The organism is Acinetobacter sp. UBA6571 (assembly GCF_002434085.1).
In the GTDB taxonomy this organism is placed as follows: domain Bacteria; phylum Pseudomonadota; class Gammaproteobacteria; order Pseudomonadales; family Moraxellaceae; genus Acinetobacter; species Acinetobacter radioresistens.
In genome coordinates this window covers 115344-155805 of record NZ_DJJJ01000031.1, presented here as the reverse complement: position 1 = coordinate 155805, position 40462 = coordinate 115344, and the positions used below count along the sequence as shown (strand labels likewise).

The following is a 40462-nucleotide window of genomic DNA, read 5'->3' as shown; positions in this document are numbered from 1 at the left end:
CACCGCCGATGGATGTGCATTCTACAGCATTTCAGTATCGTTGCAACCCTTCTAAAAAACATTTTTTATCGTGTGTTTATTTTTCAAACCAATAAAAAAATAAATTATTGTTATTTAATAATAATTTTTTTTAATTATTTTTTTATTTTATAAAGCCTCCTATTTAAAATTTAGCCAAATTAATATTAAAATATTGTTTTATATATATTTTATTTAAAAAATTACTTTCAATATCAAGCTTATTGTTCAATATTAATTCTATTTTTGTCTTCCTATTCGCCAAAGTGCTGTTCAAACATACAAAATACGCTATAAAGCTCAATTTCTTACTATTCAAGTTTTATAATAGCCTTTCCTAAAGTATCTTTGCTTACCTCCAAATAGTAAAAAGCCATTGTTTTACAGCAATGGCTTTTTTGTCTTCATTTACTTTTATAAATGCGAAATGATTAGAACTTTATACTCACACGTGCCCAATAATTGCGGCCCATATTATTAAACTGTTCATGGCTGGCAAAACCAAAGCCTGAACTTCCAGCCCGATTTAAATGCTCGGTATAAGTTTTATTGAGCACATTATCTATACCTAAAGCCAGATCGACATGCTGCATCAGGCTATAAGAGCCATTTAATGACAACGTGCTGAAACCTTTACTTTTTTGCAGATCATATCCTACGATGTTCCCTTGGTTCAGGCTAATCCGGTCCTGCTGCGCCACCATCCGCCAAAGTAAGCCCAAAGTATATTTATCCTGAACATAGCGAAGGTTAAAGCGTCCTTCTAAAGGAGCTATCTGAGGCAATGGGGTATGATCTGTAGTATTTTTACCCCAAGCATACATGGTACTTAAATCAGCCTGTACTGCATCAGTAAGCTGATAACCAACTCCTGCTTCAGCCCCTGCAATCACTGCATCAATATTTTTTGCTCCTGCACTAAAGTTTGAACCATGCCCATGTGCGCCAGCAGCTGGATGGTCATGATAGCTAATTAAAATATAATCATTAATTAGACCGGTATAAGCAGAAAGCCATGAGCTGAAAGCACCATGCTGATGCTGATAGCCCAGATCCAGTTGCAAGGTTTTTTCAGTATCCAAATCATTAAAGGTTGGTTTGCCCATACCCGTGTTACCGTGAGCAGTACTGAACAGCTCCCAGTAATCCGGTGCACGCTGGACATAGCCCAGACCGATATAAGTTTTAGCATCATGCTCTGGATGCTGGCCTTCCAGCCGGACAAAAGCACTTGGTAGAGTTTCCTTGCGGTTCTCATCAAGTTTTAATGCATCTATCTTGATCTGATCAATCCGTGCACCGGTAACCAGCTTGTAATGTTCATTGAAGGGATAACTCAGCTCACTAAACGCACCATAAGACTGAAACTTCATATTGGTCGTCAATGGCATATTCATCATCATGGAGGTCATGCCGCCTGCATGATGATTGTGCTGAGAATCTATACCGCTGATGATATTTGCCTGATTCCATGCCGTAGTGACTGCAAGGCGAGTATTCAGAGTACGGCGAGTCACCTGCATCTCTTGCGGATCCGGCATCAGCATGGTCATACCACTATGGGTCATTTCAACCAATGGAGGCGTACGCAAACTAAAGTTATCCATAATATGGTCGTTATAGCTATAGTTTACCTGCCCTTCAATTTTCTTAATCACATCATTAATATTATTCTTTTCAAAACGCAGGCCTAAACTTTCCCTTGCAAACTGGGAACCGTCCATATCACGGCCGGCATATAAAGCCTCGCCATCTGATTTTCCAGCTGTCAATTCAAGCCAGGTCTGTTCATCTGGTGTCCAGCCCAGGGCCAAATCTGTATTCCAGCGCTCCCATGCGGAAGGTACAGTATTACCATCCCCATCTTTATAGCTATCTGACTTTGAGCGGTTAGCATTTAAACGAATGTATTTATTTTCGTCACCAACTGCTGCCTCTACATTGTGATCAAGGCGGCCAAATGAACCCAGCATGGTACTGGCCTGACCCTGATAATGCTGATCTTCATTAAAACGGACTGGCTTACGCTCAAAAATTACAGTGGCTGCTGAACCGGTCTGTGCATATTGTACGGTCTGCGGCCCTTTAATGACCGAAATTTGGTCATAACTTTCCGGCTGAATATAAGAAGTTGGTGCATCCATACGTGACGGACAGGCTCCCAGATTTTCCGTACCGTCAGTCAGAATCTTGATGCGTGAGCCAAACATGCCCCGAAAGGTCACATCGCCATTGGTTCCCCCATTTTTGATGGCACTAAAGCCAACAATACTTTGCAGATAATCTGCACCATCTGTCGCAGGTACAGGCTGAATGGGCTTTTTAGGATCCGCCTGCACAATCAGTCCACTAGCCTCATTACCCTGCTGGGCAGTTATTATAATAGGGGCCAGAGTCTGCACACTGGTCTCGGTTTCGGCAAATAATGTACCTGAATAGCAGGCAATGAAAATTGCAGCCGATAAAGGCTGTAAAAAGAATTTTGGCCGAGCCATATCAATCTCTCTAAAAATACAAATAAACAGTGACCTGGACCAGTGAGGCCCAGAGAAAAAGTTGTTTATGCAGAGATTGGAGGTGCTCGCCCCTGAGGTAATAAAAATAGCCGCTGGAGTGCAAACCAGACATGACTGAATGTCTTCTGGAAAGCGAGCAGCCGAACCTGAATACGATTCAGGACTTCTTTTATATCCAGTTCAGGCGGCAATACCAGATTGCCATAGACAGTACAATACTGGCATTGATGATTAGCATCATGGTGATGGTGTTCAGAAGCTGAATCTTTCTGAAGATTATGCTGATGACTATAAGATACAGCTGAATGCTCAGCATGAGGTACAGTATGGTTCAGTAACAATGCACGGGTAATCGTTTCACAGACAGGCGCAACCTGATACTGCTTGGGCAGCAGAGGCTGTAAAAATACCGCGATCTGTAAACATACTGCTATGACTGACAGCAGTAACCCTTGACGCATCAACAAATTTTGAATCTCAAAATTTTACTGGAGCCCCAGTATAGCAAAGCCCAAATTAAATTGGGCCTTATTAAAAGATTATTCAGACAGCTCAACCACTAGCGTCTTGCTGCAACCTTTTCCTTCTGTCTTGAACGCACCAGTTTTTCAACTTTTTCACGGGCACGTTGCCGTTTAAGAGGAGAAAGGTAATCTACAAAAAGCTTACCGTTCAGATGGTCCATTTCATGCTGGATACACACAGCCAGCAACCCGTCAGCTTCGATCTCGAAGGCATTACCTTCAAGGTTAAGGGCCTCAATTTTGACACGTGACGGACGCTCAACTTTGTCGTATATTTGTGGCACAGATAAACAGCCTTCTTCATAAGGCTGGGTATCTTCAGTAAGCGGTGTAATTTTAGGGTTAATAAAAACCATTGGCTGATTCTTTTCTTCAGATAAATCCATCACGATTAACTGAATATGACGGTCAACCTGTGTTGCAGCCAAGCCAATGCCCGGCGCTTCGTACATGGTTTCAAACATATCTGCAGCAAGCTGGCGAATTTCATCTGTCACTTCTTCGACTGGCTTGGCAAGGGTACGAAGACGCGGGTCTGGGAAACTTAAAATAGGTAATAAGGCCATACAGTCGTCCTCTTTTGTTGCCAGTATTGCAAAACCAAATAAATGAAGGAAAACTTCATTAAAAAATGTGTGTAAGGTCGTTATTATAACGCAACTACAGACATAATTTTTAGGAATTATGATAATGAAAAAAGTTTTTAAAGGCAGCGCACTTCGTGCCTTGGGGTTTAAAAAGCAGTTTATTGCTCTCGCAATCTGTTCAAGTTTGGGAATAATCATGCCTGGCATGGCTGAAGCAGCCAGCCGTAATATAAATCCGCCCTCTTTAAAAGCCAGTGCTCCTAATGTTTATGTGGTCAAAAGAGGGGATACTTTATGGGATATCGCCGGAAAATTCTTGAGTAAGCCGTGGCGCTGGCCAGAAATCTGGGCCAGCAACAAACATGTCAAGAATCCACACTGGATTTATCCGGGCGACCGTTTATTGCTGTGCACTCTAGACGGACGACCGCTGATCGGTAAAGATGAAGGTGACGGCTGTGAAGGTATTATTCGCCGTTATGGTGGCCAGACCAGTATGCAGCCACAAGTTCGTGTTGAATCCCTAAATAATGCTATTCCAGTTATTCCACTTGAACATATTCGGGTCTGGCTGGAACGCACCCTGATAATGTCACCAGATTCAGTGGTCAATACCCCCTATATTTTAGGCACGGCTGATAACCGGGTATTGGCTGCTGCCGGTCAAACCGTTTACGCACGCGGTAATGGTCTGCAAGTCGGTCAGCGTTATGCAGTTTATCGTGAGGGTGAGCCTTACATATTCACCGATGCTAATGGCAAGTCATATAATGCCGGTGTAGAGCTGCTTCAGGTGGCTTCCGGCGTAGCTGTGCAGAATGAACAGGATATTACTACGCTAGAATTAACGCAAAGTTATAATGGGGAAGTCCGTCGCGGGGATCGGGTCATGCCAGAATATGATCCTATGTTGCCTACCCTGTTCTATCCAACAATTGACCATCAGGTGACTGAAGGCGGTCAGGTAATTCGGGTGATGGGATCAATCGGTACGGCAGCCAGACACAGTGTGGTAACTGTTAACCGGGGCAATATTCATGGTGTTCAGTCCGGTCAGGTATTCAGTGTCTATCAGCAGGGTGAAGTTGTACGTGATCCGAAAACCCGCGAACAAATCAAACTGCCAAGTCAAAAAGTTGGTAATATTATGATTTTCCGTACTTTTGACCAGTTGAGCTATGCTTATGTACTGGACAGCGCCCTACCTATCAAAGTAGGTTCCGGCATCCAGGCGCCGCCAATGGCAGAGTAAGGCTGGAGCATTATTATGATTGCCGAATTATCGCAGTTTCATTATCACAGTCTGAAGCTGTGGTATTTGGTCCAGCATTCAGTTTCAAGTTTTAACCAACTGGTTGAGTATTTTGGCAGTGCTGAACAGGCAACCACTCCGGCAGCATTAGCGCGCTGGGGCAATTTAAAACTGCATGCCAATCATTCCAAGCGGGCACAGGAATTTTATAGCGCAACCGGTCAGGCTGAGTTTGAGCAACTGACCCAACGGGTACTGGCAAGTTGCGATTTTATTTTAGTGCCGGAAGATATACTGTATCCGCAGCAGCTGCACCCTTATATAGATAAGCCTCCGATCCTGTTTGGCCGAGGTTCTGCTCAAGCCTTAAGTCAACCCCAGATCGCGATTGTAGGCAGTCGCAAACCAAGCCCGCATGGCCGGCAAGTAGCCTACGATTTTGCGTATTATCTGAGTGAAAAAGGGTTTTATATTACCAGTGGACTTGCCTTGGGAATTGACGAGGCAGCACATCAAGGGGCATTGCAGCATCAGCGTACTATTGCTGTAGTCGGAACCGGACTAGATCTGGTCTATCCAGCTCATAACCGTAAGCTTCAAGAACAGATACTTCAATACGGCGGTACAATCGTCAGTGAGTTTTTACCGGGAACCCAACCACTCAAGCATCATTTTCCACGCCGTAACCGTATTGTTAGTGGTTTGAGTCTAGGTGTACTGGTGGCAGAAGCCGCTTTAGAAAGTGGTTCATTGATTACTGCACAGCGTGCGGCCGATCAGGGCAAGATTATTTTTGCCATTCCCGGCCATATCTACAGCGAGCATCATCAAGGCTGTCATCAACTCATCCGTGAAGGCGCCATACTGGTAGATCATCCGGAACAGCTGATTGAAGATCTGGCTTTACCGACCCAGTGGCACAGCCAGCAACAAAAGGTAAGCAGTGTACCCGAGCCGGCACAGGTACCTGAACATCTATTTGAACTGTACCAACAACTAGACTGGGTAGGACTGCATCTAGACCAGATTGCTCTTAAATTGCCATTACCTGCGGCTGAATTGACCGGACATCTGATGGAACTTGAGTTACTTGGACTATGTGTTCAGCAATCTGGGCGCTATCTGCGTTGCCGTCCGGGCTTTTAAGGTTCACAATAACACTGTTTTCAGCTCCAAGGTAAATAGAATATATGATCACCACCTCTGTGACAGAAGCAGCAGAATGTCTCAGCCAGGGCAAAGTTTTAGCCTACCCCACCGAAGCTGTTTGGGGGCTCGGCTGTGATCCATATAATGAAGCGGCCTTCCATGAAATATTGCGCCTGAAACAACGTCCTATTGAAAAAGGAGTTATTTTGCTGGCTGGCCAGCTCTCGCAGGTTGAACACTTATTAGTGTCATTAAACCAGGAGCGTCAACAGCAAGTTATCCAGCAATGGGCCCAGCGCTCAGTGACCGAGCGGGCAACTACCTGGCTGCTTCCAGCGGATGAGCAGATTCCTGTATGGATACGTGGCCAGCATCCTAAAGTTGCAGTACGGGTCACCAATCACCCGCTATGCGTAGCCCTCTGTAATGCTTTTAACAGTTTTATTGTTTCTACCAGTGCTAACCCTGCAGGTCTAGAACCGGCACGTACCTTACAGGAAGCCAGCCAGTATTTTGGTTCTGAGCTGAATTATCTCAACGGGGATCTCGGTTTAAGCCAGCAACCTAGCCGTATTATTGATGCGATTACAGGTGAAATTATTAGAGCCTGAGATAAGACCCAAGCTTTTTTTAAGAACCGTGCAAGCTTTCTACTCAAATTTAAGACAAAAAAAAACTCAGCCATATAGATAGGAATGGCTGAGTATAAAAAGGGATGTGTTGACACATCCAGAGGGTCTATTACAATTTTATATTCACTTGATGTGAAGTAAAACTTAACAATCCTGCTTAATGTGTATTATAAATATAATTTTAAAATAAAACAAATATATTATTTATCTTATACATAGAGCTTTTTATGATCAATACTAATCAATATGGCTAAACAATTCAAAATATGTCTTTATTTATTTAAGGCTTTTTCAAAATATAAAAAAATCTCCATAATTATACTGGGGCTCAGTATCTGATCAGACCTTAGTCTAAGCTTAGATAAAATCTCTCGTATGTTTAACTTTTAGGCACTACTTAATAATCTAAAGATCAAATATGACCAGAGAATGACCAACGCTCATGTTCGACAGGTTTTTTTCTGTGCCATTACAACACCTGTGAGGATCAGGACTCCGCCCAGCGTATGATAAATTGTCCAGCTTTCAGCCAGCCATAAACTGGCAATGATTGCGGTAAAAACCGGCATCAGATTCATAAAAATACTGGTGCGGTTAGGGCCAATCTGCTGTACAGCCAGCATCCAGACAAAAGGCGCAATCAGTGAAGGGAAAATACCTGCATATAGCACGCTGCTCAAGTTAGCTGTATTCAAGCTGTCCAGACCTAGCCAAGCGATAAAAGGTAAATGATAGATCAGCGCAAAAGCGATCTGAATATAAAGGCTGATCAATAAAGGAATCTTTAATTGCCATTTTTTCAGGAAAACACCATAAAAGGCATAGAAGAACACGGCAACTACCATAAGCAGATCACCCCAGTGCGCGCCACTTTGCCAGAGTGCCGACAGGTTCCCCTGAGCCATTACATAAATCAGTCCGCAAAACGAAAGGATACTGCCCATAATCGCGAAGCGGTTGGGTATATCTTTGAGAATAAAAAAAGAAACCAGAATGGTGAATACAGGAATGAAAGCATTAATCAGTCCCATATTGGTAGCAGTGGTATAATGCGCCGCGGTATATGCCAGTCCCTGATACAGTACCATCCCAAAAGCGCTCAGTACTGCTAGCTGTAGCCAGTGATGCATTATCAGCTGACGCTGTTCCCAGACCTTACCTAACATGAATGGTGTCAGAATGAGAAATGCAATAAGCCAGCGATAAAAACTGATACTGACAGGAGAAATCAAATCTGCTGCATAGCGTGTAACTACAATATTTAATGACCAGATCATGACAGCAATGACCGGCAAAACAAATGCCCACGCCGGGTTACGGGAATCACTTGACATCTCTATGCCCTTTAATCATTCAATCCAGTATTGTTCTAGAAGTCTGAAATAATTGAAATACTGTTTTTCAGACATCTATACTGTATAGAGGACATCTTGGCTCGGTATTCAAAAAATGAAAAGACAGTATTCTGCTCTGGATGAGTTAATCGAGATTGATCAGTTTTTTTATGAGAAAAATGAAATTGTGGCTTCTCACTCTTCACTCTGGGGAGATTTTAATTTTAGCCTAGATGGTATTTTGGAAATCCAGACCGGGAAACAGACTTTTTTAGCGCCGCCTAATTATGCTTTATGGCTTCCTCCCCAGACTGAACATTGTTCTATTGCACTGGACCACAGCGTAACCCATTTTATTTGTATACGGGTGCATCCAAGTTTGTGTGACCAGTTACCCCGAGAGGTTAAAACTTTAAGTATTCGTCCTTTTCTTTTAGCTCTGGTTAGAGAAATTCTAGAACAGTCTTCCGGCGCCCCTGGTCCGGTTTATTCTCATCTTATACAGATACTGTTTGACCAGTTGCTACAGGCCAAGATTTATGATGACTATTTGCCTCAAAGTCATCATACAGTACTGCTTCCTGTACTCCAGCAACTGGCTGATCCGGAGCTTTTTCAGTATAGCTTACAAACCTTGCTTAAAAGATTCAGCTTGAGTGAACGACAGATTTTACGTTTAAGCCAGCAGGAACTTGGCCTGTCAATTTCTGAGTGGCGTAACCGCGCTAAAATTATTTATGCAATCAGCCAGATTTGCCAAGGTGCTTCTATCAAGCGTCTTGCTTATGAGCTCGGCTACCAACATAGTTCCAGCTTTATTGCCTTTTTTAAACGCTACACGCAACATACCCCCTTACAGCTGAGGTCCTGATTAATAGCTGTAGGAATAATATTTTATAATCTAAGCTATTTTAAGATCTTTTAACTTAACGTATATTTTTTAAGTATAAAAAGTAAACTTGGTCTTTCTTATAATAAAAGCATGTTTAAATAAGTGATTAGTTTTTAATACAACACTTCTTTTTTAATAAGAAAGTTGATGATTCAAAATTTAATATTATTTTCTAAACAGGATATCTATTTTAATGAAAAAATTACTTCTTACTACTGCCTGTATGGCATGTTTAGCTTTTGCTGGCTGTAATAAACAAACTGAACCAGCTGCTTCAGAAAACACGCAGACAACTACCGCAACTAATACAGCCAATACTACTGCTCCTGCAACTACAGGGAGCATGACAAAAGATAATCATGAAGATATCCGTAATGACCTGAACAGATTACAAGCATTGGCAAATTCCAAAGCAGAGGCTGCTATAAATTACCAAGATCAGATGATGAAGGCAGTTCAAGCTAATAACCGCGAGCAGGTTATGGATATAATGAAGAAAATGCAGGGTTTCATGACTGAATTTAATGGTGAGCTTAAAAAGCTGTCACTAAAAAGTCAGGAAGTTCATGAACTGCGCAATAAATTTATTCATTCAAATGAACTTGGACTGGAATTAACCAAGTTAAGTACTGAAGCTAAACCAGATGAAGCCAAGATTAAAGAGCTACAACAGCAGGTGATGGATGTACAAAAAGAGATTATGCATGATGTACAGAAACTTCAGGCAAAAGTAGATCCTCAATCAGCTCAATCAGCTCAATCAGCTCAATCAGCTCAATCAGCTCAATCAGCTCAATCAGCTCAATCAGCTCAATCAGCTCAATCAGCTCAATAATAATTTAAGGGCAGGCTAAAATAGCTTGCCCTGTTTAACAATTAATAAAACAGCTTGCTGCCAGATAAATTTGCGGCTAAAAAGAATAGGTTAAAACTTTAATTTATTTTATTTAGGGATGCCTATATGACCTCTATTTCTAATATTCCTATTAAAACCATACAAGGTGAAGAAATTACACTTGATCAATTTGCCGGTAAAGTCTTACTCATTGTCAATACTGCTTCAAAATGTGGACTGACTCCGCAATATGAAGGACTTGAAAAGCTCTACCGTGAGAAAAAAGATCAGGGATTCGAAGTGCTGGGTTTTCCAGCTAATAATTTTTTAGAACAGGAGCCGGGTTCTAACGAAGAAATTCAGCAGTTTTGTTCACTCACTTATGATGTTTCTTTTCCAATGTTTGCCAAAATTTCAGTAGCCGGCCCAGATAAACATCCGCTTTACCAGACGCTGACTACCGCACAGCCAGAACGGATTGGTGAAGGCCCTTGGTGGAAAGATCTGGTAGATTATGGCCTGACTCCAAATCCTAAACCGGAAGTACTTTGGAATTTCGAAAAATTTCTAATTAATAAAAATGGAGAAGTCATAGCTCGTTTCGCACCAGATATCACTGCAGATGACCCGCGCCTAATTGATGCCATTGAGACGGAACTAAAACGATAATTAGAGAAAATGAGGGAGAGCAGCGCCTCCCTCTTTTTAGAAAAGGTCACTGCTCAAGACAGAGTTCTTCAGTAAATATTACGTTTTATATTTATCCATAGTTTTAATAAATCTACTATTCATTCTTCATCTTCGCTCGGAATTCAAAGCTTTTAATATAACTATCTAAACATTTATTGAAACCGGGGTTCCACGTGAAACACTATATTAAGACTACCCTATTTGCTCTAGTTACCGGCCTCAGTGCCACAGTGGCTATGGCTGCCCCTGAACGTGCCCATTATAGTCATCAAGATCAGAACCAGTCTCATTATCAGCATCAAGCTAAAGTAAACCGGCATGTTTCATCCCATGTAAACTGGAAAACAGGTGATAAAGTTCCTGCACAATATTACTCTCATGCGAACCAGGTTGACCATAAACGTTATAAAAACTTATCCAAGCCCACAAGAAACCAGCAATGGGTTAAAGTTAATGGAGATTATGTGCTGATTAATACCCGTTCACATCAGGTTATTAAAGTAGTTCATCATTAAGCTTTATTTAATAGGTTCTATAAAAAAGGTGCTTCGGCATCTTTTTAACTTTGAGGGTTAATAAAAGTGTTATCGCTTTGCAACAATAAGTTTTATCTCCACATTTTATCCATATATTAAAAAACAATATTTAATGGAAATACCATGGAACATGAAAAAGTTACTGCAAGGGGCTTTACTTCCTTTTATTATTTTTACTTCAGGTCTGCTGTTACTAGGTTGTGACCAGATGCAGCAGGATGAATCTGAAGCAGTGTATAGTGAACACAGCCAGGCTCCTGCAACAAAACCTGCCCCATCTTCCGAACTCGCAAACGGAAATATATTCTATATGGCCCGTGATGTGGCAGATATGCAATATAAAACCCAAGGCTATGTAGTAAAGTTACAGCAGGCTCAGACTGACTTACAGCAGGCCATTGAAAAGAAAGATCCGCATCAGCTTCAGACAACCGCCACTATTTTACAAGAACAACTTCGTGGATTTAGCCAGACATTGTCTTCTTTAAATCTGAAAAGTCAGGAAATTGATTCAATCCGTAATAATATCTTAGAGGCAAACCAGCAGGCTCTTGCTTCTCCTTTACTCAACGGTGAAATTGATTTTAATCAGGTGGATTTTAATAAGGTTCAGGTCCAAATGAATACTATTCAGACAGAAATGCTTAAGCTGGCAGATATGTTGATGCAGAGTTCAGATAAAGATACTCAAGCAACATCTGAACAGGAAGAAACTTAGAATCATAAAAAAGCCCTATAGTTAGGGCTTTTTATTTTAAATTAACTTATTTTTTCGGGCTTTTGACAACGACTAATTTCTTTTGTGCGAATTCTTTAAAACCATCAATGGAAAGCTCATGACCATAGCCAGAATTCTTTATTCCGCCAAATGGTAACTCTGGTGCAGTATCGGTATACCAGTTAATCCAAATCATGCCAGTTTCGACTCGGGAAGCTAATTTTTTTGCCCGTTCAATATTTTGAGAATGAATTACACCACCCAGACCATAATGTGAATCATTGGCAATGGCTACAATTTCATCTTCACTCTTGGCAACATAAAGCTGTGCTACCGGACCAAAAAACTCTTCATACCAAGCTGGATTATCACGGCTAATATTTTCTAAAATGGTTGGTTCATAGAAGTTGCCATCATGGTCAACCGGCTTACCGCCAGTGACTAGTGTTGCCCCATTTTTCACAGCATTTTCAACTTGTTCAGTCAGTTTTTCTAACGCATCTGATGAAGATAAAGGTCCAAGTTGTGTTTCAGGGTCAAGTGGATCACCAACTTTCAAGTCTTTAAAGACTTTAACCATACCGGCTTTAAATTCTTCGGCAATGTTCTCATGTAGAATAAATCGTTTAGCTGCGGTACAGACCTGACCGGCATTATTGATACGTGCCTGACAGCCAATCTTAATTGCTTTTTCCAGATCAGCATCATCCAGAACAATAAAGACATCATTACCGCCCAGTTCCAAGGTGGATTTGGTGACATGTTTTCCAGCCTGTCCGGCTACTGCACGCCCTGCCCCTTCTGAGCCGGTTAATGCTACACCCTGTACACGCGGGTCCGCAATAATATCCGCTACCTGATCACTATTAATAAATAGATTTGTCCATACTCCCCTAGGTGCACCCGCATCTATGATTAACTGTTCGAATGCTTCGGCACACTGTGGAACAATACTGGCATGCTTCGCCAAAACCGGATTACCAATTGCACAGTTTGGTGCAAACACACGCATCAGTTGATAAAACGGAAAATTCCAGGGTTCAACTGCCATAATGATACCCAGTGGATGATGTTCGACCCATGCTTCGCCCAGTTCTGTTTCATATGACACCGGGGCTAAGAATTCTTTGGTATGGTTTGCATAATATTCAGCAATGCGGGCGCAGCTTTCAATTTCACCTTCGCCTTGCTTAATCAGTTTACCCATATCCAGCGTCATGAGTTTAGCCAGTTCTGATTTTCGTTCACGCATACTGCTAGCCAGCTTGCGCAGTACATCAATACGGGTATCGACCTGTTGTGACCATTCTGACTTCAGGATTTTTTCTGCTGTATCCAAGGCATTTTGAATGTCTTGATCGCTATGTGAAGGATAGTCTTTCAATTTTTGATTATTAAAGGGGTTAACTGATTGATAACTCATAGTAAAGTTCCCTGTGTAAGCAATTTAGTTTCTGCTGGAATAAATAAGAATATGTGTAATGTCATGGGAGAGAAAAAACATCTAAAGGCTTTACAAGCTAAAAACCCAAGAGGCATGGAATTAAACTAGCATTATTTTTTTACTACTTTATTTTTGCTTACAGAATGGTTCAAAACATTACGGAGTGCGGGTAAAAGTTATATCGAGTGGTACAAAATAGATTCAACCTAGATATTATGAATAAGAGATTGAATAACTGAAGCTAGCCTTTAATTAATACAAAACTCTGGATCAGCTCTTTAAATAAAAATTTAATGAAACATCTAAAATAAAGAAAAAATATTATCTATTATTAAGTTAATATGAAAAAATTTTAAACTCAGGTTATTAATAAGATACGATTAATAGAATAAATTGAATTAAAATTTTATACCATCCTTAAGAGACTCAAGTATTATATAAAATGCCTACCCCCTATAAAGTATTTTAATTTTGTCTTAAATCATTTGCTTTCAATAACTCTGCTTAGAAATGAATTTTAGTAACTTTACTGTGAAACTGGGTATCTAATAAAAATATTTTCATTAAAAAGATTCTTATCATAAAAAAACCACCCTTTCGGGTGGTTTCTTTAATCTCAAACCGACAATTACATTGCACGATTTTTGATTTTACGGATCGTTTCCAGCTGAGCAGCAGTTTCTGCCAGAGCAGCCAGAGCAGCAGCAGAGTCCAGATCACTCTTCTGGTTAGCCAGCAACTGTTCAGCGTTACGACGCGCTTCCATAATTGCTGCTTCATCCAGATTATCGGCACGGATTGCTGAGTCAGCAAGAACCGTTACCACATGTGGCTGAACTTCTAAAACACCGCCAGATACGTAGACGATCTCTTCCGTACCATTTTCCAGCAGGACACGAATCGGTCCTGGCAGGAGCAAAGTTACCAGCGGCGCGTGACCAGGCATAATACCCAGTTCGCCACCAGCCCCTTTTGCAATTAGCATAGTCACAGTGCCTGAGTAAATTGACTCATTTACACTTACGACATCACATTGCATAGTCGCCATGAGAATCTCCTAAATTAGAGTAGCTAATTAAAGTTTCTCGGCTTTAGCAATAACTTCGTCAATACCACCAACCATATAGAACGCTTGTTCTGGGATGTGATCGTATTCACCAGCTAGAAGACCTTTAAAGCCACGAATTGTTTCTTTAAGCGGTACTAATTTACCAGGCGCGCCAGTAAATACTTCAGCTACGTGGAACGGTTGAGAGAAGAAACGCTGGATTTTACGCGCACGGTAAACTACCAGTTTATCTTCTTCAGCCAGTTCGTCCATACCCAAGATTGCGATAATGTCTTTAAGCTCTTTATAACGCTGCAATACATTCTGTACAGAACGTGCAATTTCATAATGCTCTTGACCAACAACCAGCGGGTCTAGCTGACGTGAAGTCGAGTCAAGTGGATCGATCGCTGGATAAATACCAGAAGATGCGATGTCACGGCTCAATACTACAGTTGCGTCCAAGTGAGCAAACGTAGTTGCAGGTGATGGATCTGTCAAGTCATCGGCAGGTACGTATACCGCTTGGATTGAGGTAATAGAACCATTCTTGGTTGATGTAATACGTTCTTGAAGAACACCCATCTCTTCTGCAAGAGTAGGCTGGTAACCTACTGCAGATGGCATACGGCCTAGAAGTGCAGACACTTCAGTACCCGCCAATGTGTAACGATAGATGTTGTCTACAAACAACAGTACGTCACGGCCTTTACCGTTTTCGTCTTTCTCGTCACGGAAATATTCAGCCATAGTCAGACCAGTTAGCGCTACACGCAAACGGTTACCTGGTGGCTCGTTCATCTGACCGTAGACCATTGCTACTTTGTCTAGAACGTTAGAATCTTTCATTTCGTGATAGAAGTCGTTACCTTCACGAGTACGCTCACCAACACCAGCAAACACAGATAAACCTGAGTGAGCTTTTGCGATGTTGTTGATCAATTCCATCATGTTTACGGTTTTACCAACACCGGCACCACCGAACAGGCCAACTTTACCACCTTTTGCAAACGGGCAAAGCAAGTCAATGACTTTAATACCAGTTTCCAGAAGATCTGTAGAAGCCGCTTGTTCAGCATAAGAAGGTGCTTGACGGTGAATCGGCAAACGCTCTTCAGTCGCTACAGGACCTGCCTCATCAATCGGGCGACCCAAAACGTCCATGATACGGCCCAGACAGGCAGTACCCACAGGAACAGAAATCGGTGCACCAGAGTTAGTTACAGGCAGACCACGTTTAAGACCTTCTGTAGAACCCATTGCGATGGTACGCACAACACCATCACCAAGTTGTTGCTGAACTTCTAAAGTAGTTTCAGTACCGTCAACTTGGAGAGCGTCATAGATCTTAGGAACGCTATTGCGTTCAAACTCGACGTCGATAACCGCGCCGATGATCTGAATGATACGACCGCTACTCATTGCTGTCTCCTCAATTCAAACTAATAATGTTAAACGGCAGCGGCACCGCCAACGATCTCGGAAATTTCCTGAGTAATCGCGGCTTGACGCAGCTTGTTATAAATGAGCTGTAGGTCTTTAATCAGCTGGCCTGCATTGTCAGTTGCAGCTTTCATTGCAACCATACGAGCAGACTGCTCACACGCGATATTTTCAATCACGCCCTGATAAACCATAGACTCGATATAGCGAACCAATAAACCGTTTAGCAGCTCTTCAGCTTCCGGTTCATAGATATAGTCCCAACCATAAGTACGGTTGAGGCTGTCGCCTTCGTTAGCCGGAGCAAGAGGAACAAGCTGGCTTACCGTTGGTTTCTGTGTCATGGCATTAATAAATGCATTAGATACCAGATAAATGCGATCAAGTTCGCCTCTATCAAATGCATCGAGCATGACTTGTACAGAACCGGTTAACTGTTCCAGACTTGGAGCGTCCCCTACTTGTGTAGTAGCGCCGAGCACTTTACCGCCGTAGTTTTTAAAAAACGAAACCGCTTTTTGACCAATTAAAGCAAATTCAACTTCAATTGACTGCTCACGTTGTTGCTGAACATGCTGAACAACTTTCTTGAACAGGTTAATGTTCAAGCCACCCGCAAGACCACGATCTGAAGACACGATGATATAGCCAACGCGCTTAACCGGGCGCTCAACCATATAACGGTGTTTGTATTCAGGGTTTGCTTGTACCAGGTGAGCAATTACACGGTGCATATTTTCGGCATACGGACGGCCCTGAGCCATGCGCTCTTGCGCACGACGCATTTTTGAAGCAGCAACCATCTGCATCGCACGCGTAATCTTCTGCGTGGACTTGATACTTGCGACCTTGGCGCGAATTTCTTTTAAATTTGCCATACGCTTAACCTAATATTCGGAAGCTCAAGGAGCCTCCGAAGGTTGATCCGTGAAACAAACTTAACTAATCAATTAGTAAGTTTGAGTCGCTTTGAAGCTCTCAATACCTGCTTTAATTGCAGCTTCGATGTCTTTGTTGTAATCACCAGTTTCATCGATTTGTTTCATGAGTGCGGCATGTTCAGAGCGGAAGTACGCAATGAGTGCAGCATCAAAGTCTACAATTTTCTTCACTTCAACATCAGCCATGTAGCCTTCGTTTGAAGCATAGATAGATACAGCTTGGTCAGCAATTGAATATGGAGCATATTGTTTCTGCTTCATCAGTTCAGTTACACGTTGACCATGTTCAAGCTGCTTACGAGTTGCTTCATCAAGATCAGATGCAAACTGGGCAAATGCCGCCAGTTCACGGTACTGAGCAAGAGCAGTACGGATACCACCAGCCAATTTCTTGATAATCTTGGTCTGAGCAGAACCACCAACACGCGATACCGAGATACCTGCGTTCACAGCAGGACGAATACCCGCATTGAACAGAGAGGTTTCAAGGAAGATCTGACCGTCAGTAATCGAAATTACGTTCGTTGGTACGAATGCAGATACGTCACCGGCTTGTGTTTCAATAATTGGCAATGCAGTTAATGAACCAGTCTGGCCTGTAACTTCACCATTGGTGAATTTCTCAACGTAGTCAGCAGATACACGAGAAGCACGCTCAAGAAGACGCGAATGTAGATAGAACACGTCACCTGGATACGCTTCACGACCTGGTGGACGACGTAAAAGCAGTGAAATTTGACGATACGCAACTGCTTGTTTAGACAGATCATCATAGATGATCAGAGCGTCTTCACCGCGGTCACGGAAATATTCACCCATTGTACAGCCAGAGTACGGAGCCAAATACTGCATTGCTGCAGGATCAGCTGCTGCCGCTGCGACAACAGTGGTATATGCCATCGCACCACTTTCTTCCAGCTTGCGCACAACGTTAGCGATGGTCGATTGTTTCTGACCAATTGCCACATATACACACTTAATGCCAGAGTTTTTCTGAGCGATGATGGCATCGATCGCCATTGCTGTTTTACCAGTCTGACGGTCACCAATGATCAGCTCACGCTGACCACGACCTACAGGGATCATGGTGTCTACTGATTTATAACCAGTTTGGACAGGCTGATCTACTGATTGACGCCAAATTACACCTGGTGCTACTTTTTCAACAGCATCAGTCATTTTTGCATCAATAGGGCCTTTACCATCAATCGGGTTACCCAAAGCATCTACGACACGACCTAAAAGTTCAGGACCAACCGGAACTTCTAATACACGGCCTGTACAACGAGCTTTTTGACCTTCTTGAAGGTTTAGGTAGCTACCTAAAACAACGGCACCCACTGAATCCTGTTCTAGGTTCAGTGCCATACCAAATAAGCCGCCGTCGAATTCGATCATTTCACCGTACATTGCATCAGCAAGGCCGTGAATGCGCACAATACCGTCGGATACCATAACAATGGTACCTTCGTTTTTAGCGGTCGCGCTGGTGTCCAGATCGCCGATACGCTGTTTAATGAGCGCACTGATCTCGGATGGATTCAGTTGTTGCATTGCGCTATACCTCAATCTTTTATAAGTTCAGTCTTCTGTTTTGCGTTATGCAAGAAGACGAGTCCGCATTTTTTCAAGCTTGTTCAGCGCAGAATCATCTATCACTTGATCGCCCGCACGAATTACAACACCCGCGATTAACGCCGGATTCACTTCAACACTAACATTTACAACGGCATTAAAACGTTTTTGTAACGCATCTGCCAGCAGCTGTTCCTGTTCTGCATTCAAGGGAAAAGCCGATTCGATAACGACATCGACTGTATTGTTATTCTGTGACTTAAGCTCTTCATACTCTGCAGCAATTTCAGGAAGCAATGCCAAACGGTCATTGTCTGCCAGCAAAATCAGAAAGTTTGACACTGCCTGACTTTGTTGTTCACCTAAAACCTTTGCAAAAAGTTCCACCTGTTGTACAGGTGTAAGCTCAGGACGATTTAAATAAGCGGAAAATGCTTCGTCTTGCACCGCAGCACTGAGCACTTGTAACGCATTCGACCAATTGTCAGTTGCACCTTGCTCAGAAGCGTAAGCAAATGCTGCTTTGGCGTACGGGCGTGCCAACGTCAAGAGTTCAGCCATAATCGCCTCGCTTAAAGTTTAGCAGCCAGCTGGGTCAGCATGGCATTGTGAGCTTGCGCATCAACTTGCTGGTTCAGGATTTTTTCTGCACCAGATACTGCCAAGGCAGCAACTTGTTGACGTAATTCTTCGCGAGCAGAATTGATCTCCTGATCAACAGCTTCTTTTGCCTGTTGACGAATACGCTCACCTTCAGCCGCAGCTTGAGTACGCGCTTCTTCGATCAGCTGTGCTGCACGACGGTTCGCTTGTTCGATCAATTGAGCCGCTTGTGCTTTAGCCACGTCAAGCTCTTGCTTTACTTGCGCCTGTGCATCGGCAAGATCAGCTTTCGCTTTTTCAGCAGCATTTAAGCCATCAGCGATACGACGCTGACGCTCACTAATCGCATTGATTAGTGGTGGCCAGACAAACTTCATGCAGAATGCGACAAAAACCGCAAATGCAATCGCTTGGCCAATCAATGTGAGGTTGATATTCATTTAGCAATTCCTCAAATAGTGGAGTTTTGGGAATTAAGCTGATTAACCTACAAATGGATTTGCGAAGATGAAGAACAAACCAATACCAACGCCGATCATAGGCACAGCATCAAGAAGACCCGCGATTAGGAACATACGAGTTTGAAGTTGTGGAGCCAATTCTGGTTGACGTGCAACAGCTTCAAGGAAGCGACCGCCCAGAAGACCAAAACCAATCGCAGTACCTAAAGCACCGAAAGCGATCAAGATAGCAGATGCAATTGCAACTAGACCTAAAGTGAGTTCCATGAAAAATTCCTCAGAGGTTAGGTTTTATACCAAATTAAATTAAAAAATTGTGCCTAACCGTCTGATAACAGTCAGGCAATACCATTAATGTTTTTCGCTTGCCATGCTCAAGTATACGATGGTCAGCATCATGAAAATGAACGCCTGCAACGTAATAACAAGAATGTGGAAGATAGCCCAAGGCACAGATAACGCCCATTGGATCCAGAACGGTAAAAGCGCGATCAAGATGAAGATCAACTCACCCGCATACATGTTACCGAACAGTCGAAGTGCCAATGAAATTGGACGTGCAAGGAAAGTTACCAGTTCCAGAATTAAGTTCACCGGAATAAGTAACGCTTTTGCAACTGGGTTACTTGGGTTGAATGGGTTAAGTGCCAACTCGCCAACAAAGCCACCAACACCCTTTTCACGGATGCTGTAAAACAAGATCAGGACAAATACTGACAGGGACATACCTAAGGTAATGTTCGGGTCAGTAGATGGAACAATCTTGAAGTAAACGTGGTGAGGATCCATACCAAATACACTTGCACCAATCTGCTGAGCCAGGTAAGGAACCCAGTCAACAGGAATCAGGTCCATCAGGTTCATGAGGAAAATCCACACGAAGATGGTCAGTGCCAATGGCGCAATCAAGCGAGATTTGCCATGGAAAGTATCACGAACACTTGAGTCAACGAACTCAATGATCATTTCGATTGCAGACTGGAATTTGGTAGGAACACCAGAATTGGCTGCTTTAGCAACCAGCCAGAATAACAAACAGAAAATCACACCAAGGCCAATTGACCAACCCATTGAATCCAAGTGAATTGCAGTGAACCCCATCTGTTGAGCTTCTTCAGCAGTCTCGGCCAATTTCCAAGTACCGTCCGGCATTTTGCCATAGGTCATATTGGTCAAGTGATGCTTAATATACTCTGTCGAAGTAAGGGCATGTTCTTCAGCAGCCATAAATCACACCTGGTCAATGTCAAATAATAAATAGAGCTGGTGAATATCGCGTGCTGCCTGATATCTCACACATCTCCAAAAAAACTTTTCAATTTCTGCTGCGCTTAAACTCGTTTTTGTAGTCGAGACACCCAAAACGGGGCAACCCAAGACATGCTCTGAACGAGTATAAATCCACAAAACAATGCCACCGGTGACAGTGGTTGTACATTGCTTAAAATTAAAATAAAGCCAACAATCATGATTGCAAACTTGCCGAGCATGCCCCGGTACATATTCAATAGAACCTGCTTTGAAGCTCTTGCCCCGGCAGTTCTAAATGACTGCCATGAGAAATAACTGCTTGCAAGCCAGCACACCAATGCACCAAGTGCGGCACTTAATGCTGCGGTTGTATCACTTACAAGCCATGCTATCAAAGCAGACACAGGTATCATAAATGCTTGCAGGTAGACCAAAGCTTTCGCTAACCGTCGGTCAATCAAGCGACTAGTTCGGCTCATTTTTACCCACTTACAGCATAAATGCTTGACAAGTTTAGCTGATGATCGTTTTTAATCGCAGGCATTATAGAGTTACACCCCTGAACATGCAATCTTTTCCCGATTGAACTATGGTTTTTTTCAATCCTCAGCCGGTTCTTGAGAGATTTTCAGGGTGTTTATTTTTTATCTGTTTATCGTGCATTTACTACACAGCGATGGGCCTGATCAGCCAGATCTTTCCACGCTACAATAAAATCCTGCTCATTACTCATACTTTCGTCGACCTTCTGAAATATGATCGGATTCAGGCTACGATACTGGGCTTGGCTGGCATGGCCTTCTGCCAGCAAACACATTTTTTGACTTGGCCGCTGCTGGTTCAGGTAACGAATCTGACTCATAGTTGGAGCAATATGTGGATCATCAGTTAAGGCACCAGCGAAGCGCAGATTAAGAGGTCTTTCCAAATATTGGTAAGCATCATGATAAGACCAGTACGGACGTGACTGACCAGTCTGGTTATATTGTTGCGTCACTTTGAGCATACGTGCTGCGAATGCCCGTGCATTATTCCAGTAAGCCTGCCGATGTGCCGGATACTGCTGTGAACGTAAGGCCGCTATAAAAAAGCCAATACGTACCGCATTATTCGGATCAAGCCAGATATGGGTATCGACAGTATTTGGTAATGCTTTACCACGTGTATTTCGAAGTGGCAGCAGCTTTACCAGTCCTGAATCCAGGATAGAGATTGCTTTAGGCTGACTACTCAATACCTTGTCTAAAGGAGCTTCATGAGCTTTCCCAAGCCAGATCACCAGAGAAGCATCCTGAATGGTCTTACGGTGAGCCGGCTTTAGAGTAATATCATGCCCGCTCTGATTGGCTAATAGCAGCTTGGGTTGCTCGATTCCTTGGGTAACTGCTTTACTGATCAGGTAAATAGGTTGTGTAGATACAACCAGGTCATTTGACCAGCTTAAGGTACAACTGCATAGTGCCAGAGCAACAAGAATAAAACGTAACATGAAGAAGAAACCAAGACCCTTTAATGTTATAATATAACAATTCTACAAAAATACCTATGCCTGTTCGAAACATGCTTAGGCTTCATGTTAATATTTAATAAATTATTTTCGAGGTTTTAGCATGAGCTCATGTTCACATGGACATCATGACACATTGCACGGCGTACATGACCATCATAACGTTGAAGCACGTCTTGCTGAAGCAGAAAGCTTATGTATTGCCTCGGGTGCACGTCTTACTCCTTTACGTAAACAGGTGCTGGAGCTGATTCTGAAAGCTTCCAGCCCGATGGGGGCCTATGACCTGCTGGCTAAAATGAAAAGTAATACTGACCGGCCGGCTGCTCCACCTACTGTTTACCGTACGCTAGAGTTTCTGCTGGAAAAAGGCCTTATTCACCGTTTGACTTCGATTAATGCCTATATTCCCTGTTGTCATCCAAGAGAAGGCCATCAGGCGGCTTTTCTGATCTGTACGCGCTGTCACATTGTTAAAGAGGCATCGGCACAAGGCTTGATGCAGCAGCTGGAGCAGCTGGCAGCTTCTGATCATTTTAATGCGCACCACAGTATTATCGAGATTTCAGGATTATGTCAGCAGTGCAACACCACGGCCTAAGCTCTCCCCTGCCCCTGGTTTCTCTTGAAGATATCAGTGTAAGGCTTGATGAGCTGGATATTCTTAAGCAGATTAATTTTACGCTCCATGAACGGGAGATTGTGACCCTGATCGGTCCAAACGGTGCTGGCAAGTCTACCCTGATTAAGATATTGCTAGGCATTATGCAGCCGAGTACTGGTCATGTCCGCACGGCTAAAACGCTAAAGATGTCGTATGTGCCACAAAAATTTAACCCATCACATAGCTTGCCATTGCGCGTCAAAGACTTGCTGGCATTAGAAAACTGCTCCCAGCAGATCAAATCAGAAATCATCCGAGATACGGGTATCAGCAAGTTAGAGTTATCTAAAGTGCAACAACTTTCCGGAGGTGAACGGCAACGGGTATTACTGGCACGTGCATTACTGCGCCAGCCAGATATCCTGGTTCTGGATGAACCCATGCAAGGGCTTGACATTCAGTCTGAGGCCGAACTGTATGCCTATGTACGGAGCCTGCCGGAACGTTATGGCTGTGCCGTATTAATGGTTTCTCATGACTTGCAGTGGGTCATGCAAGGCACGCATCGTGTGGTTTGCCTCAACAAGCATATCTGTTGTAGCGGCCTGCCAGAGAATGTTCAGCAACATCCTGAATACCAAGCAATCTTTGGAACCCAACGTGTATTTTACCAGCATCATCATGACCACTGTGCGCATGGCGACCATGCTGAACCCTGTCAGCATGATGCCCGTCCACATATCCACCCTGAACCGGAAGTTTAAGTAATGATGGAATGGCTACAACTTCTGCTTCCTGCCTGGATTATGGGTACCCTGCTGGTCTTTCTGACCGCTCCACTTGGCTGTCTGATGCTGTGGCGACGGATGTCATTTTTTGCCGACACCATGGCGCATGGCACTTTGCTTGGCGTTGCCGTTGCAGGTGCACTTAGCTTACCACTATGGATGGGTGTTACTTTACTGGCCTTATTACTGGTGGCAGTGTTATGGGTATTGCATGATCCGCGCTTGCCGAGTGATGCTTTACTGGCACTGTGTTCAGCGACCCTGCTCTGTTCTGGCCTGTTGTTTATCCAGCACTTGCCCAGTTTAAGGCCTGAACTGCTCAGTTATCTGTTCGGTGACCTGCTCACAATCAGCTGGAATGACTTACCTACATTTGCTGCGGTTATTCTGCTGGGACTCGCCGTGCTTTATAAATCATGGCAAGCCCAGATCCGTACTGCAATTGATCCGGATATTGCAGCCAGCGAAGGCATCCATAACCAATGGCAGCGCCTGATTTTCATGTTACTGCTGGCGCTGTTTACAGTTCTGGCATTGCGTGCCGTAGGTTCTTTACTAATGGGAGCATTACTGGTCATACCTGCGCTGACGGCACGTCTGCTTGCACATTCACCCAGACAGATGGTGATCTGGGCATTTGTGATGGCACAGATTGGAATAACGGTAGGACTATGGTCAAGTGCTGGTCTAGACATTTCGACCGGCTTAAGTATTGTACTTACTATGGCAATTTTATTTATCCTGATTTTTACTGTACAGAAGATCAGAACAAGTATTTCATAAGGCTTAAAGCCTGTATAAAATTTTGTGGGGTTTTTAATGACTGCTCAATCGGTAATCCTTCCCTTACCTTCTGACCATGCACGTTTTATCAGTTTACGTTTAAAAGATTTGTCAGTGGCTGAGCTTAAAAAGCACATCGCGCTACTGCATAGTACACGAGACCGCTTGATTACCCAGCACCCTGCTGCACAGATTAAAGCGGCCGTTGCTTTCGGTCCAGAAATATGGCTCCAGCTTTATAAAGAAATGCCTTCTGGTTTTAAACAGCTTGCTCCTCAGCAGGGTACTTTTCAGATGCCGGTGGTACCTGCCGATGTATTCATTCATATTGCCAGCGCACGTGCTGACATCTGTTTTGCCTTGAGCCAGGCATTTTTTGAGGGAATCAAAGATAAGGTTGAGGTGCTGGATGAGCGGGTATGTTTTCGCTACTTTGATGGGCGTGATATTACCGGCTTTATTGACGGTACTGAAAACCCACAATTTAATGATGACCGTGCAGAGGTTGCGCTTCTGCCTGAAGACAGTGGTGTCTTTGCAGATGGATCGTTTATTTTCGCCCAGCGTTATGCACATGACCTGGAAAAATGGAAACGTTTAAAAGTAGATACTCAAGAGCAGATCATGGGCCGTACCAAACTTGAGTCTATTGAACTGGATAATGAGGTAAAACCTGAGAATGCGCATATAGCACGTACCGTGGTAGAAGATGAAAATGGTGAGGAAATGGAGATTCTTCGTCATAGTCTCCCATATGGTGATGGGAAAGGTGATCAGGGTCTTTTCTTTATTGCTTATACTAAAGACCTTAACATTATCGATCTCATGCTGAACCGTATGTTTGGAACCAGTGGTGATGGTATTCATGACCGTTTATTACATTTTGTTACTCCACTTGATGGGGCATATTACTTTGCGCCTAGCGCAGAATTACTTGAAGTGATATTAGAGAGTTAAAAAACTGAAGGGTATATTTTTAAAGCTCTAGAGTATTTTAGAGCTTTCTTACATTTTAATAAAATTAAATTAAAAATTATTAGTCTTAAATCTAAAGTTTTGGTTAATAACTTAACTTAAAAAATATAAAAGCTATTAGCCTTATATTTATATAAAAAAGGATAATTAAATCAGTTTACCTGCTTAAAGTAAACTTTTTCTCCTTCGGAACATACTCCATAAAAAACTCCATAAGATTCATCTTTTACAGAAGGATTATTTAAATAGCTATTGCATTCTAAAATCAAATCTCCAGCATTTTTCTTAAATACTATTTTTTGCTTTTGATAATATGGAGCACCTGTATAATTATCAGCTAAATAATAGATTCCTAACTTAAAATTCTTTGATTCAGCCTGTTTAGTTGCATATCCATTCTTTATAAAATCAATCCCACCCAAGGCCAAGTTAATTTTATCAATATTTAAACTCAACTCATTATTATTATTTTTATCTACTTTAGCTTCTGCCCATCCAACTTGGACATCTTCACTATAAATATTTTTATAATATAAGGTAAAATTACCATTATTATCTTTTATATAAAACTCATCACGTGCAGGATCAAGTCTTTTAAAAAGATAATTATTCACTTTTTTTGTGGGTATAAAATGCTTACACTTCCCTGAATTTTTACAGATTTGATATGAAAAATAAAGTTTTGTATTACTTGACTTAGGCTGACCTGCCTCAGTTGTAACTGCATACATTAAACTAATTAAAAATAAAAAAAAGACTCTAATCATTATTGCATAATCTCTATATATATTTTTTTAAACAATACATTACTTTAATTAAAGTCTAAAAAATTCTTCATTTTAAATTTTCTGAGAATCAAAAATATAAAAAATAGATAGCTTTAAAAGTTTCTATAATTAATACTTTTTACATTAAAATTCGACTAGTAGAAATATAATATTAATTTATTTTAATATAAGCACTTTTAGTATTAAAGTATCTATATCTTTAAGTAAAATTTTTATCTATCATAAATATTATTAATTTTCTCTATACTTATTCCTTACATCCAACAAACCCTTACTATATATTTCTTTATTTTCAGTACATGATGCTTGTAAATCCATATCTAGATAAGTATAACGATGTAATAGCTTTTCTTCATTATTAAGCCCTCCCCAAATATTAAAATGTGAACCTTCTTTTGTAAAATATTCAGTTATAATGTTAGGGATTCCATTCCCTATCATATCAATCCTTCTAACTTTATTATTTTTATATAGAATCTAATCCTTATTTAATTCAAAGCCATAGCCTCAAACTAAATCCTTACTTCTTTTATTAATATTATAAAAATAGTTAGGCTCATCTGTAACAATAGTTAATTTTGAAACACAATCAGAATCATCATTTTTCAATACTGGTGCCACGACATCATATTTAATTTTTTCATTATCTTTATAAATAATTACAATATCTTTATTAAGAGGTTTTTCACTTATAATACCTCCTTCACCAGGATCTAATAATAAATAAATTTTATTATCTAGTTTTTCCTTAATATCCTTACTAATCTTCAATTTCTCTACTGTAGGTAGACTTTCTTGTGACTTCTCTTCTATTTTTCGCGGTTTAATAGGTTTAGTATGAGTAGTATCACTCAAATATTTAGTATCACAAGCACTTAGGCCAATAAGCACATACCTATTAATATTTTATAAATCACTTTTACTACCTTTGCATGATTAATGATATATATCTTTATTATTATATTAAATCTATATCCTGAAATTAAAAATACCACCTAAATTTACATAATTATAAAAATATTCATGTTATTTATAATTCTGGAATTTCTTTAAAATAAATTTTTTCCTTATCAGAACAAACACTATAGAACATACCTGAATAATTATTCTTCGGATCTAGGTCTTGCATATAGTTTTTACAATCAAGTAAAAGCTGCTTATTTTTCTTTATAAAAGTTAATTTTTGATATTGTCTAAAAGAATAGCCATCATAGAAGTCATTAATTTTATACATATCTCTTCTATAGTTTTTCGAGGGAACATAATTAGAGTTATCACCATTGCCTATAATATTATAGTTTCCTAAAGTTTGAAATATATTATTAGTTTCTATAATAAGATTATTTTCATTATTTGCAACTATTTTCATTTGTGCCCATCCCATTTCAACACCTTCTGAAAATATATTTTTATAGATAATGTAATATTTATTATCTTTTATTTTTATATAAAATTCATCTACAGGAGGCTTATAAGCAAACAATGCATAACTATTTTGATATTTTATGTAATTAAATTCACTACAAACATTTTTTAAAGTGCATTTCTTATATGAATAATAAACTGTATTAGCTGTATTAGCTGTATTAGCTGTATTAGCTGTATTAGCTGTATTAGCTGTATTAGCTGTATTAGCTGTATTAGCTGTATTAGCTGTATTGAAACATCCAGAAACTAACAAAACTAGTATTAATAATAAAGTATTTTTCATTAGGTTATCTCTATATGCATCGCACCTTCTCCAGGCTCATCGCCAGAAATGAAGCCACTAATGATACCACTGTTAAGCTTAGCAATATTTTTTAGTTATATATTAAATATTTTTATATTTAACAATACAACTAATTAATTATTCTATATAAAATAATATTATAAGAAAAACTTTATATTTAAAAACAAGATATCAACTAAAGATATCCTGTTTTATTAAAAAATTAATTTAAGATTAATTTATTACCATTAAAATATACATTCTGACTACTATCTATTTTAAATGATTTAACTTCACCTAATGCCTTAGTTTTAAATAGATCATCTAAAAAATAGGATAAATATATATTTTCTTGCTCACTATCACCCTCACTATATTTTAAAACATATAAAATCTTACTACCAGCAGAAGCATTAATATAGGTTGTATCAAATCCTCTTTCATTTACAAGAAATCGAAGTTCACTATTTTTATCATTATTTGATATTTCTTTTAACCTATCATTTGTGAGTGTATTTTCTTTACACTTCACTCCATTACACATAAATTTTTTCTTTTCAAATGTAATGGGAAAATTGCTATTTTTATATTTTATATTTTTTTGTTTCTGTACTTTTTTAAAAAAATCTTTATCATTTGGATTGAATGTATAACATTCATTCTCAACATTTATATTATTATCTTGATACGAAAATGTTGTACCTGATAGACAAATTTGATTATTATTTTGACTAAATTTAATACGAGGAGGCTCATTTATGATCTCTTCTAATCTATTATTAACAAAATAACCAACAGATTGTCCTAATGGATATACTCTTTTCGTTGTTGGATCTAATACGACAAAGTATTTAACTTTTCTAGGTGCACCTTTTCCAGTATCTCTTTCTTTATCAATTACTAAAGCAACTTTATTTTGGGCAAAGTTTACTTTTTTTCTCAATGAATTATTATAAAGCTTTAAATAATTATCTGAACAAAAATCAATAAAACTATGGTCAAAGTTACACTTTAAAACTTTATCTTTTGTAACAAAATCATTAGAAACGTTCTTCTTATCACTTTCAAAATTTTGATTATTTTCTTTAGAAAATCCACAATTTGATACTAACAAACCAATAGAAAATATTATTACTGTTTCCAAAAATTTCACTTCAAACTTCCTATTAGTTTAAACCAATTACTATCAATTTTTTATTTTTTAAATAATACACCCCAACTTAGAGGAGGTATATCACATATTTTTATTTTAAATTTTTCTTTAATAATTTTTCATACTCATCTTTATAACTAATTATCCCGGAGCTATCAATTGAGTAATAATAACCTATTTTTTCTATTTCTAGTTTTGGCTTAATTTTAATCAAATAAAATTCTGATTTAGCCTCTTCATCTGTATCTACATATTTTTCAGCTATAGAGTAAACTATATCATTACCTTTAGATATAAATCTAAAATTATCTACATTAAGATCTTTTATTTTACCATCTGACAAAAACCTCCCTTCAACTGGGAGTTCTTTTAAAATTTTAGTTGATTTATAAGAATAATCTTTTATATCACTTATTTTTTTGCATTCTTTTTCAGATTTATTTTCTCTACATTCTGAATAAAAATTTGATGATATAGGATATTTAATTACTCTAATATTTTTCTCTATTTTATTGATTTCTTTGGCGACTGACGGACTACTTGATATTACTAAACCAATAGAAAATATCATTACTTTTTTCAAACATTTCATTTCAAATTCCTTATTATTTTAAACCCATTACCATTAATTTTTTATTTTAAAAGATATATCCCAACTTGGATAGGGTATATTACACTATTCTTATTTTAAATTTTTCTTTAATAGCTTTTCATTCTCATTTTTATAACTAATCACTCCAGAGCTATCAATTGAGTAATAATCACCTATTTTCACTACCACCAGCTCAGGTTTTATTTTTATCAGATAAAATTCAGAACTAGATTCTTCATCTGTATCAATATACTTTTCGGCAATAGAATAAAAACTATCTTTAATTTTAGGAAGGAACCTAAATGTATCTGCATTTAATGATTTTACTTTTGAGTCGTTTAATAAAACCACCAAATCAGGAGATATTTTTTGTAATTCAGATAACGTATAAGGTCTATTATTATATTTTTCAATTTGTTCACATTTTTTCACTGGATTTTTCTCAGTACACTTAGAGTAAAAATCGGAAGAAATTGGTAAGTTAAGTTTCTTTATCTCATTATTGGAACTAAAGTTATCATATTTTTTTGTTTCTTTTCCCAACTCATCTCTTGATTTAAAATTAAAATCCCCATTATTATATACATAGCACGTTTTTACTGCCCTATAAGAATTCTGATATTGGTTAAAGTTACCATTTAAACAAAATAAATTATTATTTGATGAAAATTCTACAGGCTTAATATTTGACATCACACTCAATGAAGCTGGAAATGTAAAAACCTTAAGACTTTCTAAATCGATAACAGCAAAATATAAATAGTTTTTTTCTTTAAAACTCATTAAAAACTTATTTTTATCAAAATTTGATACTTTATTTTTTAAAATATTATTATAATCTTTTAATCTTTCTTTGGTACAAAAATCTACTTCATCAAAATCAATTGAACAGCTTTTGACATCGATTTTATTTATATCTTTTGCTACAGACGTATTACTTGAACATCCTAAAATTGATAAAATTATAAGCACAGTTAAGCTTACAGATGTATTTTTCATTTTTAAATAGATCCTTTATACATGAGGTTTTTTTTAAAACTAAACCTTCAAACCCAAATTCTTTTGATATTATAAAATAACATTCCAGCAACTTTTCAGATTCAAGCTTTTAAAATATTATCTATATATAAAATAAATTACTTAACAAATCTACCCTCTTCATTTAATCTCAGCTTGTGATTTTGGCCAGATTCTTTATAAAAAACTTCATAGTTTTGGTTAATTAAAATATTTTTAGAAACATCCAATGTAATACTCTTAACTAAGCCAAACTTATTAACCGTCATAAGATTTATTTCTGGGCTTTCATTTTCACTTATAGAAGGCGAAGCAATTAATAACACACCATTATTTGTTTCTGGAAAAATAACTGAATCACCATAACTTGGATTAATAAAATTATAAACCTTAATAAGATTAGTACTATTAATTAAATTTATTTGACTACAACTATTTTTTTCTTCTAATAAAATACAGTTAATATGATTATTAGAATTATAAGGAAGTGGTGTTATATAAAAACCATCATTATTTTTCAAATTTTTCGGTCTTTCAATATTTTTCTTTGAGTGACTTAAATTACCTAATCTGCTTTTATATTCTTGATTATAACAAGATTCACGAGCTACAGCAGGACCTTCACCTAAACCATAATTTAAGTGACCTTCACACTTATTAGAAACTTCTTTCTCCCATTTTTTTACATCTTTTTCTCTATTATTCCCTTTATTAATCAATTCATTTTTTAGAAATTCATTATTTTTTAAAATACAGTTTAGATTTTGATTTATATTATCAGATTGACACTTGTTTTCTGAAGCATTTATACATAAAGATGTTAAACCACTTAGACTTACTAAATATAAAATATATATCTTTTTTGAAAAAAATCATATTAAATTCCTTTAAAAATCAAATACAAATATTATATTCGAACTTATTCAGATTTTTATTTAAAAATTTAGCCACTAATTAGGATAACCTTTGGTATCTCAGCTTGAGAATAAATTATATAATAATCTTGAGCATTCTCTTTAGATAATTCACAAATTAGTACTATCAAACCAATAGAAAATTTTATTTAAAATTTTCTATTGACTCATATTAATCATTTATAGATTTTTATTCTATTAAAAATATACACCCTAATTTTGATAAGGTATACTAATCTAATTTTAAGTTAATCTTATTTTAAATTTTTCCTTAATAATTTTCCTTTCTTATCCTTATAGACTCTATGCTATCAATTGAGTAATAACCACCTATTTTTCTATTTCTATTTTTTACTTAAGGTTATCAGGTAAAATTCTGATTTAACCTCTTAATTTATATATATATTTCTTAGCTATAGAATATACCACATTATTATTCTTCGATATAAATCTAGAATTTTCTAAATTAGGATATTTCACCTTGCTATTATCCACCCTGAACAGGAAATTCTTCTAAAATTTTCATTTTTGATAAGAATAGTCTTGTATATTACTTGTTTTTCTGTATTTTTTTCAGATTTTTCTACGTGCTCAATAAAAATCTGAGAATATAGGTTGTTTAATCACCCTAATATTTTTTTTATTTTGTAAATATATTTTGCTATAGCTGTATTACTTGAGCATCCTAAAATTTATACAAGTATAATTAAGTTAGTAGATAAATTTTCATTATTACTAACTTTATTGCAATTTATGAATACAGAGCCTAGCTGTTAAATAATCTCTAAAGGTTAAATTATTTAATTTGCTTTTCAGCTGCTAAAATACCTGTAGTTTCGCAACCTATAGTTGACGAAATACATTTTAGATTAACATTTAGAGTAATCTTAAATGGGGAAGTTTTTCCATCTTTATAATTTTTAACATTTGCAAAATAGGTATATTGTCTTTTCTTAGCATCATATGTTACCTGATCACCCATGAGTAGATCTGTTTTCTCATTACCATCTTCACTGTCAGAGAGTATTACTGGTATTTCGGTAAAATTATTATCTTTTATATTATATAAAAAAGCAGAGACTTTATTTCTTTTAAAAGGAACTCTAACATAGTTAATAGTACTTAACTCTCTAATTCTAAAAGCTAAAATAGCTTTATCATGATACAGTAAAGATAAGTCAACATTAGACTCCAAAGGCACTGCTGTCCTTAAAATATTATATATATTTTTACCATTTAATATTTGGATACCATATTTTTTTAACGTATAGTTAATATTTTTTTTTGTCTTATTAATATCACCAAAATCTCTCAACATAATCTTCAAAGTAGGATTAATGGCAGAATATTTATTATATGTTCCTATATACTCTACAGGTGAGTTAACTTGAGTGGCATCTTGTAAATAGTCGTCCCAAAGGGAGTTTTCTTTGGCATTGCAAATATTAAAAGAAACACCATAAGCAATTATCATTGCTAGTAATTTTATAGATTTCATAATAACCTCAAAATCAAAATGGTAAATTTGCATTTATAAACGGTATAGGATCAATCCTCCCATCCAATCCAATTCCTAATACAGGAGCACTCCTAGCTTCAAAATGAAGGTGAGCGCCATTAGGAATTGTTGTCATTCCCTTTGCATTGCCTGTTGCACCAGTCTTCCCTATTATATCTCCAGTCTCTACTACAGGATCTTCTAAATTCACATTAATATCTGACAAATGTGCGTAAAAGAAGTAGATATATTGTTTTTTTGCAAGCTTGCTTTGAGCATATTTTTTTTGTTTTTCAGCTAGATCATTGAGGTCAACTTTTAAGACAATAACTTTACCATATGCACCACCAGAATCTTGAGCAACAACAATTACTCCACCACATACAGCGTATATTTGTGTGCCGGGATTAGCCTGTAAATCAACACCCTGATGATTCTTGGTTCCATTATTTCTCACTTTACCAAAGGTAGCTCCTTTAGCATTTGCTAATCCTGCTATTCTTAATTTACATTTTAGTAAAGGATCATGCCATCCCTCATCCCCGCCAACAGTCTTTCCATCGTTTTTAACTTGAGATTTATTGCTTTCACTCTCTGGTACTGATTGTTGAGTATTAGTAGTTTTTGAAGTTACTTTTTGATCTTTAGGAATAGGTGCTGGTATTGACTGTCCATTTAATAGCTTAATAGTTTCTTCCATGCTTAAGTTTATTTTAGAGGTCTTACTCATATCAACAACATAATTATAAATGTCAATATGCCCGTCAATATAATTTCTTAGCCACGCTCCATAAGCCGCTTTTGCATCTCCTTTATACCTTTTTAAGAATTCTTCAGCCTGTTTAGCACCATTTTTACCAAATTGAATAAACAATAGTTTCTTAGCCCGCTCGGGGCTTAGAGTATTTAAGACGAAATTTTTTCCTCCTGAAGCTCCCTCATGGTGTAATAAGTAAGCAAATTTTGCCATTGAACTTGGCTCAGTTAAATTCTGATAAGGAAGACCAGAAGATTTAAAATTACTAACAGCATACGCAGCAGCAGCATCAATTGCCATTTCTGCATTAAACCTCAAATTTAATTTTTGCTCTTTAGTTAATTTTGGATTATTTTTTACATATTGCCCAACTAACGAACTGCTATCATTGCACATAGCGAGCCATGTGCCATCTAAGAATTGAGTTAACCCTGCAGCAGAACTAGAATTCGCTTTACTATTAATATTCCACTCCCCTGTTCTTTTTATTTTTGCCGCTTCAGCATCAATAACAGCTGCTAATGAATGTGCGGTAAAACCATGTCGCTTAGCAGCGCTCACAATATAAGCTCTATATTTATTATTAACTGGCTTTAGTAAAAAATTATCTTCTGTAAATTGTGTAGCAATTATGTGTGTACTATTACCAGCATCAGTTCGTTTCTGCTCCTGTCTTTCTTCAGGTAATTGATTTCTTTCTTTAGATGGTACTCTTTGGAGCTGATGAGGATTTTTTGTACTCGATAGACTTTCAAACGTTGAAGAGACTCCATCGACTATAGGCTTTCCCACCCTTTTTAAATTATTTTTAATTTCAGATATAGTCTCGTTAAGTAAGCCTTCTTTTACATAATGTGATCCTTCAACTTTAATTTTTCTTGAAGTTAATTTTAAGACTTTTCGCCCCAAAGGAAGCATTTTATGGTCAGCAATTAAATCAAAGCTGCCATTTATATTTTTGAAGAATACTTTTAGCCCTTTAGAATGGTCTTCTATTCCTATATCATCAAAAATACCATTAATCGTATTTTTTACTACCCTTTTTCCATCAAATTCTAGTTGAATTGTAGCCTTTAATATTGGTTTAAAAGAAAGATCCATTAAGACTATTTTTAATTGGGTTTCAAATTTATGGCTAATACCAGAGTCTTCTTTTAAATGAATTTTTTGTCCTACTTTTAAGCTATGAATCATTCTGCCTGATAATGAGTTAATTCTCGCAAGCTCTTTTACTGTAATATGATGTTTTTTTGAGATTCCCCAAAGAGTATCACCAGATTTAACTATATAAACTTTTGACATATAGAATTACCTATTGTTCTAAATCTTTTTTTTCAGCTTGTAAACCATGTTCACCAATTTCAAATTCATCGTCATTTTCTTCTTCGTATTTATCCTCATCGTCAAAGATACTTGACCATTCATCAAAACCAATCAATGCTTCGTATCGTTTTGATTCTTCTTGCACTGATAAGTTGCTTTTCCCTATTGAATCCGTTACCCCTTCCCAAATAATTTCTTTCTTATCTGGTTCATACATCTGTATTTTTGCATTTCCTATCCCCGTACCTGCTAAACTTGAAAATAAGAAATCAACAGCATATAGCCCTATTTTTGGTAATTCAGGTACCTCATATGAAACTTTAGCTCCACCAGTAAATAAATGCTGCCCAGCCTTACTCTCAAACTTACCGCCTGTGGTTGAAAACACACCGTTGGCATTGATCTTCAGCTGAGAGCCACCTGCTGTCAGGACAATCTCTTTAGGACTGGTGATTTCAATCTTTTCCTCAGTAGAAATCAGTTTAATGACCTTCTTGGCAATCGCCTCAATCGCATCGTCTTGTGCTTGTAGCTCGAGCTTCCCTTTTGCTGCATAAGCGCGGAGCCCATTTTGTGCAGCAAACAGGCTGATTTTGTCCTGTGCATGTCCAATAATATTCTTCTGCGCACTCAGGTTAATTGAACCACTGGCACTCTCGGCAATATCCTGAGAGGCCTGCAAAACAATATTTTCAGGTGTCGTTAAAGCAATACCATTTGGTGAAGCTAATAACATCAATGCCTGTCTAAAAATTTTGCCCTGCTCTTGCTGTTTAGTGTCGGGACTACTTTCTAAACCTTGGGTATAGCCTTCCATAAAGCCTTGTAACGAACTCAATGCTTTAGAAGGAGTGATTTGCAGCTTGCTACCTTTACTAAAGGTTCCACATACGCTCATTAGGTCAAAGTCTTTCATATCTACATTTGCCAAGACTTTTCCCACTTCTTTAATACTTTCAAATGGGTTCTGCTGAATCTGGTCTTTAATACTGGCAAGCTTGCCTTTTACAATATCAGCACCATGCTCCTCAACATTTTCAATAAACTCTTTTAAGTTCTCCACTGCATCTTTAGCATCAGTAAAAAATGTATTGAATTCATCTATAACCCCTTTTACATCACCGCCTAAAGAACCTATTTCTTCAATAAACCCGCCACAATCTTTTAGTGCATGGATTGGATCATTGTTCATGCTTTCTTTAAATAAGTTGAGTGTACTGTTTAACGCCTGCCCTGTAGTTTTTAGTTCAAGCGACTGGATAAGTTTTGGTAAGCGGTTAATCACATTTAATGCATCAGTCTGCTGTTTGGTAGCAATTTCGCTTAGCATCTTCATGCTTTCATAGCCTTCCGACAGTAAAGACTGGGCTTGTGTAGCTTCCAGATGGTCAGCTATGGCTTGTTCCTGTGGATAGGTACTGATTAGCATTCCTTTACCAGCACGTAATGCTCCCCAAGCATCGGTTCTAAGTTCAAAACCTTCACCTCGGCTATTGCTAACCGCTTTGTCTTTAGGATGACTAAGATTTCCCAAATTCAGTTGTGTCGCTGCATGGCTACTTTGTAGCTGGGTACTAATCTGACCCGTGGTATCGTCAAATCGTAGTTGGTTAAAACCACTACCATTAACTTCCTGACTACGAATACCACTAAGTTTTTTGGTATCAGGTAGTTGCCCCTTAATATCGAAACGGGTCGGATAACGCTCTGCCTCATGAATACGCCCTATAATAAATGGGCGATCTACATTGCCGTCAAAAAAATCGATCACCACCAATTCACCAATGCGAGGTAAAAAGCGGGCCCCATATCCCTCTCCCGCCCATGGTGTGAGTACATCTACCCAGGCTGAGTCAGTATCATTATTATTACTGCCGGCTCCTCCATCATGGCTATGGTCATCTACCCTAGTAAACAGAAACCGGACTTTAATACGGCCCCACTGGTCTACATGAATACTTTCGCCTTCTGGCCCGACGACACGAGCACGTTGTGGATAGGCAGGTGGACGATGGACCAGCGGCTGGTATTCAGGAACAACTTTTACCTGACGGCGTATCAGGACCAGTTCATTGGCCTGTCGCTCATCGTTTGAAGATAACCAGTCTTTAATACTGATCAAGAGGTCAATCTGGCTTTGTATATCTTTAGGTAAATTGTTCTGGTTATAAAAGGTTTTTTCATAAATCAGGAACTGTTTGTCAGCTCCAGTATGCTGGTCAATTTCAGGATGCCCATTTAACTCAAACCAGTAACCGATCTGTGCATCCCGTACACTACTGCTTGCCTTAAAATATTTAGCCTGACTATCTTGGTACTGGTTAAAGATAGAATTCAGCTTCTCTACCTGTGCTGAACCTGAAACGGTTGACTGGTCTGCACCATTCAGGTCACCAATCCATGCTGGACTGGTTGACCAGGCCTGTTCAAGACTCAGACTTTCATTGGTATATTGTTCGCTGTGCTGATGTGTACTTAGTACCGAACCGTTCCCTTCATCCTGACTTAAACTATCTGCCTGCCAGCGTTGTACATGGGTAGCCGTTGACTGAAGATTACGGTAGGCCGTCAGATTGGTGATACTGTCAAAACGCTCAGTCGCATGACTACGATGAAAATTTATCAGGCCACGTTTAAGCGCTGTATAATGCACGTTGTCATCAATCAAACGTAATTTCTGTGGCTGAATTTCCTGTAACGGGTGTGCAACCAGATAGCTTTGCTCATCGACCAGCCAGTTAATGCCCTCGCTACGCCACAAACGGGTTATAAACTCATAATCAGTCTCGTTGGCCTGCATTACAAAAGGGCGTACGTCATAGTTTTGGGACAGACCACTTAAATCCAGACTCAAACTAGCTGTAAATAATGGACTTTTGGCTTGCCATTCCTTGAATAGAATTTCACTGATTTCAGGCACACTCTTATTCATAAACACCCGACTGTTGCGACGTTTATGCCAGAGAACAGTGCCATCTTCCAAGACAAGTTTATAAACGCTGAGCGCTCCATCACTTTGACCTTGACTGGCTTGGGTAATGATGCCCGAATTGCGGCTGAGTTGCCCGGTATCAGTCACTTGGTCAACTGCTACCTGACAACCAATAAATTGCTTTAACGGAAGATGTGCATTGGTTGAGAGGCAAATTAATTCTATCTTTAAACCATGATTGATACGATGCTGCCCATCAATACGTTGCAGAAAAACCTGCTGGTTAAGTTCAGGAAGAGAAAACTGGACATGCAGGGCCCGTTTTAATGCGCCTAGCCCCATCTGCTCAAAAAGAGAATAAATATTCTTCAGCATGGTTGCCTTCTTTTTAATTATTGATGTTATAAATTGGGCGCATTTTAATGCAAGATCGTTGTAATCGTCCAGCTTTGGGGTTAAAGTCTTTTTTATTGAATAATAAAAAAGGAGCCAAAGCTCCTTGAATTTACTTAAAGTTAAAAAGGAATTCGTTTATAGCGACGATATTCTGGTTTCCAGAAGTTCTCTTCAATACACTTCTGTAAGAGCTCATCATTAATGAGAGGAGCAACTTCAGCTTCCATAGCTGCTTTCGCAACTTTAAAAGCAATGATTTTAGAGACCTTTTGAATCTCATCAATACTCGGCAATAAGTCTGCCTCTGGATCAATTAACATAGGTGAACAATCTGCCAAGGCATTACTCGAAGCCATAAGCATGCTATCTGTAATCCGGGTGGCGCCACAGGCAATTACACCTAAACCAATACCTGGAAAAATATATGAGTTATTACACTGGGAAATCTCATAAATTTTGCCATGATAATTGACCGGTGCAAACGGGCTACCGGTTGCAATTAAAGCTTTCCCCTCCGTCCACTGGATAATATCGGCGGGTACAGCCTCAACCTGAGAAGTCGGATTAGAAAGTGGCATTACAATTGGACGTTCACAATGCGCATGCATAGTTTTAATAATTTCTTCAGTAAATAGTCCGGGCTGCCCAGATACTCCAATCAATACACTTGGCTGAGCATTTCTGACTACATCCAGTAGAGAGATAACTTCACCCATATCAGCCCAGTCGGCAATGACATCTGCACGCTGCGCCAGTTTACGCTGGAAATCCCGCAGGTTTGGCTGGTTTTCAGTAATCAGGCCAAAACGGTCGACCATATAAACACGTGCTCGTGCTTCGATATCAGTTAAACCTTCCGCAACCATTTGTGCCACAATCTGCTCAGCAATACCGCAACCGGCTGAGCCTGCACCCAGGAATGCCACAACCTGATCTTTAAGCTGCTTGCCAGCAGCACGGCTGGCTGCTATCAGGCTTCCTACCGATACTGCTGCAGTTCCTTGAATATCGTCATTAAAACAGCAGATTTTGTTGCGATAAGTCTGCAATATTGGCATTGCATTATTCTGGGCAAAATCTTCAAACTGAATTAAGGCTTTTGGCCAGCGGCGTTTAATGGCATTAATCACCTGATCAATAAAAGCATAATACTCATCACCAGTAATACGTGGCTGTCGCCATCCCATATAAATCGGGTCATTTAAGAGTTGCTGGTTATTGGTTCCCACATCAATGGTAATAGGCAAGGTATAAGCCGGGCTGATTCCGCCACATGCGGTATATAAAGAGAGCTTGCCAATAGGAATCCCCATTCCGCCAATACCCTGATCTCCTAAGCCCAGAATACGTTCGCCATCTGTAATAACGATAACTTTTACATTCTTTTTGCTGACATTCTGCAAGATGTCATCAATATGTTCACGGTCCGGATAAGAAATAAAAATTCCTCGGTGTCGACGATATATGTCAGAAAAACGCTGACAGGCCTCACCCACTGTCGGTGTATAAATTATCGGCATCATCTCACTTAGATGATTCTCGATCAGGTGGTAAAACAAGGTTTCATTAGTGTCTTGGATATTTCGTAAATAAATATGCTTATTGATTGCATCATTAAAAGAAGAGTACTGTTGATAGGAGCGCTGGCTCTGCTCTTCGATACTTTCAATAATATGCGGAATTAAACCGTGCAGATTAAATGTACTGCGTTCTTCTTCGGTAAAGGCAGAACCTTTGTTTAATAGCGGGAGTTCTAATAGGGTGTAGCCAGCATAAGGAATATATAATGGATGCTTGCTTTGCTCTGTGGTCATTTATCTCATACCTATAGACTTGGTCCAGATTGACTAAAATGTAAGGATCTGTCCAGTCTTCAACTTTCATTCACTTGATTTAACCCTTAGCTTAAGCGTTTTTTATATAAAATGGGTATTTCGAACAGTGATACTGATATTGAGAGTATTTACATAGAGAATAAGAAAGTTGTCGAAGACTGGATCTGGTTTTATATTGTCCTGAACAGGATTCTGATGAAACTTTATTTTGTTATACTTCTGTGCTATTTAACTCTCTGAAAATAATAGTGACTAATAATAAAGCTCTACTTTTTGATTTTATTGATGATTAGTGTTTTTCTGGCTGCAGATGGCAACTATTGAGCCATTTCAAAAATAAGGGAAGATTTAAGCTCTGTTTTGATCATAAAAGAATTATTAAATTTTGCCCCAAAGGCATAAGAGATATTCATAAAATTACTCTCAATCCATTGGGGCAG

General features: G+C 38.8%; 37 protein-coding genes and 1 pseudogene. 12 read left to right on the top strand and 26 right to left on the bottom strand.

Going from position 1 to position 40462, the window contains the following annotated elements; genetic code table 11:
• Positions 1-449 precede the first annotated feature (449 nt).
• From B3X18_RS05755 to def, 3 genes are all read right to left on the bottom strand, one after another.
• Positions 450-2513, bottom strand: a complete 2064-nt coding sequence (locus tag B3X18_RS05755) for a TonB-dependent copper receptor (protein ID WP_005017248.1) — start codon at positions 2511-2513, stop codon at positions 450-452.
• Positions 2514-2578: 65 nt separating this feature from the next.
• Positions 2579-2995, bottom strand: coding sequence for a DUF2946 family protein (locus B3X18_RS05750; RefSeq protein WP_005405866.1), 417 nt, complete (start codon positions 2993-2995; stop codon positions 2579-2581).
• A gap of 98 nt (positions 2996-3093) precedes the next feature.
• Positions 3094-3624 carry a peptide deformylase gene (gene def / locus B3X18_RS05745; RefSeq protein ID WP_005017251.1) on the bottom strand — a complete coding sequence of 177 codons (531 nt, stop codon included), beginning with the start codon at positions 3622-3624 and terminating at the stop codon, positions 3094-3096.
• Between the two features lie 124 nt (positions 3625-3748).
• Here def and B3X18_RS05740 point away from each other — a divergent pair, with 124 nt between their 5' ends.
• The 3 genes from B3X18_RS05740 to B3X18_RS05730 are packed head-to-tail and all read left to right on the top strand — an operon-like array spanning position 3749 to position 6657.
• Positions 3749-4897, top strand: a complete 1149-nt coding sequence (locus B3X18_RS05740; RefSeq protein ID WP_034675548.1) for a LysM peptidoglycan-binding domain-containing protein — start codon at positions 3749-3751, stop codon at positions 4895-4897.
• 15 nt (positions 4898-4912) lie between these two features.
• Positions 4913-6043 carry a DNA-processing protein DprA gene (dprA, locus tag B3X18_RS05735; RefSeq protein WP_034675550.1) on the top strand — a complete coding sequence of 377 codons (1131 nt, stop codon included), beginning with the start codon at positions 4913-4915 and terminating at the stop codon, positions 6041-6043.
• 44 nt (positions 6044-6087) lie between these two features.
• Positions 6088-6657, top strand: coding sequence for an L-threonylcarbamoyladenylate synthase (locus B3X18_RS05730; protein WP_034675551.1), 570 nt, complete (start codon positions 6088-6090; stop codon positions 6655-6657).
• A gap of 461 nt (positions 6658-7118) precedes the next feature.
• Here the strand turns inward: B3X18_RS05730 and B3X18_RS05725 are convergent, their stop codons facing one another.
• Positions 7119-8012, bottom strand: coding sequence for a DMT family transporter (locus tag B3X18_RS05725; RefSeq protein ID WP_034675552.1), 894 nt, complete (start codon positions 8010-8012; stop codon positions 7119-7121).
• Between the two features lie 115 nt (positions 8013-8127).
• Here B3X18_RS05725 and B3X18_RS05720 point away from each other — a divergent pair, with 115 nt between their 5' ends.
• From B3X18_RS05720 to B3X18_RS05700, 5 genes are all read left to right on the top strand, one after another.
• Positions 8128-8883: an AraC family transcriptional regulator gene (locus B3X18_RS05720; protein WP_034675554.1), complete on the top strand. Its 756-nt coding sequence runs from the start codon at positions 8128-8130 to the stop codon at positions 8881-8883.
• A 214-nt stretch (positions 8884-9097) separates the two neighbouring features.
• A complete protein-coding gene (locus tag B3X18_RS05715) occupies positions 9098-9739 on the top strand; it encodes a viral A-type inclusion protein (RefSeq protein WP_139880744.1) in 642 nt (213 codons plus the stop codon).
• 126 nt (positions 9740-9865) lie between these two features.
• Positions 9866-10408 (top strand): glutathione peroxidase, encoded by a 543-nt coding sequence (locus B3X18_RS05710; protein WP_034675562.1) that lies wholly within the window; start codon positions 9866-9868, stop codon positions 10406-10408.
• 194 nt (positions 10409-10602) lie between these two features.
• The gene (locus B3X18_RS05705) at positions 10603-10944 is read left to right on the top strand and encodes an RcnB family protein (RefSeq protein WP_034675564.1); all 342 of its coding nucleotides are present in this window, start codon (positions 10603-10605) and stop codon (positions 10942-10944) included.
• Between the two features lie 151 nt (positions 10945-11095).
• The gene (locus B3X18_RS05700; RefSeq protein ID WP_005023668.1) at positions 11096-11683 is read left to right on the top strand and encodes a hypothetical protein; all 588 of its coding nucleotides are present in this window, start codon (positions 11096-11098) and stop codon (positions 11681-11683) included.
• A gap of 46 nt (positions 11684-11729) precedes the next feature.
• Here B3X18_RS05700 and B3X18_RS05695 read toward each other — a convergent pair whose 3' ends face one another.
• From B3X18_RS05695 to B3X18_RS05645, 11 genes are all read right to left on the bottom strand, one after another.
• Positions 11730-13106: an NAD-dependent succinate-semialdehyde dehydrogenase gene (locus tag B3X18_RS05695; protein ID WP_005023670.1), complete on the bottom strand. Its 1377-nt coding sequence runs from the start codon at positions 13104-13106 to the stop codon at positions 11730-11732.
• Positions 13107-13755: 649 nt separating this feature from the next.
• Positions 13756-14175 (bottom strand): F0F1 ATP synthase subunit epsilon, encoded by a 420-nt coding sequence (locus B3X18_RS05690; RefSeq protein ID WP_005023671.1) that lies wholly within the window; start codon positions 14173-14175, stop codon positions 13756-13758.
• A 27-nt stretch (positions 14176-14202) separates the two neighbouring features.
• The gene (gene atpD / locus B3X18_RS05685; protein WP_005017275.1) at positions 14203-15597 is read right to left on the bottom strand and encodes a F0F1 ATP synthase subunit beta; all 1395 of its coding nucleotides are present in this window, start codon (positions 15595-15597) and stop codon (positions 14203-14205) included.
• Between the two features lie 29 nt (positions 15598-15626).
• Positions 15627-16496, bottom strand: a complete 870-nt coding sequence (gene atpG / locus B3X18_RS05680) for a F0F1 ATP synthase subunit gamma (RefSeq protein ID WP_005017279.1) — start codon at positions 16494-16496, stop codon at positions 15627-15629.
• Positions 16497-16568: 72 nt separating this feature from the next.
• A complete protein-coding gene (gene atpA / locus B3X18_RS05675) occupies positions 16569-18113 on the bottom strand; it encodes a F0F1 ATP synthase subunit alpha (protein ID WP_005017281.1) in 1545 nt (514 codons plus the stop codon).
• 45 nt (positions 18114-18158) lie between these two features.
• Positions 18159-18695: a F0F1 ATP synthase subunit delta gene (locus B3X18_RS05670; protein WP_005405676.1), complete on the bottom strand. Its 537-nt coding sequence runs from the start codon at positions 18693-18695 to the stop codon at positions 18159-18161.
• Positions 18696-18706: 11 nt separating this feature from the next.
• Entirely contained in the window at positions 18707-19177 is a 471-nt protein-coding gene (locus B3X18_RS05665; protein WP_005017284.1) for a F0F1 ATP synthase subunit B, read from the bottom strand.
• Positions 19178-19219: 42 nt separating this feature from the next.
• The gene (gene atpE / locus B3X18_RS05660) at positions 19220-19465 is read right to left on the bottom strand and encodes a F0F1 ATP synthase subunit C (protein WP_000424060.1); all 246 of its coding nucleotides are present in this window, start codon (positions 19463-19465) and stop codon (positions 19220-19222) included.
• Between the two features lie 84 nt (positions 19466-19549).
• Positions 19550-20425: a F0F1 ATP synthase subunit A gene (gene atpB / locus B3X18_RS05655; RefSeq protein WP_005017287.1), complete on the bottom strand. Its 876-nt coding sequence runs from the start codon at positions 20423-20425 to the stop codon at positions 19550-19552.
• A gap of 104 nt (positions 20426-20529) precedes the next feature.
• Entirely contained in the window at positions 20530-20928 is a 399-nt protein-coding gene (locus tag B3X18_RS05650; protein WP_005017290.1) for an ATP synthase subunit I, read from the bottom strand.
• Positions 20929-21101: 173 nt separating this feature from the next.
• Positions 21102-21938 carry a metal ABC transporter solute-binding protein, Zn/Mn family gene (locus tag B3X18_RS05645; protein WP_005017292.1) on the bottom strand — a complete coding sequence of 279 codons (837 nt, stop codon included), beginning with the start codon at positions 21936-21938 and terminating at the stop codon, positions 21102-21104.
• A gap of 121 nt (positions 21939-22059) precedes the next feature.
• Between B3X18_RS05645 and B3X18_RS05640 the strand changes: the two genes are divergently transcribed.
• The 4 genes from B3X18_RS05640 to B3X18_RS05625 are packed head-to-tail and all read left to right on the top strand — an operon-like array spanning position 22060 to position 25088.
• Entirely contained in the window at positions 22060-22557 is a 498-nt protein-coding gene (locus tag B3X18_RS05640) for a transcriptional repressor (RefSeq protein ID WP_005017294.1), read from the top strand.
• On the top strand, positions 22530-23324 hold the full coding sequence (znuC, locus tag B3X18_RS05635; RefSeq protein ID WP_034428710.1) for a zinc ABC transporter ATP-binding protein ZnuC: 795 nt from the start codon (positions 22530-22532) through the stop codon (positions 23322-23324). The genes B3X18_RS05640 and znuC overlap by 28 nt, the downstream gene beginning before the upstream one ends.
• A 3-nt stretch (positions 23325-23327) precedes the next feature.
• Positions 23328-24131, top strand: a complete 804-nt coding sequence (gene znuB, locus B3X18_RS05630) for a zinc ABC transporter permease subunit ZnuB (RefSeq protein WP_034671128.1) — start codon at positions 23328-23330, stop codon at positions 24129-24131.
• Between the two features lie 36 nt (positions 24132-24167).
• A complete protein-coding gene (locus B3X18_RS05625; protein WP_005023675.1) occupies positions 24168-25088 on the top strand; it encodes a Dyp-type peroxidase in 921 nt (306 codons plus the stop codon).
• Positions 25089-25258: 170 nt separating this feature from the next.
• On the opposite strand, the gene B3X18_RS05620 is transcribed toward B3X18_RS05625, so the two are convergent.
• From B3X18_RS05620 to B3X18_RS05570, 11 genes and pseudogenes are all read right to left on the bottom strand, one after another.
• Positions 25259-25873, bottom strand: a complete 615-nt coding sequence (locus B3X18_RS05620) for a hypothetical protein (RefSeq protein WP_034671123.1) — start codon at positions 25871-25873, stop codon at positions 25259-25261.
• Positions 25874-26125: 252 nt separating this feature from the next.
• A pseudogene (locus tag B3X18_RS05615) lies at positions 26126-26811 on the bottom strand (hypothetical protein).
• A gap of 113 nt (positions 26812-26924) precedes the next feature.
• Positions 26925-27605: a hypothetical protein gene (locus B3X18_RS05610; RefSeq protein WP_034681006.1), complete on the bottom strand. Its 681-nt coding sequence runs from the start codon at positions 27603-27605 to the stop codon at positions 26925-26927.
• Between the two features lie 223 nt (positions 27606-27828).
• Positions 27829-28758 carry a hypothetical protein gene (locus B3X18_RS05605; RefSeq protein WP_034671118.1) on the bottom strand — a complete coding sequence of 310 codons (930 nt, stop codon included), beginning with the start codon at positions 28756-28758 and terminating at the stop codon, positions 27829-27831.
• A 91-nt stretch (positions 28759-28849) separates the two neighbouring features.
• Complete coding sequence (locus tag B3X18_RS05600; RefSeq protein WP_034671115.1) at positions 28850-29350, bottom strand: hypothetical protein; 501 nt, start codon at positions 29348-29350, stop codon at positions 28850-28852.
• A gap of 90 nt (positions 29351-29440) precedes the next feature.
• A complete protein-coding gene (locus B3X18_RS05595) occupies positions 29441-30349 on the bottom strand; it encodes a hypothetical protein (RefSeq protein ID WP_034671113.1) in 909 nt (302 codons plus the stop codon).
• Between the two features lie 137 nt (positions 30350-30486).
• Positions 30487-31086 carry a hypothetical protein gene (locus tag B3X18_RS05590; protein ID WP_228155584.1) on the bottom strand — a complete coding sequence of 200 codons (600 nt, stop codon included), beginning with the start codon at positions 31084-31086 and terminating at the stop codon, positions 30487-30489.
• 991 nt (positions 31087-32077) lie between these two features.
• Positions 32078-32779 carry a hypothetical protein gene (locus tag B3X18_RS05585; protein WP_005023686.1) on the bottom strand — a complete coding sequence of 234 codons (702 nt, stop codon included), beginning with the start codon at positions 32777-32779 and terminating at the stop codon, positions 32078-32080.
• A gap of 13 nt (positions 32780-32792) precedes the next feature.
• Positions 32793-34838, bottom strand: a complete 2046-nt coding sequence (locus B3X18_RS05580) for a peptidoglycan DD-metalloendopeptidase family protein (RefSeq protein WP_017401285.1) — start codon at positions 34836-34838, stop codon at positions 32793-32795.
• Positions 34839-34848: 10 nt separating this feature from the next.
• Positions 34849-38166 carry a type VI secretion system Vgr family protein gene (locus B3X18_RS05575; protein ID WP_005023690.1) on the bottom strand — a complete coding sequence of 1106 codons (3318 nt, stop codon included), beginning with the start codon at positions 38164-38166 and terminating at the stop codon, positions 34849-34851.
• A gap of 140 nt (positions 38167-38306) precedes the next feature.
• Positions 38307-40001, bottom strand: a complete 1695-nt coding sequence (locus tag B3X18_RS05570; RefSeq protein WP_005023691.1) for an NAD-dependent malic enzyme — start codon at positions 39999-40001, stop codon at positions 38307-38309.
• Between the last annotated feature and the right edge of the window lie 461 nt (positions 40002-40462).

Bases quoted from the DNA above. Each gene is read 5' to 3' on its own strand.
- B3X18_RS05755 (WP_005017248.1), bottom strand. From the start codon at position 2,513: ATGGCTCGGCCAAAATTCTTTTTACAGCCTTTATCGGCTGCAATTTTC.
- B3X18_RS05750 (WP_005405866.1), bottom strand. From the start codon at position 2,995: ATGCGTCAAGGGTTACTGCTGTCAGTCATAGCAGTATGTTTACAGATC.
- def (WP_005017251.1), bottom strand. From the start codon at position 3,624: ATGGCCTTATTACCTATTTTAAGTTTCCCAGACCCGCGTCTTCGTACC.
- B3X18_RS05740 (WP_034675548.1), top strand. From the start codon at position 3,749: ATGAAAAAAGTTTTTAAAGGCAGCGCACTTCGTGCCTTGGGGTTTAAA.
- dprA (WP_034675550.1), top strand. From the start codon at position 4,913: ATGATTGCCGAATTATCGCAGTTTCATTATCACAGTCTGAAGCTGTGG.
- B3X18_RS05730 (WP_034675551.1), top strand. From the start codon at position 6,088: ATGATCACCACCTCTGTGACAGAAGCAGCAGAATGTCTCAGCCAGGGC.
- B3X18_RS05725 (WP_034675552.1), bottom strand. From the start codon at position 8,012: ATGTCAAGTGATTCCCGTAACCCGGCGTGGGCATTTGTTTTGCCGGTC.
- B3X18_RS05720 (WP_034675554.1), top strand. From the start codon at position 8,128: ATGAAAAGACAGTATTCTGCTCTGGATGAGTTAATCGAGATTGATCAG.
- B3X18_RS05715 (WP_139880744.1), top strand. From the start codon at position 9,098: ATGAAAAAATTACTTCTTACTACTGCCTGTATGGCATGTTTAGCTTTT.
- B3X18_RS05710 (WP_034675562.1), top strand. From the start codon at position 9,866: ATGACCTCTATTTCTAATATTCCTATTAAAACCATACAAGGTGAAGAA.
- B3X18_RS05700 (WP_005023668.1), top strand. From the start codon at position 11,096: ATGAAAAAGTTACTGCAAGGGGCTTTACTTCCTTTTATTATTTTTACT.
- B3X18_RS05695 (WP_005023670.1), bottom strand. From the start codon at position 13,106: ATGAGTTATCAATCAGTTAACCCCTTTAATAATCAAAAATTGAAAGAC.
- B3X18_RS05690 (WP_005023671.1), bottom strand. From the start codon at position 14,175: ATGGCGACTATGCAATGTGATGTCGTAAGTGTAAATGAGTCAATTTAC.
- atpD (WP_005017275.1), bottom strand. From the start codon at position 15,597: ATGAGTAGCGGTCGTATCATTCAGATCATCGGCGCGGTTATCGACGTC.
- atpG (WP_005017279.1), bottom strand. From the start codon at position 16,496: ATGGCAAATTTAAAAGAAATTCGCGCCAAGGTCGCAAGTATCAAGTCC.
- atpA (WP_005017281.1), bottom strand. From the start codon at position 18,113: ATGCAACAACTGAATCCATCCGAGATCAGTGCGCTCATTAAACAGCGT.
- B3X18_RS05670 (WP_005405676.1), bottom strand. From the start codon at position 18,695: ATGGCTGAACTCTTGACGTTGGCACGCCCGTACGCCAAAGCAGCATTT.
- B3X18_RS05665 (WP_005017284.1), bottom strand. From the start codon at position 19,177: ATGAATATCAACCTCACATTGATTGGCCAAGCGATTGCATTTGCGGTT.
- atpE (WP_000424060.1), bottom strand. From the start codon at position 19,465: ATGGAACTCACTTTAGGTCTAGTTGCAATTGCATCTGCTATCTTGATC.
- atpB (WP_005017287.1), bottom strand. From the start codon at position 20,425: ATGGCTGCTGAAGAACATGCCCTTACTTCGACAGAGTATATTAAGCAT.
- B3X18_RS05650 (WP_005017290.1), bottom strand. From the start codon at position 20,928: ATGAGCCGAACTAGTCGCTTGATTGACCGACGGTTAGCGAAAGCTTTG.
- B3X18_RS05645 (WP_005017292.1), bottom strand. From the start codon at position 21,938: ATGTTACGTTTTATTCTTGTTGCTCTGGCACTATGCAGTTGTACCTTA.
- B3X18_RS05640 (WP_005017294.1), top strand. From the start codon at position 22,060: ATGAGCTCATGTTCACATGGACATCATGACACATTGCACGGCGTACAT.
- znuC (WP_034428710.1), top strand. From the start codon at position 22,530: ATGTCAGCAGTGCAACACCACGGCCTAAGCTCTCCCCTGCCCCTGGTT.
- znuB (WP_034671128.1), top strand. From the start codon at position 23,328: ATGATGGAATGGCTACAACTTCTGCTTCCTGCCTGGATTATGGGTACC.
- B3X18_RS05625 (WP_005023675.1), top strand. From the start codon at position 24,168: ATGACTGCTCAATCGGTAATCCTTCCCTTACCTTCTGACCATGCACGT.
- B3X18_RS05620 (WP_034671123.1), bottom strand. From the start codon at position 25,873: ATGATTAGAGTCTTTTTTTTATTTTTAATTAGTTTAATGTATGCAGTT.
- B3X18_RS05610 (WP_034681006.1), bottom strand. From the start codon at position 27,605: ATGAAAAATACTTTATTATTAATACTAGTTTTGTTAGTTTCTGGATGT.
- B3X18_RS05600 (WP_034671115.1), bottom strand. From the start codon at position 29,350: ATGAAATGTTTGAAAAAAGTAATGATATTTTCTATTGGTTTAGTAATA.
- B3X18_RS05595 (WP_034671113.1), bottom strand. From the start codon at position 30,349: ATGAAAAATACATCTGTAAGCTTAACTGTGCTTATAATTTTATCAATT.
- B3X18_RS05585 (WP_005023686.1), bottom strand. From the start codon at position 32,779: ATGAAATCTATAAAATTACTAGCAATGATAATTGCTTATGGTGTTTCT.
- B3X18_RS05580 (WP_017401285.1), bottom strand. From the start codon at position 34,838: ATGTCAAAAGTTTATATAGTTAAATCTGGTGATACTCTTTGGGGAATC.
- B3X18_RS05575 (WP_005023690.1), bottom strand. From the start codon at position 38,166: ATGCTGAAGAATATTTATTCTCTTTTTGAGCAGATGGGGCTAGGCGCA.
- B3X18_RS05570 (WP_005023691.1), bottom strand. From the start codon at position 40,001: ATGACCACAGAGCAAAGCAAGCATCCATTATATATTCCTTATGCTGGC.